Annotated in this window: 52 protein-coding genes, 1 pseudogene and 1 riboswitch (1 of these 54 running past the window's edge); of the genes and pseudogenes, 28 read left to right on the top strand and 25 right to left on the bottom strand. The window is 53.4% G+C overall.

Translation table 11 applies throughout. From position 1 onward, the window contains the following. From Q354_RS0119475 to Q354_RS0119460, 4 genes are all read left to right on the top strand, one after another. On the top strand, positions 1–54 hold the final stretch of the coding sequence (locus Q354_RS0119475) for a curli assembly protein CsgF (protein ID WP_027859067.1). 327 nt of this gene lie to the left of the window's left edge; the window shows 54 of its 381 coding nt (coding positions 328–381); its start codon lies off the left edge, out of view; the stop codon is at positions 52–54. A gap of 67 nt (positions 55–121) precedes the next feature. Further along, a complete protein-coding gene (locus Q354_RS0119470) occupies positions 122–1000 on the top strand; it encodes a CsgG/HfaB family protein (RefSeq protein WP_051560386.1) in 879 nt (292 codons plus the stop codon). A gap of 328 nt (positions 1001–1328) precedes the next feature. After that, complete coding sequence (locus Q354_RS26565; protein ID WP_051560385.1) at positions 1329–1733, top strand: hypothetical protein; 405 nt, start codon at positions 1329–1331, stop codon at positions 1731–1733. A gap of 95 nt (positions 1734–1828) precedes the next feature. Further along, positions 1829–3034, top strand: a complete 1206-nt coding sequence (locus Q354_RS0119460) for a hypothetical protein (protein WP_027859065.1) — start codon at positions 1829–1831, stop codon at positions 3032–3034. A gap of 59 nt (positions 3035–3093) precedes the next feature. On the opposite strand, the gene Q354_RS0119455 is transcribed toward Q354_RS0119460, so the two are convergent. Further along, positions 3094–4743: an electron transfer flavoprotein-ubiquinone oxidoreductase gene (locus Q354_RS0119455; RefSeq protein WP_027859064.1), complete on the bottom strand. Its 1650-nt coding sequence runs from the start codon at positions 4741–4743 to the stop codon at positions 3094–3096. A 295-nt stretch (positions 4744–5038) separates the two neighbouring features. Here Q354_RS0119455 and Q354_RS0119450 point away from each other — a divergent pair, with 295 nt between their 5' ends. Both Q354_RS0119450 and Q354_RS0119445 read left to right on the top strand, forming a co-directional pair. After that, on the top strand, positions 5039–5788 hold the full coding sequence (locus tag Q354_RS0119450) for an electron transfer flavoprotein subunit beta/FixA family protein (protein ID WP_027859063.1): 750 nt from the start codon (positions 5039–5041) through the stop codon (positions 5786–5788). After that, complete coding sequence (locus tag Q354_RS0119445) at positions 5788–6717, top strand: electron transfer flavoprotein subunit alpha/FixB family protein (protein WP_027859062.1); 930 nt, start codon at positions 5788–5790, stop codon at positions 6715–6717. The genes Q354_RS0119450 and Q354_RS0119445 overlap by 1 nt, the downstream gene beginning before the upstream one ends. 231 nt (positions 6718–6948) lie before the next feature. Here the strand turns inward: Q354_RS0119445 and Q354_RS0119440 are convergent, their stop codons facing one another. Beyond that, a complete protein-coding gene (locus Q354_RS0119440; protein ID WP_027859061.1) occupies positions 6949–7227 on the bottom strand; it encodes a hypothetical protein in 279 nt (92 codons plus the stop codon). A gap of 353 nt (positions 7228–7580) precedes the next feature. Here Q354_RS0119440 and Q354_RS0119435 point away from each other — a divergent pair, with 353 nt between their 5' ends. Then, complete coding sequence (locus tag Q354_RS0119435; protein WP_027859060.1) at positions 7581–8033, top strand: VOC family protein; 453 nt, start codon at positions 7581–7583, stop codon at positions 8031–8033. Positions 8034–8062: 29 nt separating this feature from the next. Here Q354_RS0119435 and ppsR read toward each other — a convergent pair whose 3' ends face one another. Continuing rightward, on the bottom strand, positions 8063–8881 hold the full coding sequence (ppsR, locus tag Q354_RS0119430) for a posphoenolpyruvate synthetase regulatory kinase/phosphorylase PpsR (protein ID WP_027859059.1): 819 nt from the start codon (positions 8879–8881) through the stop codon (positions 8063–8065). Positions 8882–9147: 266 nt separating this feature from the next. On the opposite strand from ppsR, the gene ppsA reads away from it, so the two are divergent. Together ppsA and Q354_RS0119420 are read left to right on the top strand one after the other, a co-directional pair. Next, entirely contained in the window at positions 9148–11517 is a 2370-nt protein-coding gene (gene ppsA / locus Q354_RS0119425; RefSeq protein ID WP_027859058.1) for a phosphoenolpyruvate synthase, read from the top strand. A 168-nt stretch (positions 11518–11685) separates the two neighbouring features. After that, complete coding sequence (locus tag Q354_RS0119420) at positions 11686–12519, top strand: CvfB family protein (RefSeq protein WP_027859057.1); 834 nt, start codon at positions 11686–11688, stop codon at positions 12517–12519. Positions 12520–12524: 5 nt separating this feature from the next. On the opposite strand, the gene Q354_RS26560 is transcribed toward Q354_RS0119420, so the two are convergent. Next, positions 12525–13487: a LysR family transcriptional regulator gene (locus Q354_RS26560; protein ID WP_036230795.1), complete on the bottom strand. Its 963-nt coding sequence runs from the start codon at positions 13485–13487 to the stop codon at positions 12525–12527. A 225-nt stretch (positions 13488–13712) separates the two neighbouring features. On the opposite strand from Q354_RS26560, the gene ydiJ reads away from it, so the two are divergent. Further along, positions 13713–16781 (top strand): D-2-hydroxyglutarate dehydrogenase YdiJ, encoded by a 3069-nt coding sequence (ydiJ, locus tag Q354_RS0119410; protein WP_027859056.1) that lies wholly within the window; start codon positions 13713–13715, stop codon positions 16779–16781. A gap of 12 nt (positions 16782–16793) precedes the next feature. Here ydiJ and Q354_RS0119405 read toward each other — a convergent pair whose 3' ends face one another. Next, on the bottom strand, positions 16794–17267 hold the full coding sequence (locus Q354_RS0119405) for a GNAT family N-acetyltransferase (RefSeq protein ID WP_027859055.1): 474 nt from the start codon (positions 17265–17267) through the stop codon (positions 16794–16796). A gap of 146 nt (positions 17268–17413) precedes the next feature. Here Q354_RS0119405 and rraA point away from each other — a divergent pair, with 146 nt between their 5' ends. Next, positions 17414–17902, top strand: a complete 489-nt coding sequence (gene rraA, locus Q354_RS0119400; protein ID WP_027859054.1) for a ribonuclease E activity regulator RraA — start codon at positions 17414–17416, stop codon at positions 17900–17902. Between the two features lie 109 nt (positions 17903–18011). Here the strand turns inward: rraA and Q354_RS0119395 are convergent, their stop codons facing one another. Next, complete coding sequence (locus Q354_RS0119395) at positions 18012–18215, bottom strand: hypothetical protein (RefSeq protein ID WP_027859053.1); 204 nt, start codon at positions 18213–18215, stop codon at positions 18012–18014. Between the two features lie 120 nt (positions 18216–18335). Between Q354_RS0119395 and Q354_RS0119390 the strand changes: the two genes are divergently transcribed. The 3 genes from Q354_RS0119390 to Q354_RS0119380 all read left to right on the top strand — a co-directional run bounded on the left by Q354_RS0119390 (position 18336) and on the right by Q354_RS0119380 (position 20113). Further along, a complete protein-coding gene (locus Q354_RS0119390) occupies positions 18336–18761 on the top strand; it encodes a VOC family protein (protein WP_027859052.1) in 426 nt (141 codons plus the stop codon). A gap of 28 nt (positions 18762–18789) precedes the next feature. Continuing rightward, entirely contained in the window at positions 18790–19311 is a 522-nt protein-coding gene (locus tag Q354_RS0119385; protein WP_027859051.1) for a M48 metallopeptidase family protein, read from the top strand. Positions 19312–19402: 91 nt separating this feature from the next. After that, the gene (locus tag Q354_RS0119380; RefSeq protein ID WP_027859050.1) at positions 19403–20113 is read left to right on the top strand and encodes a hypothetical protein; all 711 of its coding nucleotides are present in this window, start codon (positions 19403–19405) and stop codon (positions 20111–20113) included. An 87-nt stretch (positions 20114–20200) separates the two neighbouring features. Here the strand turns inward: Q354_RS0119380 and purU are convergent, their stop codons facing one another. Next, positions 20201–21073, bottom strand: coding sequence for a formyltetrahydrofolate deformylase (purU, locus tag Q354_RS0119375; protein WP_027859049.1), 873 nt, complete (start codon positions 21071–21073; stop codon positions 20201–20203). Between the two features lie 405 nt (positions 21074–21478). On the opposite strand from purU, the gene sstT reads away from it, so the two are divergent. Further along, the gene (gene sstT / locus Q354_RS0119365) at positions 21479–22684 is read left to right on the top strand and encodes a serine/threonine transporter SstT (protein WP_027859047.1); all 1206 of its coding nucleotides are present in this window, start codon (positions 21479–21481) and stop codon (positions 22682–22684) included. Positions 22685–22765: 81 nt separating this feature from the next. On the opposite strand, the gene Q354_RS0119360 is transcribed toward sstT, so the two are convergent. The 3 genes from Q354_RS0119360 to folX form a co-directional block, all read right to left on the bottom strand. Further along, entirely contained in the window at positions 22766–23842 is a 1077-nt protein-coding gene (locus Q354_RS0119360; protein WP_156948434.1) for an extracellular catalytic domain type 2 short-chain-length polyhydroxyalkanoate depolymerase, read from the bottom strand. 159 nt (positions 23843–24001) lie between these two features. Further along, entirely contained in the window at positions 24002–24589 is a 588-nt protein-coding gene (locus Q354_RS27625; protein WP_051560379.1) for a hypothetical protein, read from the bottom strand. 97 nt (positions 24590–24686) lie between these two features. Next, positions 24687–25052, bottom strand: coding sequence for a dihydroneopterin triphosphate 2'-epimerase (folX, locus tag Q354_RS0119350; protein ID WP_027859045.1), 366 nt, complete (start codon positions 25050–25052; stop codon positions 24687–24689). A 215-nt stretch (positions 25053–25267) separates the two neighbouring features. Between folX and Q354_RS0119345 the strand changes: the two genes are divergently transcribed. Beyond that, on the top strand, positions 25268–26158 hold the full coding sequence (locus Q354_RS0119345; protein ID WP_027859044.1) for a LysR family transcriptional regulator: 891 nt from the start codon (positions 25268–25270) through the stop codon (positions 26156–26158). A 30-nt stretch (positions 26159–26188) separates the two neighbouring features. Here Q354_RS0119345 and Q354_RS26550 read toward each other — a convergent pair whose 3' ends face one another. The 6 genes from Q354_RS26550 to Q354_RS0119315 all read right to left on the bottom strand — a co-directional run bounded on the left by Q354_RS26550 (position 26189) and on the right by Q354_RS0119315 (position 32243). After that, complete coding sequence (locus Q354_RS26550) at positions 26189–26686, bottom strand: aminoacyl-tRNA deacylase (protein WP_036230793.1); 498 nt, start codon at positions 26684–26686, stop codon at positions 26189–26191. An 82-nt stretch (positions 26687–26768) separates the two neighbouring features. After that, on the bottom strand, positions 26769–27314 hold the full coding sequence (locus tag Q354_RS27620) for a class I SAM-dependent methyltransferase (RefSeq protein WP_051560377.1): 546 nt from the start codon (positions 27312–27314) through the stop codon (positions 26769–26771). Further along, positions 27311–27622 (bottom strand): hypothetical protein, encoded by a 312-nt coding sequence (locus tag Q354_RS0119330; RefSeq protein ID WP_027859043.1) that lies wholly within the window; start codon positions 27620–27622, stop codon positions 27311–27313. The genes Q354_RS27620 and Q354_RS0119330 overlap by 4 nt, the downstream gene beginning before the upstream one ends. A 10-nt stretch (positions 27623–27632) precedes the next feature. After that, the gene (locus tag Q354_RS26540) at positions 27633–29993 is read right to left on the bottom strand and encodes a glycoside hydrolase family 9 protein (protein ID WP_051560375.1); all 2361 of its coding nucleotides are present in this window, start codon (positions 29991–29993) and stop codon (positions 27633–27635) included. 159 nt (positions 29994–30152) lie between these two features. After that, the gene (locus tag Q354_RS0119320) at positions 30153–30611 is read right to left on the bottom strand and encodes a hypothetical protein (protein WP_156948433.1); all 459 of its coding nucleotides are present in this window, start codon (positions 30609–30611) and stop codon (positions 30153–30155) included. Between the two features lie 147 nt (positions 30612–30758). Beyond that, positions 30759–32243, bottom strand: a complete 1485-nt coding sequence (locus Q354_RS0119315; protein WP_027859041.1) for an SLC13 family permease — start codon at positions 32241–32243, stop codon at positions 30759–30761. A 503-nt stretch (positions 32244–32746) separates the two neighbouring features. Here Q354_RS0119315 and Q354_RS0119310 point away from each other — a divergent pair. Continuing rightward, positions 32747–34444 carry an L-lactate permease gene (locus Q354_RS0119310; RefSeq protein WP_027859040.1) on the top strand — a complete coding sequence of 566 codons (1698 nt, stop codon included), beginning with the start codon at positions 32747–32749 and terminating at the stop codon, positions 34442–34444. A gap of 95 nt (positions 34445–34539) precedes the next feature. Here the strand turns inward: Q354_RS0119310 and Q354_RS0119305 are convergent, their stop codons facing one another. Next, the gene (locus tag Q354_RS0119305) at positions 34540–35016 is read right to left on the bottom strand and encodes an Lrp/AsnC family transcriptional regulator (RefSeq protein ID WP_027859039.1); all 477 of its coding nucleotides are present in this window, start codon (positions 35014–35016) and stop codon (positions 34540–34542) included. 264 nt (positions 35017–35280) lie between these two features. On the opposite strand from Q354_RS0119305, the gene Q354_RS0119300 reads away from it, so the two are divergent. Next, positions 35281–36339 carry an arginine N-succinyltransferase gene (locus Q354_RS0119300; RefSeq protein ID WP_027859038.1) on the top strand — a complete coding sequence of 353 codons (1059 nt, stop codon included), beginning with the start codon at positions 35281–35283 and terminating at the stop codon, positions 36337–36339. Positions 36340–36442: 103 nt separating this feature from the next. Here Q354_RS0119300 and Q354_RS0119295 read toward each other — a convergent pair whose 3' ends face one another. Both Q354_RS0119295 and Q354_RS0119290 read right to left on the bottom strand, forming a co-directional pair. Continuing rightward, positions 36443–37183: a substrate-binding periplasmic protein gene (locus tag Q354_RS0119295; protein ID WP_027859037.1), complete on the bottom strand. Its 741-nt coding sequence runs from the start codon at positions 37181–37183 to the stop codon at positions 36443–36445. 142 nt (positions 37184–37325) lie between these two features. After that, positions 37326–38069: a TIGR04219 family outer membrane beta-barrel protein gene (locus Q354_RS0119290; RefSeq protein WP_027859036.1), complete on the bottom strand. Its 744-nt coding sequence runs from the start codon at positions 38067–38069 to the stop codon at positions 37326–37328. A 198-nt stretch (positions 38070–38267) separates the two neighbouring features. Here Q354_RS0119290 and Q354_RS26535 point away from each other — a divergent pair, with 198 nt between their 5' ends. After that, a complete protein-coding gene (locus tag Q354_RS26535) occupies positions 38268–40616 on the top strand; it encodes a DUF6351 family protein (RefSeq protein WP_156948432.1) in 2349 nt (782 codons plus the stop codon). A gap of 1203 nt (positions 40617–41819) precedes the next feature. On the opposite strand, the gene Q354_RS0119280 is transcribed toward Q354_RS26535, so the two are convergent. Together Q354_RS0119280 and Q354_RS0119270 are read right to left on the bottom strand one after the other, a co-directional pair. Next, entirely contained in the window at positions 41820–42290 is a 471-nt protein-coding gene (locus Q354_RS0119280) for a hypothetical protein (protein ID WP_027859035.1), read from the bottom strand. Between the two features lie 861 nt (positions 42291–43151). After that, positions 43152–43226: riboswitch (cyclic di-GMP riboswitch) on the bottom strand. Between the two features lie 532 nt (positions 43227–43758). Next, positions 43759–43986 carry a hypothetical protein gene (locus Q354_RS0119270; protein ID WP_027859034.1) on the bottom strand — a complete coding sequence of 76 codons (228 nt, stop codon included), beginning with the start codon at positions 43984–43986 and terminating at the stop codon, positions 43759–43761. A gap of 340 nt (positions 43987–44326) precedes the next feature. Between Q354_RS0119270 and hypF the strand changes: the two genes are divergently transcribed. Beyond that, positions 44327–46663 (top strand): carbamoyltransferase HypF, encoded by a 2337-nt coding sequence (gene hypF, locus Q354_RS0119265; RefSeq protein WP_027859033.1) that lies wholly within the window; start codon positions 44327–44329, stop codon positions 46661–46663. On the opposite strand, the gene Q354_RS0119260 is transcribed toward hypF, so the two are convergent. Next, positions 46642–48087 carry an aminotransferase-like domain-containing protein gene (locus Q354_RS0119260; RefSeq protein WP_027859032.1) on the bottom strand — a complete coding sequence of 482 codons (1446 nt, stop codon included), beginning with the start codon at positions 48085–48087 and terminating at the stop codon, positions 46642–46644. The two genes, hypF and Q354_RS0119260, sit on opposite strands and share 22 nt — an antisense overlap. A gap of 171 nt (positions 48088–48258) precedes the next feature. Here Q354_RS0119260 and Q354_RS26530 point away from each other — a divergent pair, with 171 nt between their 5' ends. The 6 genes from Q354_RS26530 to Q354_RS0119230 all read left to right on the top strand — a co-directional run bounded on the left by Q354_RS26530 (position 48259) and on the right by Q354_RS0119230 (position 53105). Continuing rightward, a complete protein-coding gene (locus Q354_RS26530) occupies positions 48259–48429 on the top strand; it encodes a DUF1127 domain-containing protein (protein ID WP_084332694.1) in 171 nt (56 codons plus the stop codon). A gap of 57 nt (positions 48430–48486) precedes the next feature. Next, entirely contained in the window at positions 48487–49371 is an 885-nt protein-coding gene (locus tag Q354_RS0119250; protein WP_027859031.1) for a PhzF family phenazine biosynthesis protein, read from the top strand. Between the two features lie 194 nt (positions 49372–49565). Beyond that, a complete protein-coding gene (locus Q354_RS0119245; protein ID WP_036230788.1) occupies positions 49566–50489 on the top strand; it encodes an SPFH domain-containing protein in 924 nt (307 codons plus the stop codon). Positions 50490–50501: 12 nt separating this feature from the next. Beyond that, entirely contained in the window at positions 50502–50948 is a 447-nt protein-coding gene (locus Q354_RS0119240) for an NfeD family protein (protein ID WP_027859029.1), read from the top strand. A 137-nt stretch (positions 50949–51085) separates the two neighbouring features. After that, on the top strand, positions 51086–51688 hold the full coding sequence (locus tag Q354_RS0119235; RefSeq protein WP_027859028.1) for a CBS domain-containing protein: 603 nt from the start codon (positions 51086–51088) through the stop codon (positions 51686–51688). A gap of 235 nt (positions 51689–51923) precedes the next feature. Continuing rightward, entirely contained in the window at positions 51924–53105 is a 1182-nt protein-coding gene (locus Q354_RS0119230) for a type III PLP-dependent enzyme (protein WP_027859027.1), read from the top strand. Between the two features lie 98 nt (positions 53106–53203). Here the strand turns inward: Q354_RS0119230 and Q354_RS0119225 are convergent, their stop codons facing one another. Further along, positions 53204–53677, bottom strand: a complete 474-nt coding sequence (locus Q354_RS0119225; protein ID WP_027859026.1) for an Lrp/AsnC family transcriptional regulator — start codon at positions 53675–53677, stop codon at positions 53204–53206. Positions 53678–54420: 743 nt separating this feature from the next. Between Q354_RS0119225 and Q354_RS0119215 the strand changes: the two genes are divergently transcribed. Next, positions 54421–55323, top strand: a complete 903-nt coding sequence (locus Q354_RS0119215) for a GGDEF domain-containing protein (RefSeq protein WP_036230777.1) — start codon at positions 54421–54423, stop codon at positions 55321–55323. Positions 55324–55410: 87 nt separating this feature from the next. Here the strand turns inward: Q354_RS0119215 and rarD are convergent, their stop codons facing one another. Next, positions 55411–56286, bottom strand: coding sequence for an EamA family transporter RarD (gene rarD / locus Q354_RS0119210; RefSeq protein WP_027859024.1), 876 nt, complete (start codon positions 56284–56286; stop codon positions 55411–55413). 64 nt (positions 56287–56350) lie between these two features. Between rarD and Q354_RS26525 the strand changes: the two genes are divergently transcribed. Then, complete coding sequence (locus tag Q354_RS26525) at positions 56351–57376, top strand: MBL fold metallo-hydrolase (protein ID WP_051560369.1); 1026 nt, start codon at positions 56351–56353, stop codon at positions 57374–57376. A gap of 9 nt (positions 57377–57385) precedes the next feature. Here the strand turns inward: Q354_RS26525 and Q354_RS0119200 are convergent. Next, positions 57386–57671: pseudogene (locus Q354_RS0119200) on the bottom strand (IS4 family transposase); the annotation flags it as partial.

Genomic DNA, 57671 nt, shown 5'->3' with positions numbered 1-57671 from the left:
AGGCAGACCGGAGAAACCTCGGAGATCGTCGTATCACCGATCGAGATTCAATAATAGCGGTTACTGTGCCGGTGTTAATGGGATGTTCTTTTTCAACGAGATTAGGCCGAATTTGAAGTCGATGTCTGTGACCAAAGCTATTTTTTCCTGTGCCGGGCTAATTGTTGTATGCCTGCTCTCCGGCTGTTCCAGCCCGAGTGATGTGAGCGATGCATTCCTGGGGACGCTGGAGAGCGATGCCCGCCTGACCCGGCGGATGAGCACCTATCAGGATCTGATCGATATGCCTGCTCCGCGCGGCAAAATTGTCACCGCCGTCTATAGTTTTCGCGATCAGAGCGGACAGTACAAACCGGCGCCGTCCAGTTCATTTTCCACGGCGGTGACCCAGGGCGCAGCTGCGATGCTGGTCAACGTTCTGAATGATTCAGGATGGTTTATTCCGCTGGAGCGTGAAGGTCTGCAGAATATTCTTACTGAGCGAAAAATCATTCGCGCCGCCTTGAAAAAGGATAATGTGCCGGTCAATAACAGTGCCGGACTGCCATCACTGCTTGCGGCTAATATTATGCTGGAAGGCGGTATTGTTGGTTATGACTCCAATATACATACGGGTGGTGCGGGAGCACGATATTTCGGTATTGGTGCTTCTGAAAAATATCGTGTCGATGAGGTCACTGTTAACCTGAGGGCGATCGATATACGTACCGGGAGGATATTACATAGTGTGCTGACCAGTAAGAAGATCCTCTCCCGTGAAATTCGCTCTGATGTTTATCGCTTTATCGAGTTCAAGCATCTGCTTGAGATGGAAGCGGGGATTACCACCAATGACCCTGCGCAGCTTTGTGTCCTATCCGCTATTGAATCTGCGGTCGCCCACTTGATTGTCGATGGTGTGATTAAGAAAAGCTGGTCCCTTGCCGATCCGAATGAGTTGAATTCGCCTGTGATTCAGGCATATCAACAGCAGCGAATCAGTTCTGCAGTTAAGCCCTGACTCGCTATTACGTTTATTTCGAGCTCTGGCTGCGCATTTGAATAAATACCCAATGCACAGAGATGTCCCTCCGTTTTGATTATTGAACGAAAATATAAAATCGTTGCAGCGTCTGACTAAGCTATGTAAGAATGATAATAGAATGAACGATCGTTCATTATGGTTGCGATAAGTATTACGCTGGTAGTTTCGTATCGCTCTGTTGCCTTTATGGGGGTAAAGGGGATGGAGTTACGAAGGGGAATTCTCACAGATGAAGCGTTGTAACCTTGTTTTAATCTTTAGTTTGATTCTGCTTTCAGGGGTTGCGAATCCGTTCAGGATAGCAGTGGCAGAAGACCTCGACACCCTGAATGAGCTGGAAGAGATATTTTCCGCAGATCTGCTTCACGCCTCCCATAATGGGAATGTGGCAGCAGTCAGACAAAGTGGTAAAAACTCAGTCGTCGCTCTTATTCAGGCAGGAAGCGGGCAACGCGCTTTAATCATTCAGTCAGGCTCAGATCTGTCTGCCACTGTCAGTCAGTATGGCAGTGATAATGATGCCTCCCTTTCCCAGCAGGGCGCCAGTCATCAGGCCGCAATAGCTCAGCGTGGCAGTAATAATCGCGCAGAGATCCGCCAGTTTGGCGCTTCAAATAATGCCTCCATTACCCAGACAGGTTCCGGCCTCAACAGCCGGATCATTCAGCGTGGCATCGGTATCAGTACCCACGTGAATCAAGTGAATTAACTGTTATGGCGCGAGAGGCGGTTCGAATAAGGCTGTTTCTACTCGATAACACCTATAAAAACCAAAAATACCTGCAATGATGTAAGGAAGCTGCAATGAAAAAGCTCACTCCAATCGCTGCGGCGGTTATGCTGGCTGGTTCCGGTATGGCTGCTCATGCACAGAATTCCAGTTCTCAGACTCAGTCCGGTAGTGGCAACACTATTGCTATCGATCAGGCTGCGACGGCGACAGCAAACTCTGCCTACCAATATCAGTCTGGTAACAACAACTATTCCAGCGTATCTCAGGTAGGTACGTCTGAAACCAACGCCATAAACCTGACTCAGGTCGGCGATAGTAACAACGCTTATGGTTATCAGTCCGGTGAGACGTCCAGCACAGCCAGTGCCCGTTCTGAAGGTGACTACAACACGGTGCGTATCAACCAGTACAATGGCACCGACAACCTGACTGCCATCAATCAGCTGGGCGATGGTAACGGCGTATACACGACTCAGGGCAGCAGTACTGAGGCGGAAGTCGAAGTTAGTCAGATTGGTAACAGCAACAATGTCTCTACTTCCCAGTATTCCCAGACTGAGAGTACGATCTCTGTTGAGCAGGAAGGCAACGGCAATAGTGGCTATGTAAACCAGTCTAACGGTTCATATAACCAGGTAACTATCACTCAGAGCGGTGACAGCAACGGTGCTAATGTTTACCAGTACAACGGCTCCGGCAACGCGGCAACGATTGAGCAGGATGGTAATTACCAGAACGCCTCTATTTACCAGCGTGGTTCGGCCAACAGTGCGTCTGTAGAGCAGAACGGTACGGGTAACAGCGTTTACCAGAGTGAGTACCGTTATATGTACAGCTCTAACAATGCGAACAACCAGTCTTATACCCAGAACGGCTCTTACAACCGTGCAACTACCTACATAAGCGGTAGCTACAACCAGCTGGCGGTCAATCAGGCTGGTTATCGGAATACCTCTGAGGTCTATATGCAGGGGTATAGCAACGATATCGCGCTGACTCAGAACGGTAGCTATAACTACGCTAGTGCCTACACTTACGGTACAAGCCGCGCCGATATTGATATCGCTCAGAATGGCAGTAGTCACCGTGCCTATGTAACGAGCTACGGTTACAACAACAAGGCGACAATCTCTCAAACTGGCTATAACCACTATGCCAGCATCTATCAGAATGGTTCCAATAACGTTGCCAGCATTACCCAGACCTCGGGCAGCAGCAACAACAGCTACAGCATCTCTCAGTACGGTTCCGGTAACAGCACGTCTATTACCCAGTAATCACAGATATCAGCTGTAAAAAAGGGGTGCCAGCGGCACCCCTTTTGGTTTTCTGCATCTTACATATTCGGGTAGTTTGGACCACCACCGCCTTCAGGTGTAATCCAGGTGATATTCTGTGCCGGGTCTTTGATGTCGCAGGTTTTGCAGTGGACACAGTTCTGACTGTTGATCTGGAAGCGTTTACCGTCCTCGTCTTCCACCACCTCATACACACCGGCCGGACAGAAGCGCTGAGAGGGCTCAGCAAAGGTAGGCAGGTTGTCCCGCAGCGGAATCTGGTTATCGCTTAACTGCAGATGGCAGGGTTGATCCTCTTCGTGGTTGGTATTCGACAGGAACACCGAGGAAAGCTTATCGAAACTCAGTGTGCCGTCCGGTTTAGGATATTCAATGGGCTGGAACTGGCTGGCCGGCTTAAGCTGGGCGTAGTCTGCATGGTTGTCATGCAGAGTAAATGGCAGTTTGCCTGCAAACCAGTTCTGGTCGATGTAGTTGAAGGCACCGCCGAGAATCGCGCCGAACTTATGCATTGCCGGACCGAAGTTGCGGCTGCTATATAGTTCCTCATAAAGCCATGAGCTTTTATAGGCTTCGGTAAATGCGGTCAGCTCCTTGCCACCTTCGTCTCCTGCCGCGATGGCTTCGAATACGGCTTCGGCCGCCAGCATGCCTGACTTCATCGCTGTATGCGTGCCTTTGATCTTGGAGAAGTTCAGGGTGCCGGCATCACAGCCCAGCAACAGGCCACCTGGCAGGGTCATCTTAGGCAGGGCATTGAAGCCGCCCTTGGTAATCGCGCGTGCACCATAGGAGACACGCTTGCCGCCCTCCAGGTACTGTTTCATTATCGGATGGTGCTTAAGGCGCTGGAATTCGTCGAATGGGCTGACGTAGGGATTATCGTAGTTCAGGTCGATGATCAGTCCGGCGACCACCTGATTGTCATCAGTGTGGTAAAGGAAGAAGCCCCCGCTGGTGTTGCCACTCAGCGGCCAGCCTGAACCGTGCAGCACCAGGCCAGGCTGGTGCTTGTCAGGATCTATATCCCAGAGCTCTTTAATACCGATGCCATAGTGTTGCGCATCAGCGTCCTTATCCAGTTCAAACTGATTCATCAGTTGCTTGCCGAGGTGGCCCCGACAGCCTTCTGTAAACAGGGTGTACTTAGCGTGCAGTTCCATGCCAGGCATGTAGCTGTCTTTCGGCTCGCCTTTTTCCGAGACGCCCATGTCACCGGTCGCAATGCCCTTAACGCTGCCATCATCGTTATACAATACTTCAGAAGCGGCAAAGCCCGGGAAAATTTCTACACCCAGTTCTTCGGCCTGTTCTGCCAGCCAGCGGCAAAGATTGCCCAGGCTGATTATGTAGTTGCCATGATTGTGCATGGTTTTTGGAACCAGTGCATTCGGCAGCTTTGTCGCCTTAGTGTCGTCTTTCAGCAGATAGATTTCATCTTCGGTGACCGCCGTATTCAATGGCGCTCCCATCTCTTTCCAGTCAGGGAACAGCTCATCCAGTGCACGTGGTTCGATCACAGCACCGGAGAGTATATGTGCTCCGACTTCGGAGCCTTTCTCCACGACGCAGACGGTTAGTTCCTGCTCTGCGGCCTGCGCCTGTTGCATCAGGCGGCAGGCGGCGGACAGCCCGGCAGGGCCAGCACCTACGATAACTACATCAAATTCCATGGACTCACGATTCATGCCCGTTCCCCCAGCTTCTGCGCTCTTGTCTATATGTCGCTGTTATTGTTGAGCCGTCTGACAGTGCAGCCCTGGTGAAAGGACTGCGTTGCTATGACTACTTCTGGTGCGGCTCTGTATCAGAGATGATCGATTATAGGTGAAAACCCTTATCTGGCAATACTGCGAATCGCTAATCTGTTCGTTAGTTAGGGTTATTGCTTATTTTTTCTGACTCGTTATTATTAGGGAAAACGCTTACTTGGTTGGTGCTAAGCCAGTAACAAAAATTCATAAAAACGTAGGGTCTTTGCCAATGAAGGTTCTTGTAACAGTTAAACGAGTGATCGACTACAACGTAAAAGTACGTGTTAAGTCTGATAACTCTGATGTCGATCTTGCCAACGTCAAGATGGCAATCAATCCGTTCTGTGAAATTGCGGTGGAAGAAGCTGTACGCCTGAAAGAAGCGGGGACTGCCTCTGAGGTAGTGGTTGTATCCGTTGGTCCTAAAGCCGTGCAGGAACAGATTCGTACTGCGCTGGCGCTGGGTGCTGATCGCGGCATTCATATCGAGACAGAAGAGTCGCCGGAGTCCTTAAACGTCGCCAAGTTGCTGGCCAAGGTCATCGACGAAGAAAAACCTGAGCTGGTTATTCTGGGTAAGCAGGCGATTGACACTGACAATAACCAGACAGGTCAGATGCTCGCCGCACTGACCGATATGCCTCAGGGGACTTTCGCTTCAGAAGTGAAGCTGGAAGATGGAAAAGCGATGGTTACCCGTGAGGTTGATGGTGGCCTGCAGACCGTTGCACTGAATCTGCCGGCAATTGTCACTACGGATCTGCGTCTGAATGAGCCTCGCTACGCTTCATTGCCGAATATCATGAAAGCCAAGCGCAAACCACTGGCAGTAAAAACAGCGGAAGAGCTGGGTGTCGAGCTGAAAGCACATACACAGTTGCTGAAAGTGGCGCCACCTGCTGAACGTCAGGCAGGTATTAAAGTGGCAAGCATCGACGAGCTGGTAGAAAAACTGAAGAACGAAGCGAAGGTGATCTGATGGCTATTCTGGTAATTGCGGAACACGATAACAGTGAGCTGAAGGGCGCTACGCTGAATGCGGTTGCTGCAGCAGCTCAGATGGGAGACGAACTGCATCTGCTGGTGGCGGGTAGCAACTGTCAGGCTGTTGCTGATCAGGCGGCAAAAGTTGCAGGTGTTGCAAAAGTCCTGCTTGCCGATGCTTCAGCTTACGAACATCAGCTGGCGGAGAATCTGTCCCGTCTGGTCACCGAACTGGGTAAAGACTATAGCCACGTGGTGTCTGCTGCGACGACAACCGGTAAGAACTTTATGCCGCGTGTTGCTGCCCTGCTGGATGTGGCTCAGATCTCCGATATCACTGCTGTAGAGTCGGCGGATACGTTTGTGCGCCCGATCTATGCGGGTAACGCTATGGCAACCGTGAAATCTCTGGATGCGGTCAAGGTGATCACCGTGCGTACGACCGGATTTGATCCGGTTGCTGCTGAAGGCGGTGCCGCTGCGGTAGAAACTATAGGCTCTCAGCACGATGCAGAGACTTCTGCGTTTGTTGGCGAAGAGCTGGCCAAGTCCGACCGTCCTGAGCTGACCTCCGCATCCGTGATTATTTCGGGTGGACGGGGCATGGGTAACGGCGAAAACTTCGGTATGTTGGAAAAAGTTGCCGACAAACTGGGGGCTGCAGTAGGGGCTTCCCGAGCCGCAGTCGATGCCGGTTTTGTACCGAACGATATGCAGGTAGGCCAGACCGGTAAGATTGTCGCGCCGGATCTTTATATCGCTGTGGGTATCTCCGGTGCAATTCAGCACCTTGCAGGTATGAAAGACTCAAAGATTATCGTTGCTATCAACAAGGATGAAGAAGCACCGATTTTCCAGGTGGCGGACTACGGTCTGGTTGCCGATCTGTTTGAAGCTGTTCCTGAACTGGAACAAAAGCTTTAAACCGGTTTAGTCACCGGCCTTCTGTCGCCGGTGACCTCCATTGCTGATTTACAGGCGGGTGCACTGCCTGGGCTTCGTGATGCGCTGAAATTGCACCGCTATGTCTTTGCCCGGTTTCTGACCGGGCTTTTTTGTGGGCGATCCAATTATGCTGCTATGCCGACAGTAAAGTGCCGGGATATTCCCGGCACTTTGAATGTCGATTTAATCGATATCATATAATCAGAGTCCTTAAGCGGCCCTGGTATGGTTTTCGTGATCGGGGTGGGTGGCAATGAAATGTTCCAGCACTCGTTTCAGCATCTCTTCGTGCGCTGCATTGCCATCCCGGCGTGCTTTATTGATATCATCAATGATGATTTTCTTGACCTTTTGTTCACCATCGTGGCTTATCAGATACTGCCCTAACGCCAGCGCGATCATTGAATCCATATGTTCGTGTTCGGCAATGGCATCCACTTCATCGGAAGTCAGATCACACATATCCAGACACTCTTGATAAGTTAGCATCTTGCACCAGTCCTCTCAGTTCTCGAGTTTGTAGCTCGTTTTTATTCTTTTGTCCTTTCGATAACGCCCGTTACCGACTATAGATTCTAGACAAGACCCGATTGCTTCTCTAATTGAACGCGGCGATTAATTTTCATTCAAAATCACCGATTTAGCACCCCTGTTCATGCTGCAAACGCACAGAGAACAGCGTTTTTGAGGCGGGAGGCCTGCTGCTGTAAAGCTTTGCAGGCATTTTTTGCAAATGCTTGGAGGATAGAAAGTATGTCAGGGTTGTCACATTTTCAGCGTAAAAATAATGTCTGCCGCGGGTGGATGCTACCGCCTTTCAGAAGGCCAGGAGAAATACTGTTATGTCAGACGTAAACTGGAAGCCTGCCGATGCGAATTGGCTGACGCCCTATCTGATGGTGAGAGATGGTGACGCGGCCCTGGAATTTTACCAGCGTGCCTTCGGGTTTGAGGAGGGGCTGGTGCTTCGTTCTGAAGCGAATACGGTGGTCCATGGTGAAGTGCGTTATATGGGAACGCTGATTGCGATGTTTGCCCCGGAGGGCACTTTTGGCTCTCAGCAGCGGGCACCGGTCAGTAGTGATGAGCAGTCGCCGATCGGACTCTATGTCTATTGCGAGAATGTCGACATGATGCTGGCGCGGGCAGTCCAGGCCGGGGCCGTGTCGGTTGCACAGACTGAAACAATGTTCTGGGGAGATCGCGTGGGCAGTGTTAAAGATCCGGATGGTTATGTCTGGAGCTTTGCGACCAAGGTAGCCGAGTTTGACCCGAACAACGTACCCCGGTTCTGATCCGGGGTGCGTTCACATCCGCTCCGGACCTAATCCAGCCTGCGTTTCAGGCCCTTATCCGCCAGAATACGGGTCGAGATCTCCTCGATAGAGAAGGTCGTGGTGTTGATAAACGGCAGCTTTTCCTGACGGAAAATACGTTCGACGTGACGTACTTCCTGATCGCACTGATCCAGTGAGGCATAGCGGCTGTTCGGGCGGCGTTCGTGGCGGATTGCCGCTAGCTGGAAGGCATCGATCGTCAGACCGTAGATCTTGTCCCGGTGCTTATTCAGGCACTCAGGCAGACCGTGATTGTCGAGGTCTTCCTCCGTCAGTGGGTAGTTGGCGGCGCGAATACCAAACTGCATTGCCATGTAGAGGCAGGTCGGCGTTTTGCCGCAGCGTGAAACGCCGACCAGAATGATATCGGCCTGATCGTAGAGCCGGGTGCGGGCACCATCGTCATTATCGAGTGCAAAGTTAACCGAATCGATACGTTCCTTGTAACGTTCCATCTCGACAATCGAGTGTGATTTGCCGACAGAAAACGAGGATTGGATACCCAATTCATTTTCAATGGGTTTGAGGAAGGTCGAAAACACATCGATCTTCAGTCCTTCGCATCCCGCCAGTATCGTCCGTATCTCTTCATTCACGATGGTGTCGAATACCAGGGGCTTGGCCCCTTCGCTCAGAGCCCGCTGATTGATCTGATCGACGGTTTCGCGGGCTTTTTGCACGCTGTCGATATAGGGCAGGGTGACTTTGTCGAAATTAATATCGGAGAACTGGGCGAGTAGACTGTTACCGAGGGCTTCTGCTGTGATGCCTGTGCCGTCGGAGATAAAATAAGCGGTACGTTTCATGAAATATAAGAGATCTGATGGAGACTGTGGCGGCAAAAACAGCATATTACACCAGCGGAGGGCGTAACGCCTGCCGGAATGAGTTTAGCCAGATGCAGTGGGTGAGGTGATGCTTGTCAGGATTTTTTTCTGAAACTCAAGTATTATCGCCAATCTGAACACTATAAGGATTGCCTGAGGTGTTTGACGCGTGCCGGTGCCGCGTTAAATCCGACGAGCCTCAGTCTTTCTGACAATGACCGGATGCCGGAGTAGGAGATAACGCTTTGCAGGAATACGTACTACGCCTCGATCAGGCAGGCATGGGCGATGTTGAAAAGGTAGGTGGTAAGAATGCCTCACTGGGTGAGATGATCAGCCAGCTCAGCGGCGTGGGAGTTAAGGTTCCCAACGGTTTTGCTACCACTGCCGAAGCATTTCGAGACTTCCTTAGCTACAACGATCTGGCTGAGAAGATCAATGCCGAGCTGGCGCAACTTGACCCGGATAACGTGGTTGCACTGGCTGAATCAGGGAAGAAGATCCGTGGCTGGATGATCGATGCACCCTTCCAGCCCGAACTGGAAAGCGCGATTGACCAGGCCTGGGATGAGATGGCTCCGAATGGTCAGGATATCTCTGTAGCTGTACGTTCCTCTGCCACCGCTGAGGATCTCCCGGACGCATCTTTTGCCGGCCAGCAGGAAACCTTCCTCAATATCCGCGGCCTGGACAATATCAAGCATGCGATCAAAGAGGTGTTTGCCTCTCTCTATAACGATCGTGCGATCTCCTACCGTGTTCACCATGGCTTCGAGCACAGTGAAGTGGCTCTGTCTGCCGGTATTCAGCGCATGGTGCGCAGTGAGACCGGTGCGGCCGGTGTGATGTTCACCATGGATACCGAGTCAGGCTTCCAGCACGTTGTTTTCATCACTTCCGCCTATGGCCTGGGAGAGACGGTGGTTCAGGGTGCTGTTAACCCTGATGAATTCTATGTCTACAAGCCAACGCTGCGTCAGGGGGCTCCGGCTATTCTGCGCCGTAATCTCGGCAGTAAAGCGCTGAAAATGGTTTACACCGACGACGGTAGTGCGGGTAAAGCCGTTGAGACCATTAATGTGCCGATGGACGCACGCAACCGCTTCTCTATTAATGATGAGGATGTGGAAGAGCTGGCACGTCTGGCGTTGATCATCGAAGAACATTATGGCCGTCCGATGGATATCGAATGGGCCAAAGACGGTGATGATGGCGGCCTTTACATTGTTCAGGCGCGTCCTGAGACAGTGAAAAGCCGCAGCAAGAACACCGTTGTCGAACGCTATATCCTGAAAGAAACCGGTAATGTGGTGGTTGAGGGACGCTCAATTGGTCACCGTATCGGCTCCGGCCCGGTCAGAATGGTGTCCGGCCTGGACGAGATGCATCTGGTCGAAGCCGGTGATGTTCTGGTGACGGATATGACAGACCCGGACTGGGAGCCGGTGATGAAAAAAGCCTCGGCAATCATCACCAACCGTGGCGGTCGTACCTGTCATGCGGCGATTATCGCCCGTGAACTGGGTATACCTGCGATCGTTGGCTGCGGAGATGCAACCGATCTTCTGCGTCACGGCCAGGAAGTAACCGTCTCCTGTGCAGAAGGTGATACCGGATACGTATATGAAGGTCTGCTGGATTTCGAACACCAGACCAATAACGTCGATACCATGCCGACACTGCCGTTCGATATTATGATGAACGTCGGCAACCCTGACCGTGCCTTCGATTTTCAGGCATTGCCGAACTCCGGTGTCGGACTGGCGCGGCTGGAATTTATCATCAACCGTATGATCGGTATCCATCCCAAGGCGCTGATCCACTTTGATGACCAGGATCGTGAGCTGCAGAAGACGATTGAACGCCGTATCGCCGGCTATGACAGCCCGGTCGACTTCTATGTCGAGCGCCTGGTGGAAGGTATTTCGACTCTGGCGGCCGCTTTCTATCCGAAGAAAGTCATCGTGCGGATGTCGGACTTTAAGTCCAACGAATATGGCCATCTGATTGGCGGTGAGACCTTTGAGCCCCATGAAGAAAACCCGATGCTGGGTTTCCGTGGTGCGGCCCGCTATATCTCTGATCACTTCCGTGACTGTTTCGAGCTGGAGTGCCGCGCGCTGAAGAAAGTGCGTGACGAGATGCGCCTGACCAACGTCGAGATTATGGTGCCGTTTGTCCGTACGGTCGGCGAGGCGAAACAGGTGGTCGATATGCTGGCGGACAACGGCCTGCAGCGTGGTAAGAATGGTCTGAAAGTGATCATGATGTGCGAGATCCCATCAAACGCACTTCTGGCCGACCAGTTCCTCGAATACTTCGACGGCTTCTCAATCGGTTCCAATGACCTGACCCAGCTGACACTGGGGCTGGACCGTGACTCCGGTATTATCGCCCACCTGTTCGACGAGCGTAACGAGGCAGTAAAACGCCTGCTGGAGATGGCAATCGATGCCTGTAAGGCCCAGAACAAATACATCGGTATCTGTGGTCAGGGACCTTCTGATCATCCTGACCTGGCACAGTGGCTGATGGAAAAGGGGATCAGCAGTGTCTCCCTGAACCCGGATTCCGTGCTGGATACCTGGTTCTTCCTTGCAAACCACGAGGAATAAGCGGGAGTAGGGCGCTTCGGTACTGATCCGGGGTCCCTCCTGTATGATAGAAAAGCTCTGGCCTGTGCCGGAGCTTTTTTGTTTTTGCTGACCGGCTTTCACTACGCTTTGGGGGGCTAATCTGCTATGGTTGCGCCACTTAATTGTTGTAAACAGGAATAGAAAAACGTGGCAGAAATCGGCAAGTTAAATCGTCTGAAAGTTATCCGTGAAGTGGGATTCGGTGTCTACCTTGATGGCGGTGAGCTGGGTGGTATTCTGCTGCCGAAGCGTTTTGTCCCTGCGGGCTGTAAGCTGGGTGATGAAGTCGAGGTGTTTGTCTATAACGACACTGAAGACTACCTGGTGGCGACAACAGAGAAACCCTATGTAATGGTGGGCGAGTTCGCGTCCCTCAAGGTGAAGGAGAAAACCGATATCGGCGCTTTCCTCGACTGGGGGTTACCAAAGGACCTGTTCCTGCCGTTTAGTGAGCAGCGCTACCAGAATATCGAGGCCGGTCGTCACTGCGTCGTGTATGTCTATCTGGATAACAGCGACCGCCTGGCAGCGACCGCGCGTATTGACCGCTTTGTCGACAAGACAGTGCCGGACTACGAAAGTGGTCAGGAAGTCAGTATCCTGCTGACCAAGCGCACAGATCTGGGCTTCAAGGCGGTGATCAATAACGCCCATTACGGCGTGATCCATAATGCCGATGTTTTTGGCCAGCTGCGTGTCGGTATGCGTAAGAACGCCTTTATCAAAAAGGTCCGTGAGGATGGCAAGGTCGATCTGGTACTTAGTCCACTGGGGTACAAGAAGAAGGTCGCAGAGCTGCCGGATCAGATTCTGGCCGACCTGCGAATGAATGACGGTTTCTCCCCGTTAAATGATAAAGCCAGCCCGGACGAAATTTACCGTCTGTTCAACTGCAGTAAGAAGGCCTACAAGCTGGCGCTGAGCAAATTGTACAAAGAACGTAAGATACTGATCGAAGCCGACGGTATCCGCCTGGTCTGACCCCATCAGACCGTAGCTGCGTCGTCATCCGCCGGTTCGCAAACTGTCACCCAGGGTGGCAGTTCCGCGGCGGCCAGTGACTGGCGCGTCAGTTGTAGCATACTGCCCGCGGCCGGACTCAGCGAACGTCCCTTGCGGCTGATGATATAGATCTGACGCTGAATCACCGGTTGCTGCAGCGGTATAAATGTCAGCGGCTGGAACGGGTCGGTGCTGGCCGCCAGCGCCGGCAGTATCGAAATTCCCAGCCCCGCCTTAATCAGGGCCGCGACGCCTGCCGGGCTGGATGCCTCAAGTTTGGCGGACGTAATGCTGAAGGCGATCTCTTCTTCCAGCCGTGTCAGCTGACTGCGGATACCGGTATCCGACGACAGGTAGACCAGTACCTGCCCCCTCAGATCACTCCAGTTGAGCCCGTTGCCCGGGTTATGCTGCAGCGCATGTTTCTCCGGTAATACTACGCCAAAGCGATCATTCAGCAACGGCTGATAGCTCAGGTCGGCACGGTCTGAATGGTTGCCCGCAATACCAAAATCAACTTCGTTATTCAGTACCAGCTGTTCGATCATGCTGGCACTGTCGTCACGCAGATAGAGCGACACACCGGGATGACGCTGGTGGTACTGACTGACGATCTGCGGTAGCAGGCGGCTGACCATCGATGGCGAGGCGGCGATGGCCACCTTGCCCTGTTGTTCTGAGGCAATCGCCTGCAGGTCGTGAATAGCCGTATCGAAATCGGACAACAGCCGTTCAGCGACCGGACGAAAGCGCCGTCCGGCATCACTCAGGTAGACCCGTCGCGTGGTGCGATCGAACAGCACCAGGCCTACCTGCTGCTCCAGTTGCTTGATGGTCGCGGTCAGGCCTGACTGGGTTACATGCAGCTGCGCTGCTGCCCGGGTAAAACTGCCACAGTGGGCCACCTCAATAAAGGCTCTCAGGTGGCGGATGGAAAGATTATGCATATATATTGATTAATTAATCATATTTTATAATTTGATTGATTAATCGGGATTCTGCATTATTGCCTGCACTATAACAAGGTACCGCTGGCGGCACATTCAGCCGGCTGCAGGTACCCGCTGTTTCGAGGATGGGAGCTGTCACAAGTGACCGGTGCCTGCATCGTTACAGCAATAACCCCACCCCGGGGCCACATTTTTATACCAATGACAAACTGATCGAGAACCATGATCCCACGTATTGCCGAGGCAAATGCCACCCAGGCGCTCTATCTGGAATTTATAGAGCAGCTGAAAGGTGCCGGTTTTAAGGGCGACCTGAATCCGGATTACGCTAACCGTGTGGTGCTAGCCACGGATAACAGTATCTACCAGATGCTGCCACAGGGTGTGCTCTATCCCCGTGATCTGGATGATCTGGTTCTGATTGCAAGGTACTCCGACAAGGCGAAGTTTAAGGATCTGGTCGTCAGCCCACGCGGTGGCGGCACTGGTACTAACGGACAGTCCCTGACCGACGGTCTGGTGGTGGATGTATCCCGTCATATGAACCGGATACTCGAAATCAATGCAGAAGAGCGCTGGGTGCGGGTGCAGGGTGGGGTGGTTAAGGACCAGCTCAATGCTGCACTCAAGCCCTATGGGCTGTTCTTTGCCCCGGAGCTGTCGACCAGTAACCGCGCCACAATTGGCGGTATGATCAATACCGATGCCAGCGGCCAGGGCTCGGTGCTGTATGGCAAGACCCGGGACCATGTGCTGGCACTGAAAAGCGTCCTGCTTGATGGTGCGGTATGGGAATCCCAGCCACTGGATGACAGCGCGCTGGAAGCGATTAAGCAGCGTGATGACCGGGTCGGTGAAGTTCATCGTCTGGTCGATGAGATTTTCCATGAGAAGCGGGCACTGATCGAAGCGCGCTTCCCTAAGCTGAACCGCTGCCTGACCGGTTACGATCTGGCACATATCCGTGATGAGCAGGGCCGCTTTAACCTCAATTCAATCCTCTGTGGCGCTGAAGGCTCGCTGGCCTTTATCGCCGAAGCGAAGCTGAATGTCCTGCCTATCCCTAAGTTTGCCGCCCTGGTGAATATCAAGTACGACAGCTTTGAGACTTCGCTGCGTGATGCCAAATCGCTGATGGACTGGAAACCTACCTCCATCGAGACGATTGACTCTAAGGTGCTTAACCTGGCTATGGGCGATATCGTCTGGGACACGGTGCGCGACTATTTCCCCCGGGAAGCCGGCGAGCCGGATATCCAGGGGATTAACCTGGTTGAGTACACCGACGATAGCGAAGAAGCGCTGCGCCAGCGGGTAGAGAAACTGACTCGCCATCTGGAGGCAGTCAATGGTGAGGCCGGTAAGAGCTTTGGTTATACCGTCGTCTACGGTGCAGCCGAGATCGGTAAGGTCTGGGCGATGCGTAAGAAGGCGGTAGGCTTGCTGGGCAACGCCAAAGGGCAGGAACGTCCGATCCCCTTTGTGGAAGATACGGCGGTGCCGCCAGAGAATCTGGCTGACTTCATTATGGAGTTCCGCCAGGTGCTGGACGGTGCCGGCCTGAAATATGGCATGTTTGGTCATGTTGATGCCGGTGTGCTGCATGTGCGCCCGGCGATCGATATGAAGGATGAGGCGCAGGAGGGGCTGATCCGGGAGATCACCGATCAGGTGGTGGTTCTGACGCAGAAATACAAAGGTCTGCTCTGGGGCGAACACGGCAAGGGCCTGCGTTCTGAATATGCACCTGAGTTCTTTGGTGAACTGTATGCCGAGCTGCAGCGGATCAAAGGTGCCTTTGACCCGCGTAACCAGCTGAATCCCGGCAAGATCGCCACACCGATGATCGACGGCGCAGAACTGCTTAAGATAGATGGGGTGCCAACCCGCGGTCAGTATGATCGTCAGATCAGTGCTGAAACCCGTGACAGCTATGACTCAGCGATGTTCTGTAATGGCAATGGTGCTTGCTACAACTACGACCCGAAAGATGCCATGTGTCCCTCCTGGAAGGCGACCCGCCAGCGCATTCATTCACCGAAGGGCCGCTCCTCACTGATTCGCGAGTGGCTGCGCCTGATGGAGAAGCAGGGGGTGGATCTGCAGCGGGAGAGTATCGGCGTTAAGACCGGCTCTTTCCTGAAAAGCCTGCCGCAGAAAATCCGTAACACCCGGGCTAAGCAGCGTGGTGAATACGATTTTTCCAATGAAGTGCATGAAGCGATGATGGGTTGCCTGGCCTGTAAGTCCTGTGTTGGTCAGTGCCCGATCAAGGTTAACGTACCGGATTTTCGCGCCCGCTTCCTTGAAGTTTACTACGGCCGCTATCTGCGTCCGGCGAAGGACTATATGGTAGCGGGGCTGGAATATATGATTCCCTGGCTCTCCCGCTTCCCGGCACCGTACAACTGGGCGATGAACAATGGCGCGCTGAAAAAGGTATTCCGCAATGTTGCCGGTATGGTCGATAGCCCGGCGATCTGCACCAACAGCCTGAAACAGGGGCTGGATCAGCGTGCTATCCCGATCGCTTCCCAGGCCGCTATCGATGCCCTGTCCGAATCCCAGCGCAACAATGCTGTGATTATTGTCCAGGACGCCTTTACCAGCTACTTCGAGACCCAGCTGGTGCTGGATCTGATCGACTTCCTCGGAGAGATGGGAATCACCGTGCTGGTGGCGCCATTCCTGCCGAATGGCAAACCACTGCATGTTCATGGCTTTATGTCAGCCTTCGAAAAGGCTGCCGAGCGTAATTCTGATATGCTGCGCCTGTTGCAACAGAGCGAGCTGCCGCTGGTGGGGATCGATCCATCCATGACCCTGACCTACCGTCAGGAGTATGCCAGCGCGATCGGTGGCCGCGCACCGGCCGTCCAGCTGCTGCAGGAGTGGCTGGTGACCCAGTGTGAGCGAATCAGGCAGCATGCCGGTGATATCGCGCCGGGAGAATTCAAGTTGCTGGCGCATTGCAGCGAGAAGACCTCGGCGGCGCCGAGTATCCGCAGCTGGCAGCAGATTTTTGCGGCCCTCGGGCAGGAGCTGAAAGTCGAAGCGACCGGATGCTGCGGTATGTCCGGCACCTACGGTCATGAAACCGAGAACCTGGAAACATCGCGCAAGATCTACCGGATGAGCTGGGCCGATGTGGTTAACGCCGATGAAAACAAGGGCAAGCTGGTGGCAACAGGTTATTCCTGTCGCAGTCAAGTTAAGCGCCTGGATCAAAAGCAGTTGCCGCACCCGGTACAGGCACTGCTGCAGGTTGTAAGGCAAGCCCGCAACTGCTGATTGCTATCAGGCCTAAAGGGGTCGGGCGGCTATCGTCTCGTAGGGGCGGTAGCCGTGCTTACGCCAGAAGTTGTCAGCCAGCGTATTGGCAGGGTGCCAGGCAACCTGGGCTGATGCCGCGCCCCGTTGTTTAAGCCAGCGCTGGGCTTCCGAGAGCAGGTGAGTGGCCGTTTGCTGGCGTCGCTCTTCCGGCTCGACCCAGAGGTTGTAGAGGATGCCGCTGTCCGACCGGGTGTAGCCCGGTTTCTGGCTGAGAAAGCAGGCCAGCGTCGCCACAACCTGGCTCTCTGATTCGGCGATCAGAATGGCGGCATTATCGCTGTCGAGCGTCTGGCTGATCATTCTCTGGTACTGCTGTAATGTTGCCGCCTCATCAACCTCACCGAAGGCGCTCTTTTCCAGCAGGCTGACATAGCGGTGAAGCTTGAGCCAGAGCCTGAGTAAGGTGTGTTCATCTTCCGGTTGGGCTGTTCTGATAGTGATCATAGCGGGCCTTAAGTGCTGAAAATTTCGCCATCGCCCCTTCCATCGTTGTAGTGCAATGGAAATAGCGATGCGCCATTATAGTCACCCTATTTATGAATCCTACTCCTGCGATGTACAGCCGGAGCAGGCAAAGACAGGAGATACGCGTGGAAGATCTGCTCCCAGAACTTTGTGATCAGTTTCGTGACCTGGTCACTGTAGTAGAACCGATGTTTGGTAACTTTGGCGGCCGTGAAGCCTTTGGTGGCGAAATCGTCACGATTAAGGCCTTCGAGGACAACTCGCTGGTGCGTGAGCAGGTTGCTCAGCCGGGTGCGGGGAAAGTCCTGGTGGTAGACGGTGGTGGCTCGCTGCGCTGTGCCATGTTGGGCGATATGCTGGCAGAGAAGGCAGCGCTCAATGGTTGGGAGGGTATTATCATTTATGGCTGTATTCGTGATGTGAACGCCATTGGCGAACTGAACATCGGTGTGCAGGCATTGGCGACCCATCCTATGCCGACGATCAAGCGTGGCCTGGGTGACCTTAATGTTGCGCTGACCTTTGGTGGTGTTACATTCCGTCCGGGCGAGTATATCTACGCCGATAACAATGGCGTGCTGGTCGCACCGCAGAAGCTCGAACTGGCAGAGTAACCGCTGTGTGATCGCGCTGAGGGCAATCTCCGGATTGCCCGTTCTTCTGACATTTCTGCGCTGGCTGCACAATCCGCCTGCCTCATTCTCTTCCCCTGAAGGCTTTTCGTTAAAGCCCCATCATATGGCCAATGTAAACCTTGGCTCCGAAGGCGAACAGGCTCAGACCTGAAATGACACCGAGAAAGATCAGCTTGCCCTCCCGATTGGCTTTCGACTTTCTTGCCACATGCCATACGGTCCACAGCTTATAAGCCAGCATCGCGACCAGAACATAGAACACCATTACCTCGGTCTGGCTCCACATCATCATTGCCTGTTCCTCATAAGATGGATGGTTAATGCATGTTATGATTTTTTAAAATGGATATCAAATACATTATAAGTTTCGGCGCTGATTTGGCCTAACCTTAAGAGGAAAAGGAGTGGTCCGATGAAAGCACCCAGTATGACCCATCTGGCGTTACATGTTGCCGATATCGACGCTTGCCTCGATTTTTACCGGCGTTATTGCGGTATGAAGGTGATTCACCAGCGTCAGGCTGGAAATCAGCAGATTGTCTGGATTGCCGAACCAGGCAGGGAAGCTGAATTTATCTTTGTCATTATGAATGGCGGTAGCGACCTGCAACTGAAAGCAGACGACTATCGTCACTTTGGCTTTGCCCTGGATTCCAAACAGGCCGTCGATCGGCTGGCAGAGCAGGCACGCATCGAAGGTTGCCTGGTATGGCCACCTCGCCAGGAGCCCTGGCCGGTAGGCTATTACTGTGGCCTTAGAGACCCTAATGGCAATTATGTGGAATTCTCCTACGGCCAGCCTTTAGGGCCCGGGGCCGCGCCGATCGGAGAATGCTGATACAATCGCGGTTTTGCGGACAGCGACTATGAAGCCGAATACTACTCTGGCGTCACTCAGGTATCTCAGTGGCTATCCGCCCCAGATTCAGCATCAGGCACTGGCCCTGATTGAGCAGGGCAGGCTGGCGGCTTATCTGCTGGACAAGTACCCCGAAGCGCATCAGGTTCGCAGCGAGCGGGCTCTCTATGACTATGTCGTCGAGATGAAAAACCGTACGATGCGTAAGGCACCTCCGGTCAATAAAGTGCTGTGGGATAGCAAGCTGCACGTAATTCGCAATGCCCTCGGTACGCACACCTTTCAGTCAAAAGTGCATGGCAGCAAGCTCAGGTCCAGCCACGAAATTCGAATCGGTACGGTCTTCAGGACAGCGCCTGACGGCTTTCTGCGTATGATCGTGGTGCACGAGCTGGCTCACTTCAAAGAGAAAGAGCACAACAAAGCCTTTTACAACCTCTGCTGTCATATGGAGCCGGACTATCATCAGCTTGAGCTGGATATGCGCCTCTATCTCACCTGCCTGGAGCTGGGGCAGAAACTCTACTGATTTGTCCTTCTCAGGCGATCTATCGGCCTTTACTTGTCGTTATTTCCGGGCACAATAGCGCCCTGGAAAAGTACTGGTGGAGATCCGGCTGATGAATAAGAGTTTCCTGACCAACCTGTTGGCAGCGGCGCTGGTTGCTGCAGGTTATTTCAGCGGTAGCAATCTGTTGTTTGTTATCGGATTATTTGCGCTGTCTGGTGCGCTGACCAACTGGTTGGCCGTACATATGCTGTTTGAAAAGGTTCCCGGTCTGTATGGCTCCGGCGTCGTACCCGCCCGCTTTGAAGACTTCAAGCGGGGCATCCGGTTGCTGATGATGGAGCAGTTTTTTACCGAGGAGAATATCGATCGTTTCCTGTCCGGTGACAACGGTACTCAGGCAGATCTGCATCTTGCCCCCGTGATTGAGCAGCTGGATTTTGAACCGACCTTCGATTCGCTGCTTGAGGTGATTCAGAATTCGTCGTTTGGCAGTATGCTGGCGATGGTGGGGGGAACCCAGGCGCTGGAACCTTTACGCGAGCCGTTTGTCGCTAAGATGAAGCACTCTATCGAGGAGATGACCCGGGACGAGAAGTTTATTGAGTTGCTTCGCGATGAGCTGGAAAGTCCCCATGTTATGGCTGAGATGCGCGCTAAGGTCGAGGTGATAGTCCAGCAGCGTCTGGATGAGCTGACACCGCAGCTGGTGAAAGAGATCGTGCAGAAGATGATCCGAGAGCACCTGGGCTGGTTGGTGGTCTGGGGTGGGGTGTTTGGTGGTGCCATCGGCGCGCTGGGTGCAATCAGCGGTCTGGTTTAAACCCCACAACAGTCAGCACGATACGAAAACGCCGATCAGATGATCGGCGTTTTTGGTTGCGGGCCAGGGGCCCAAAGGCGCGAGGGCTTAGCGGAAGATCACGGTCTTGTTGCCGTCCAGGAAGACACGCTTCTCGATATGCAGCTTGAGTGCGCGCGCGAGGGCAACGGTCTCGGTATCACGGCCAACGGCAACCAGCGCATCCGGTCGGAAGGTATGGTCAACCGGCTGTACGGACTGTTCGATAATCGGACCTTCATCCAGGTCTGCCGTCACGTAGTGCGCAGTTGCGCCGATCAGTTTCACGCCGCGTTCATGGGCCTGGTGGTAAGGCTTGGCGCCTTTAAAGCCTGGCAGGAATGAGTGGTGAATGTTGATCGCCCGGCCGTTCAGCTCTGCACAGAGGTTGTCTGACAGAATCTGCATGTAGCGCGCCAGAACCACCAGTTCAGTACCGGTTTCTTCGACGATCTCCATCAACGCCAGCTCCTGCTCGCGCTTGTTCTCTTTGGTTACCGGCAGGTAAACAAAGCGGATGCCCTGACGTTCAGCCATCGGGCGCAGGTCGAGATGGTTGGAGACAATGGCGGTGATCTCCATGTTCAGCTCGCCTTTATGGTGACGATACAGCAGGTCGTCCAGGCAGTGGTCGAACTTACTTACCATGATCAGCACTTTCATCGGGCGTGCCGAGTCGGCCAGCTCCCAGGTCATACCGAAACGTTCTGCGACTTCTTCAAACTGCTCGCGCAGCTCGTCCTGGGTGCAGTCACCGGCTTCGATATGGCATACCGCGCGCATAAAGAAACGGCCGGTATCATGGTCGTCAAACTGGGACAGTTCGCTGATATAGCAGCCACGCTCGGCGAGAAAGGAGGTAACGGCGGCAACGATGCCACTGCTGGCTTCACAGGTGGTTTTGAGGACAAATTCTTGTGGTTTGGAATTCGTGACGGTCATGATCACTAACCTTATGGGTCAATTAGTTACATATTCAATGCTGTTCAGGCCGGAGTTCTGCCCTCCTGAAGTCTGCCGGGGTCTGGTGCAGTCTCGCCTGCCGGAAACCTCAGGTAGCGCGGGTAGATCAGCCGTGAACTCTGATCAGCATTTGAAGCGCAAGGATAACAGAAAGATCTGCCAGCCGAACGGGGTAAACCCCTTATTCGCAGATATCGATTGATTTTACATGGGTTTTTTCTACCAGGTTGCTTCTTAGCGTCTGCTTTTGATGTCTCAGCGCGACCTTTGCATTGCTTGTCTGGCACCGCGGTTTGCGACTTTAGTATGGATTATTGAATGGCTTTCTGTATGATGCCGTCCCTTTGTTCACTAAGGGTCGTTTTAAGGCCGTATGGAGTCGTTATGAGTCAAGCTCAGTTGCTCTTTGCTACCGTCGCCCGGGGCAGTCTTATCAAGCAAATCCTGCTCGCGCTGGTAGCCGCCGTGATGCTGGCTGTGTCGCTACCGGAACTGGCCCGGAATTTCGGGCTGCTGGGTGATCTGTTTGTAAGAGGTCTGAAGGCTGTCGCACCACTGTTGGTGTTTGTGCTGGTCACTGCAGCGATCTGTCGGCAGAAAACAGATGCGGGCACGTCGATAAGGCCAGTGCTTATGCTCTATCTGGCGGGCACGCTGCTGGCTGCGTTGGTGGCTGTTGTGATGAGCATGCTGTTTCCGGTAACGCTGACACTGGTCTCTGCCAATGTTGCCGTTGCGCCACCGGAAGGGATTGATCAGGTTTTGCGTAACCTGATATTTAAGCTGGTGGACAATCCGGTAACCGCACTCTCGACGGGGAATTTCATCGGTATCCTCGCCTGGGCAGTGGGCCTGGGGCTGGCTCTGCGTCAGGCTTCGCCAAGCAGCCGTCAGCTGGTTGGCGATCTGTCGGATGCAGTATCGGCCATTGTGAAGGTCATTATCCGCCTGGCGCCATTGGGGATATTCGGGCTGGTGGCGAATACAGTGGCGCAGACCGGGGGCGAGGCGCTGCTGGGGTACGCTGAACTGCTGTCGGTGTTGCTGGCTTCAATGTTGCTGGTGGCGCTGGTGATCAATCCTGTACTGGTGTTTGCCAGAACCGGCCGTAATCCCTATCCGCTGGTCTTTACCTGCCTGCGCGAGAGCGGGGTGACCGCCTTCTTTACCCGCAGCTCGGCTGCCAATATTCCTGTGAATATGGCGTTGTGCCATAAGCTGGGACTGAACAGGGAGCTGTACGCTGTGTCGATTCCTCTCGGTGCAACGATCAATATGGCCGGTGCGGCAATCACCATCACGGTGTTGTCGCTGGCAGCAGTCAATACGCTGGGTATCGAAGTAGATCTGGCGACAGCTCTGTTATTGAGTGCCGTTTCAGCGGTTTCTGCCTGTGGTGCATCCGGAGTCGCCGGTGGTTCGCTGTTACTGATCCCATTGGCCTGCAGCCTGTTTGGTGTCAGTAACGAGGTGGCGATGGAGGTTGTTGCTGTCGGTTTTATTATCGGTGTGGTGCAGGACTCAGCAGAAACCGGACTGAACAGCTCGACCGATGTGCTGTTTACCGCGGCTGCGCAGTCATCGCGCTGAAGCAACAGTGTTGCTGAGGGGCGATATGTACGGGGGCTGAGGGCCCCCGTTTATGTTTTAGCTGTCAGCCTGATACTGTACTCAGCGGCTGGCCGTGAGTCGTTCGATCATGGCGGCAACGGCTTTCATTTGTGGCGCATCTTTGCGGTAAAAATGATAAGGCCCCATTGGCAGGTCGTTATAGCCCCAGAAATCCCAGCAACCCATTGGGTTTACAGGAATCAGGGATGATTTAATCTGCGGATAGAGCACGATTATCCGGTTGTTGTCGGCAATCTCGTTATAGCCGGCTCCCTCGATAAAGTCGTGGCCGACGGCGGACACGCTCTGTTCACAGCCGTGAAAGGCGACATGGATCCGACAACTTGCCTCCTCACACTGTGCAGGGACATAGAGGTAACCGGTGTCGGCAAAGCCCGCGCTGTCGTCGCCGTAAAACTCCTTCTGGTTAAACTGCAGCATGCGGCCCGTGGCTTCATTGGCTGCGTCTTCCAGTGCACCATAGATATGCTGTAACAGGCGTTCGGTCTGTTCAAAGCCACAGTTATTGATAAAGGGCGACTCGGTCAGTGAACAGGGCGTGTCATCGGGCTGGTCGGTTACCATCGCATGACCGGCATCGACACTGCGGTTGTAGCGGATATTCGAGGCTGGTACGCCGACCTTGGCATAGAAGTCCTGAGTGGTGTTCATCACGCCGGTGACGACGACCTGATCGCTCTGGCCGGAGAACAGATAGACTTTATCGTTGGTCAGGTTTGCCAGTGTGTCGATATCGCCTTGCTTTTCACTGCGCTCAGCCATCTCCCTGAGGCGATCGGTATCTGGAAAGGAGTGATCGTTGCAGGGCATCCAGGGATTTGAGCAGGGGTTCATGCAAACGGACATTGCATTGATTGAGGGGAGTCCTGTATGCGACCTGGCGCAGTTCCAGGGGCCGCCGGCAATCACTCCGGCGCCGACCAGTTCTTCAGAGTAGGCTATGTGGAACTGAGCGGCCATAAATGCCCCCGAAGAGAGGCCGGATACGGAGGTCTGGCCTTGAAGTGCAGCAAGTTTTGGCAGTGTGCCACTATCCTGTGCTTTGACCGCTGTGGTCGCACTAAGCAAAAGGGTGCAGATGAGAGGAGCGGCGAGACTAAATAGCTTATTTGGCATGATGTCGTCCTGACTGGGATTGGCTTACTGCGTCTTATTAAAGCGAATTAAGGCACAGCATCAGGAGCTCAAAAGCGCTCCGGAAAGCCCGCTAACATACGGATTGTAGGCCTGTGATTAAGACAATCCAATGACGCCGGCAAAGGTTGCCGGACGGGGTCAGTCAAAACGATATTTCAGGCCGATGCCCAGCGCATTGGAAGCGCCTTCCACATCACTGAACAAACCGTAGGCCCCGGAGCGGTGATGCACCCGAAACACCAGGCTCCAGTCCTGTTGTTGCGGTACGGTGAACTCGAGTTCGACCAGCAGGTACGCCAGTAACTGGTTGGCGTTCGGATGATTGACCTGTTCAAATTCCGGCAGCTCGCTGGCGTAGGAGAGGCCGGCTCCGACGGCAAACGAGGTGTCCAGAGTGTTGTCCCAGGGAAAGGGCAGCCAGCGACCGATTATCAGTCCATTGGCTTCCCAGTGGCTCTGGCCTTCGGTGTGTTTGGCCAGCTGAGCCTCCCACTCCAGGTCAATTGATTCATAAGGATCATCGATGCGCTTACTGAGGGCGATTGCTGCAAGCTGATAGTCGTCCTCGTAGTCTGCGCTGAATCCCAGCACATCTTCGATGCCATCAGCGCTCAGGCGGGCGGTGTATCCGGTCACTGCCCAGTTGGGTGGAGCCGCCGCTGCCGGGCCGTTAATCAGCAATGGAAGGGTGAGGATTGAGGTCGAGATCATATTGCTAAAGGACATATTTCCTATCCCCGGGAGGGGCTGACGGATAATGCCCTTTAGTTTAGACCTTAGTCCATATGTCGCTAGTCTCGCCGGTCAAAATCACCCTGGAGGCTTAGCCCTTTTGCCACTCCAGCGTCAGTGAAACCGAGTCGGCAAAGCGCAGGGCATGGGGTTTATCAACCGTTACCCGGGCCATCTCGGTCCAGTCGTGTTCGTGGGCAATTTCCAGCAGGTCACCGACCAGTTTTTCCAGCAGCAGAAAGCGCCCTTCCTCGACATGCTGGATCATCCGCTTGGTGATTACCTTGTAGTTGAGCGCTTTGCTCACGTCGTCACTTTCGGTGGCTTTATAGGCCGGATACTGGATCTCAACATTGATCACCACATCTTGTTGTTTGGCCATTTCTTCCGGATTAAAGCCGATATAGGTGCGCAGTCTCAGATTGGAGATGCGGATCACTGCATTACTGACGGGCATAAGGGTCACTCCTTGGACAGAACGGTAACGCGTTTGGGAAGGTTGCGTTGTTATGCTCTAAGAATAACAGAGCCAGCCTGCGGCGGTGAATCTGATCTGCCCGCGATAGTGTCGGAGGATCAAGGCATTGTGGCCGGAGACTGTTCTTATCCTGGTCGGTCCTCAGGGTATACAATGGTGTATAAACCTAATTATTGTTATGGAAAAGTATACAAATGGATAAGCTCGGATTGATGGCCAGTTTTGTTGCTGTAGTGGAAAGCGGTTCTTTTACATCCGCTGCCGAGCGGCTTTGTAAGACCAAGGCCGTCATCAGTCGGCAGGTGCAGCAATTGGAAGACCTGTTGCAGATCCGTTTGCTTAACCGAACCACCCGTACGCTCTCTGTTACGGAGGAGGGGCGGCTCTATTATCAGCGCTGCAAACAGATTCTGGATGATGTCAGTGCACTGGAGTCCGATGCGGCGGGGGAAACCGGGTCGCTCAGGGGGACCATCCGTGTGGCGGTGCCGCAGACATTTGGTGAGATGCACCTGATGCGTGTATTGCCGGAGTTTCTGCAGCGGCATCCTGATCTGGATATCGATCTCCATCTGAGTGATCGCTTTGTGGATCTGGTTGGTGAGGGCTTCGACCTGGCGATCCGGATCAGTCAGTTGCAGGATTCCAGCATGGTGGCACGAAAGCTGTCAGAGTCCCGTGTCGTGCTGGTGGCTTCCAGAGAGTTTGCCCGGACACGGGGCCTGCCCGAATTCCCTGAGGCACTGGCAGACTATCCCTGTATTTTTGACTCAAACTGGCGCGAGGGGACGCGCTGGCGTTTTCGCAGGGATGCAGAAGAGCAAGTGGTAAGGATCAGTAGCCGTCTGGCGGTGAACAGTGCTTTCGCAGCCCGAGAAGCGGCACTGGCCGGTATTGGCATTGCCAATGTGCCGGACTTTGCAGTGAGTGATCTGCTGGCCAGTGGCGAGCTGGTTCAGGTGCTGGCGGACTATAGCTTTCAGTCGAGTGGTGTTTATGCCATCTTTCCGCATCGGCGCCACCTGTCCCTGCGGGTCAGAACACTGGTGGATTATCTGGCGCAGTGCTGGTCGGAGGAGAACTGACGACCTGGTCAGATCGTCAGCTGACGGATATCAGTAGTGAGTCAGATCATAGAGATCTTCAGGTCGGCAACTGATCTCTCCGTGAGGTTTATTGCGCATCAGCTCCATAAACTGTTTTTTCTTCAGATGGATCAGGTGACGGTGATCACCTGCTTCAACGTATATATCTTCAGATTCAGCCAGCTGATCGTCCCACACCGGGGGTAATCCAAAAGCCTGTCCGATCGCCGGAACAGCGCCTTTTTCACAATCGGAAAACAACGGAGCCAGTTCCTCTTCGGAAGCCAGTTGCAGGCGTCTGCCAAGCATTTGCTGCAGCTGAGGCAGCATCAGCTTATTCATTGATGGTATGACCGCCATCATATAATGATCCTGATCATGCAGAACGACTGCCTTGGCGACCTGTTTTAGCGGCAGGTCTGCCAGTGAAGCCGATTCAACTGCGCTTTCCGAGCAGCTGTGTGCGATCACGTCGTAGTTGCCTGCTTTCTGATGGATATATCCAGAGAGTGTACTTGAAATAGTCATGGTGACCCTCCCGGCAAAGCCGTCAATCACACCGCTCAGTATAATTCAGTCCCTCACAGGCACTGCCCACTATGCGCCGAATTCAAGTGCGGCGACGGAACAGGTACTCGTCCAGAGCCGAGCCATTGCTCTTGCGATTGCGGTAGTAAACCAGCTCCAGTTTCGGGTGGGTGTTTTTCAGCTCACCGGGGCGTAGACAGAACCGGGGATTGATACCGGCCGTGAAGGCGCTGATAGCCAGAGTCGCTTCGGGCTTTAGCCAGGAAATGATCTGTGTGATCAGTGCCTGGGAGGGGCGATAGCGCGTCAGGGTTATGCAGTCATAGGGCGTATCTGTCGCCAGTGGCTCTGCTGTGTTGAGGTCGCAACATAAGGTTTCTATTTCGACACCCAGCGCTGAAGCAAACTGAGTCTGGCGTTGCAGCGCCGTGGCAGAGATATCCGCCGCTGTGACTTTAAAACCCTGCTGTGCCAGAAAAAGGCTGGTGGAGCCGTCGCCACTGGCGATATCGAGCAGCGTGCCATGTTTTAACTGCGGCAGTATTTCGCGGATGAACTCGCTGGGGGCGGGAGCCTGCATGGGTTTATCGCGATAGCGCTGATCCCATTTTTCCTGATCATGACTCAAGGTGTGGCGGACTCGCTGATTTGGCACTGACCGCTAAACAGCTGGAGCCGTTCGCCGGGTTGGTGCAGGTTGAGATTGGTCAGGCGATTGTAACGCAGGCTGGGCCGGTGTACAGCGGCGATGGTCAGGCCATCCATCAGGGTATAGAAGATATAGTGCTCGCCTGACCAGATAATCTGGTGAGAGTAGAGGATAAAGTGGTCGTCGCTGCCTCTGACGTCACAATACAGTGGGGCCTGAACGGCCGCTGCCTTCTGCAATAGTAACAGTGGCAGAATCAGCACGATGAGTAATAGCTGGCATTTCATAGCTGTTAGATCAGTTCGCGCCTGATCGGGTTCCCTGGCTCGGGCGTGCGGCGAAATACCCCCACAGGTAGGTGTTGTTTGCCATGGTGGTATAGACGGTAAACTCGGTCAAAGGGGCGAAGGTGTACAGATCAAAGTAGGCCTCAGTGACAGGCCATTCGCTGTGGGCAGGAAATATCACTGACCTGAACAGCTTGGCGGTCCAGTAATTGACCTGATGCCGCAGCTCCAGCGGTCCGTTGACAGTGATGCCGGGCGGTGCTGGTTGTGCGGAGACCCGGCTGTCATGATGCAGCGGATTACGGGGTGAGTTGATACCCGTGCCCGTGGTAAACGTCATGTTCAGTGGGTTGGCGCCTGCGCCGAAACTGGCGGATGCCAGAGCGGCCTTCAGATAACGTTGCTTACCGGTCAGGTAGTGGCTGCGTACCAGTGTCAGTGTGCCGGGAGTTGAGAGCATACCCCAGCCAACCCATTCGCCGGACTCGCGCTTGGTCCAGCGGAAACCGGTCTGTCCGGACTGACTGATACTGAACTCCGCCTCGGCGATCATCGCCTGCAGCATCCTTTTCTTAAGTGCTTTGTCGGCATTGGCGCTGCGCAGATAGAGAAACGCAGCATCGCTCTGATCATGCTTCTGCCACTGCTTCAGTGGAGTGCCGGGGGCGGTGAAAGCCGTTGTATCAACAAATATACGGTGCCAGCGTTGCTCTCCGGTCAGGCGGAACAGCTCCGCCGCCGCCAGGTTTCGCTCATCATTGACCTGATGTAACGGCTTGGGATAACGCACCGTCCGACGTTTACGTTCGGCCCAGTTCATGGCGGCCAGTGCGCTGGTGCGATACTGGCGGGCTTTTTCTGGTGACAGGTCCTGCAATACGAAAGCGGCGCGGGCGGCGACACCGGCGTAGATATAGCTTGACCAGTGATCCGGCGCATAAGCAAACACTTCCAGGGATTCCTGCCAGCTGGCTTCACCGTGGCGTGGGTGCTCTGCTGACTCAATACCGCCGCGGACTCCGCCTTCAACCGTTTGCAAACGACGAAACAGGTCCAGTCCCCAGAGTGCTTCATCCAGGTTATCCGCCAGCTGATTTCCCGATTCCGGGATATTGAGGTTAACCCGGCTGAAATACCCGGGAAACATCTCATACAGCTCAAGCAGCAGGCGGGCAATACGCAGGTGTTGTATGCGACGGTCCCAGTCACCGGCATCGGCATATCCACCCCAGGCATTGGACAGGGTCTGAGCGGTGCGGCCCCGAATCAGATTGGTGAAATTGTCCGGGTCATTGCCGTGGGCATTCAGGCCGTTAGCCGTCTCAATCAGTGGGGTGCGTGACTGTATTACCCGGACGCCGTCATCCGGATGGAAATTACGTGGCCGGCGGTACTGGGTGTAGGGTGGTCCCAGTTCTATGCCGCTGCGTTGATGGTAGAAGCCGCGGGCTGCAATCCTATAGGCCCTGAGCCAGCTCTGGTCACTGATCTGAAAGGGATAGGAGCAGCCGATCTTCGCTACGCAAAGACGGTAATCGCCCGGGCGCCTGAATTCGCTGAAATCCAGTTGCAGCACATCTGTCTTGTTGTAGTTATTACCGTAGCTGTCCTCCGCCTCCCGGGCCCCGCGGCTCAGGTTGGCGCTGCCGCGGAACAGGCTGCGATTGGTTTGGTTGTCGATAATGTGAAATGGCAGGTTACTGGCGTAGTTCTGGCCACCGCCGTTGCCGCGCCAGAGGGAAAGAAAACCCTGTTTTGTCGGATCGTCAGGCCTGAAGCCGAGTTGTGAAAGGTGCACTGCTTCGGAGCGCACTGTCAGGGTGTTATGGGTATAGCGGTAAGGTGGAAACTGGCTGCCAGGCATCTGAAGCAGGTAACGTCCACCCTCCTGCAGCGGTTTGGCAAACTGCAGATAGATAAAGTGGCGGCTGGGCCAGGCAAACTGCCAGAAACCAGTGCGGGCAATATTATTGGGCCGGCTTTTGCGATACACATTAACCGGGGTCTCCAGAACTGGCTTACCCGAAGAAGTATTGATCAGGCGGTAGCTGGATGGAGTGTCGGCCCAGGTCGTGTTCAGTGGCTGGCCTTCGACTCTGTCATAAGGGTAGAACGTCTTGCGATCACGCCCCGCCAGTGCTCCGATCACCTCTCCGTAGCGACGCACCCAGATATGACGTTCCTTCTGTTCGATCGAGTCCAGCAGCTGGCTGTCGTAAGGTACCTGTCGCGCCGGTATTGTTGACTGGGCCTGGAATTCCAGTGCCAGCACGTCCGGAGCCACACTGCCGATATGAACCAGCGTCGCAGCCTGGGTGGAAAGCGTTATAACAGAGAAGAGGAAAGTGCTGAGGTAAAGGAAGATCTGCATGACAGGCCCGGTTCCGTTGGGATCTGGCTGATACCTTACCTAATTGAATATCAGAGTGCTATTTACGTGGCGTAATTGCACTCTGATATTGCTTCTGTATTTCAATCGGGGCTATCTCAGGGCGGTGTCTAATAGCCGCATTAAGTAGGCCCGCTGTGGTTATGCAGAATCTGTGCGTTGAGCAGTTAAGCGTCCTTTGCAGCCCATGTCTGTTTCATGGATGGCGTGGATATAAATTCCTTCGCCCTTGTTTTCACTCAGGGTGCCTTGCAGTACTAAGTCGGCACGGTCATTGGGGGTGTCCGAGGACCGAAATTCCCCGATTTCCTGGCGTAGATGGAGGTCGCCATTGGGTTCGACAATGCCCTCAAAGTTGCCGAGTGGCCCGGCACTAAACGTAAGGAATCCATCCTTGATTTTGGAAGGTAGCAGAAACTGGCGTTTGGGGCAGGTAAATTCGTAGCGTGCTGATTGCTGGGTTTCGTGGTCGATAGTCACGGTTAGCATCCAGTCACCATCGAACTTGCCCGACATGTCCCGTGCTTCCGGCCCTGGGATTGTATTTAGACAGCCGCTGATCATCGCACCCAATAACGAGATTGTTAAAACTCTTTTCACAGTGTTCCCTCAGTTAAAAGTTTCCTTACGTTTATTTTGCACTACAAAACAAAGCGTTAGAAGATTAACTGATAGTTTTGATCAGTACGGCGATATTTTTCTCAAGATTGGGTTTTGATGAACACGTCCCTGTGTTCTGCTGTTTATTTACCGAACCCAGGCAGGAGTGCTGGCCAGGTCGATGCCCCAGAGTACTGGCAGTATCCAGGCGATAAACAGGGTGATGGCCGCGGCGCCGACCAGGTTGACCCAGAAGCCGGCTTTTGCCATCTGGTTGATGCTGACAAAGCCCGAACCATAGACCACGGCATTAGGCGGAGTTGCGACAGGCAACATAAAGGCAAAGGATGCGGCGACGGCGGCACCAAACATAGGACCGAACGGGTGCACACCCATGCTGCCGGACACGGCTGCCATCACCGGGATCAACAGGGTAGCGGTTGCTGTATTGGAAGTGATTTCGGTCAGGAACAGTGTAAGCAACACCACCACGCCGATGAACAACACCAGATCCAGGTCGCTGAGCGCGCTTAGCTGGGAGCCGATCCATTCGGTCAGCCCGGTGTCGGCGAAGCCTTTTGCCAGTGCCAGGCCGCCACCGAACAACAGGATGACGCCCCAGGGGAGTTTAAGTGCAGATTCCCAGTCCAGCAGGAAGCGGCCCTTTTTCAGATCAACCGGCACCATAAACAGCAGCAGGGCACCAATGATGGCGATAGTCGCATCGTGGATCATTGGAGGCTTTACGAAGCCACGCAGTATCCAGCCAGACGCAGTCAGCAGGAATATCAGCAGGACCAGTTTCTCTTCCCGGCTGATCTTGCCGATATCATGCAACTGCTGGTCGATCAGTGCCTGGCCGCCGGGCAGGGATTTCAGTCCCGAAGGGTAAACCAGCTTAACCAGAATCAGCCAGGCCACCGCCAGCATAACGACCGCCAGAGGGACGCCGAAGCTCATCCACTCGGCAAAGCCGATGCTCTGGCCATAGATGTTCTCCATCATACCCGCCAGTACCGTGTTGGGAGGGGTGCCGATCAGAGTGCCCACGCCACCGATAGAGGCTGAAAAACAGATGCCCAGCATCAGTGAAATACCGAAGTTGAACTGTTCTGGCTGTGAGGAGACGCCGTTAACCGGGTTTTCTTCCAGTGCTGAAAGTGTTTGTTTAATGATCGCCAGGCCGATCGGCACCATCATCATCGTCGTTGCGGTGTTGCTGACCCACATGGAGAGAAATGCCGTTGCAACCATAAAGCCGAGGATGATGCGGTCAGGCCCGACACCCACGATGCGGATTGTATGCAGGGCGATGCGGCGATGCAGGTTCCAGCGCTCCATGGCAATCGCCAGCAGGAAGCCACCCATAAACAGGAAGATCAGGTGATTGGCGTAGGAAGGTGTTGCCTGAGCCGATTTCATCACCCCCAGCGAAGGATACAGCGCGATTGGCAGCAGAGAGGTTGCAGGGATCGGAATGGCCTCGGTGATCCACCAGGTTGCCATCAGGGTGGCGATGGCGGCGACCTTTAATGCTTCCGGACTAAGCCCGTCGGGAAGGGGCAGCATAAGGATGGAGATAAAGGCGAGGGGGCCAAGCACTAAGCCGACCCGTTGACGCAGGCTATACATAGGCAATTAACCAAATTGAAACTTGAATTCGGGAATTATGAACAAGCACTATCTGTGCCATTTGTTTGCGAGCCCCGTCTGGCGCGGGCTTGGTGCGCCAGAAATTGTGTGGTCATCTGCAGATGGGTGGCTCGTCACTCCTGTCAGCATAGTGTATGGGGGGATTTCTACTCATTTATCTATCCCGGCTGAATTTTCTTCTGAAGCCATATTTGCAGCACGAATCAGTAGTTTATATTGGTAATACCAATTATATGTTTTGTTCTTGGTGTGACGTATACGGTGAAAATATGCTGATATTTTGGCGTTAATAGATAAAATGAATGTAATTTATTGGTAATACCAATTTACAAAAATAGAATTTTTCACTTCACAATTCCCTTCACTCTGGTAGGATTCTGGCCGTTTTTGTCTGATTGTTCAGGTTTCGGCCCGCGCAGACAAAATACTCAAGGATACGAGGCCAAACGAATCCCATAAAAAAATCCAAAACGGGAACATTGATGAGTATCGAAGTCCAAGCCTTACTGGCTGTCCTGCCAATCGCTCTGGCGGCGCTATTGCTGATCGGTCTGCAGTTGTCTGCACGTATTGCGATGCCTGTTGTCTATCTGGCGACGGCGGCTATTGCCCTGATTGCCTGGGAAGTCTCCTTTAACCGTGTATTAGCCTCCACGGTGCAGGGGCTTCTGATCACCGTATCGGTCCTCTGGATCATTTTCGGCGCTATCCTGCTGCTAAACACGCTTAAGCATTCCGGCGCGATCACCAGTATCCGTGCTGGCTTTACTAATATCAGTCCCGATCGCCGGGTACAGGTGATTATCATCGCCTGGTTGTTTGGTTCGTTTATTGAAGGTGCGTCTGGCTTTGGTACGCCTGCTGCGATCGCTGCGCCGCTGCTGGTGGCTATTGGCTTTCCGGCGATGGCGGCTGTGGTGATGGGGATGATGATACAGAGTACACCGGTGTCCTTCGGTGCCGTGGGCACGCCAATTATCATCGGTGTGCAGAATGGCCTGGATAAAGCGACGCTCAGCGAACAGCTGGCAGCAGGAGGCAGTAGCTGGGAGATATACCTGCAGCTGATCACCTCCGAAGTGGCAATCATTCACGGCCTGGTCGGTACATTGATCCCGCTGTTTATGATTATGATGCTGACCCGTTTCTTTGGTCGTAATAAGTCCTGGACTGAAGGCCTGAGTGTAGCGCCGTTTGCTCTCTTTGCCGGTCTGGCGTTCACCCTGCCGTATATGGCGACCGGTATCTTCCTGGGGCCCGAATTCCCGTCTCTGATTGGCGGTCTGGTTGGCCTGGCAATTGTTACAGTTGCTGCCCGCCATAATTTCCTGTTGCCGAAGGATGGCTGGGATTTCGCACCGGCTAAAGAATGGCCATCTGACTGGATGGGGCAGCTTGAGGTGAAAATCGACAGCCTGACTGAAAAGATGCCGATCAGTGCGACGCTGGCATGGTTTCCGTATGTGCTGGTTGCGCTGATTCTGGTTGCCAGCCGCGTCAGTCCGGAATTTAAGGGGATGCTGAAATCTGTATCTCTGGGCTTTAAGAATATTCTGGGAGAGCAGGGCATCAGTGCAGGCTTTGCGCCGCTCTACCTGCCCGGCGGCGTACTGGTATTTGTCGTACTGGTGACGTTCTTCCTGCACCGAATGCGCTTCGGTGAGTTGAAGGCAGCTATTGGAGAATCCTCGAAGACGCTGATTGGCGCTGGCTTTGTACTGGTGTTTACCATTCCGATGGTGCGTATCCTGATTAACTCCGGGGTGAATGCTCAGGACCTTGCCAGCATGCCGGTAGCGATGGCGGAGTATGTGGCTTATGTCTTTGGCAATGTCTACCCGCTGTTTGCCGCTTCAATCGGTGCGCTCGGCGCATTTATCGCCGGTAGTAACACTGTCAGTAATATGATGCTGAGCCAGTTCCAGTTTGGTGTGGCTGAGAACCTAGCGGTCTCGGGTGCCATCATGGTGGCGCTGCAGGCGGTGGGTGCTGCGGCCGGTAATATGGTTGCGATCCATAATGTGGTGGCGGCCTCTGCGACTGTAGGGTTGTTTGGTCAGGAAGGTAAGGTGCTACGTAAGACCATTATTCCTACAGCTTATTATGTACTGATGAGTGGCCTGATCGGACTGTTTGCCCTTTATGTAATGGGAGTGACGGATCCACTGTCGGTGGGCTGATCCGAGCTGAACCACATATAGATTGCGTCGATTCAGATTACAGAACGCCGCTCCGGGTAATCGGGGCGGCGTTGTTGTATATGGCAGCAGCCGGATCAGTCTTCCAGCAATTGCTCCAGCGGGTAGCCGCGAAATGGTTTGTCGGTGTTCAGAACCACATGACTGCTTAGGTTAACCATGCCCGGGTTGATATCCAGCAGCTGATCATTGATCTGGTTGTAGCGCAACATATCCGGTGCCACGATGCGCATAAAGAAGTCGAATGTGCCGCTGACGGTATAGCATTCAACAACCTCCGGTATATCCCGGGCTGCTTTCTCAAACGCCCGGAAAGAGTCGGTGCTCTGGTCTTTCAGGCTGACCGTCACGATCACCGTCACACTGCGGCAGAGCTTTTCCATCCTCAATACGCCGAGGTAGGGGCCAATCAGCTCTTGCTCCTCCAGTTTCTTAACCCGGTTAAGGCACGAGCTGGGTGACAGGCCAACCCGTTCTGCCAGCTGCTGGTTGGTAATTCGTGCTTCCTGCTGAAGGATCGAAAGAATCTTTCGATTAATCTTGTCGAGATGCATCTGAATCCGTCTTATTTGAGTGATAATTGCAGCGAATCCTGACGGCTGCTGTTGTAATGCCGATTCTACAAGCGATTAGCGCTGGTGTCCTCCCCGTGATCGGTTATTGATCAGATTTTCAGGTTGTCGAATTTTATGCGGCCTTATCTGTTTTGTAGCCAATTATATGAATCAATCAGGCTGAAATAGAGAGCTAATTCTGACGATTCGCAGCTAAAATTTTCGACATAAGAATGAAAATTCCAGTCGGAAACGGGGTTCAATATGCTGATAATTCGTCCATGCCAGTCAAGCGATCTTGAGGATCTGATGGCCATGTCACAGGCTGTCGGAAAGGGTATGACATCGATGCCGGCAGATGAGGCTGCATGGAGGGAGAAAATAGCTGCATCCCGCCGTAGCTTCTCGGAGAAAGGCGCGCATGATGCAGTGGGTACCTATTTCATGGTGCTGGAAGATACTGAAGCCGGAAAGGTTGTGGGCACAACGGCGCTCTATACCGGCATCGGCCTGAACCGTCCCTTTTATTCTTATAAGCTCTCCACTCTGGTTAGCAGCTCCAGCTGTCTTGAAACCACGCGCAAGACAGAAGTGCTGAGTATGGTCAACGACTATACCGGTGCGACCGAAGTCGGCTCGCTGTTCCTGCTGCCAGAAGCACGTCGCCCGGGGATCGGGCAGTTGCTGTCCCGTTGTCGTTACCTGACGCTGGCTGATTTCCCGGAGCATTTCGGAGATACGGTAATGGCTGAGTTGCGGGGCTGGCAGGATGAAAAAGGGCGTTCTCCGTTATGGGATTATCTGGGCAGTAAGTTCTTTGGTATCGAATTCCAGGATGCCGTGACGACCGCTGCCCTGAAAGGGACTCAGTTTATTTCTGACCTGATGCCGAAGTATCCAATCTATGTGGATCTGCTGCCGGATGAAGCGCGGGCCGTGATAGGTAAGCCACATGAATCCTCAGCGCCGGCGCTGCATATGCTGAAAAAAGAGGGGTTCCGCTTTACCGGCTATGTTGATCTGTTTGACGGAGGTCCGTCGGTTCAGGTAGGCCGTGAGGAGATTCGGACCGTGCGTGAAAGTGTATCCGGTCAGATTCGGATCGATTCATCTGTGTCTGAAGGTGATGACCAGTTTATGCTCAGCAACGGTTGTATTGATAACTACCGTATGACGCTCGCGCCTGCGCGAATTGCTGAAGACGGCACGCTACTGATCAGCGCTGAGACTGCCAAGGCTCTGCAGCTTCAGGTTGGCGCTACAGTACGGTATGTGTTTTTCAAAGCTGCTGCGTCAGCATCCGGCTGCAGTCGGGCAGCCTGAACTCCTGACTCGGTATTCAGCTACGCCAACGAGCGAAAATAGTTTCCATCAGACGGCTCCTCGGGACTGGTTCCCGCAGGGGCCGTTTTTTTAGGTCAGTAGCTTAGTTTCCTGCCACGTTTAGCTTGCCTTCATTGCTGAGGCGGGCAAAGGTGCTGTCCAGGGTTGCTGATAACTGAACAGGGTTACGGGTGCGCCGGGAGACGTAGATATAGACCGGCAGGCGTGCGATGGTGTTAGCCCGGATGTTTTCCAGCGGCACTTTCTTCAGCGCCGCATTCAGTGGATATTGGTAATCCAGCAGATAATCAAATCGCCCGGTCTTTAGCAGGCGTAAGGCCTGTTGGTGGCTTTTTGCCTCGACATAGCTAACGCCGTTTGACTTGTCCCGGATGAAGGCGCCTAGGTCTGAATAGGTGTACCCCAGCATGATCACCACCCTTTTGCCTTTAAAGTCTTCTTTTTTGGCCGCCTCAGGAACCTTGTCGAGGCCGTAAACATTCAGCTGAATCGTATAGATGGGCTGATCTCCGATGATGGCTGCTGATTTTAGTCGGGGAATTCTGATGCCAAACCAGATATCAGCCATGCCGACTTCAAGGGCCTTAAATAAGCGTCGTGTGGGGTAGGAGGTTTCTCTGTAACTGTATCCCAGCTCATTAAATATTGTGCGTCCGATATCGAGCAGGATGCCACGGGGAGAGCCATTCTCTGTCGAGTACATTGGCGGAAATTCGATGTATCCGACTTTCAGGTGGCGTTCTTCTGCGTTGGCAGAGGTAGTGATCACAAGCCCGGCAATACATAACAGTACAAAGTGTCGAACGCTGAAATATATCTTCATTTTCTAAGCTTCCCTGCCGCTGGAATAATTGGGTAGCTTAAGCTTAGATGATTTTTGTCTTTTTGAGTGAATTGACCTGTATTTCCGCAGCTGAAACAAAAATGGAGCCCTCAGGCTCCATTTTCAACGGACGATCACAGTATCAGAAGTGAGCTTCCAGGCCGACGTAAGGGCCGGAAAAAGTCAGGTCGGAGTCGATATCGTCAATGTCGTCCAGCTTGATAGACAGGCGGCGGTAGCCAACGGTGACACCGAGGTCCAGAGCGATATTGTCGATAACGTCATATTTAATTTCAGCCTGGAAATCGCTGATTTCGCTGTCATCGATGCTGAGCAGGTTGGCTTCTGCTTTCGCACTGAATCCGGTAAATGGCAGCATACCCTCAACGGAAGCATAAGCCATCGGGATTGGCGCGGTCAGGTCAACGCGTGTTGTTTCACTGGAAGAGGAAACTTCAGCGAAGCCGTCCAGGTATTTAACATTCAGACCCAGATCCAGGCTGACGACGTTATCCAGCAGCTCGTAGTAAAGCACGAAATCGGTATGGGTCAGATCCAGCTTAGTGTCAACGTCGCCATTAAAGGTCACGTTATTAAATTCAAAGCCTGTAACGTTTGCGCTACCGTCGCTGACCATATTGGTGTGGCGGATTTTGAAGTTTGGTACCAGCGGTACCGGATGCTCAATCGCTACGTAGAACATATTCTGACCTTCGGTATCAAAGTCGAATTCCGCAGCGGTTTTGTCGGCAGATGCAATAGAACCATCAGCGGCTGCATTCCAGTAATTAGCGCCTGCGTATACTCCGATTAAGTCTGCGTGGGCACTGAGTGGCGCAGCCATAATTGAAAGGCCGGATAGGGCCGCACAGATCAGCTTCTTCATGAATAGGTCCTTGTCAATGGAATGTGGTGAAGGAGACGCGCGGAGTTTATCACGGCAAAGAGTCCATTGCTGAATAAGAAGCCCGGTTTATCGGTCAATTTACTGAGTTATGCGGTATATGCTTCGACCAATTGGCGAGTTGAATCAGCCTGAGACTAGAATATTGAGTAAATATATAAGAATCTTCGGGTGATCGTTGTGGGCAACTTAAAGGTTCGTTGGGGTAATCCTGGCTTCTGTTCCTGGCGGATGGTGCTGACGGTGTTGCTGCTGTTAGTCGTTTCTGGTGCTGGTTTTTTGCTGTTTTACCCGCAAAGTACAGATACAAAGTCAGTGGATAATATTGTCGAGGCTTTGCCGGCGGACAGTGTCTATCCGCTGAATATTCCTCCTTACACCGGGCCGCATCCCGGTTCCGTCGGACGTGTAGCAGATCCTTTCAGCTATCCGATTCCCGTTGGTGAAACCGGGCCCTCAGAGCACCTTTATGCCGGTCCGGCACAGTATCCGTTTTACTGCCGGACCGAGGACTCTGGCCTGGGACAGCCGCTGGTGGATAACCAGGACGGAGAGGGCACCGCTGTTTACCGCGAGATTGACGGTAAGAAGACCGATGAAGTTGTCGGTTACTCCAGGGATTGTCTGCTGAAAACCCGGGTTGCCTATTATTACAATCGCATCGGGACTGATCTGTTTTTTCCGCTGGAGGACGCCGCGGATGACATTGCGGTTGCGAATGTTGATGGTCGTGAGGTGCCCTACGTGGTCCGGGTGGAGACCGGTAGTATCAACCGTTTTATCTACGTAATTGCTGCCCTGAAGGGGGAGGGAGAAGCAGCCCCTACGGCCGATGGCTCTAACTGGAACCAGCGGCTTATTTACCAGTTCCGCGGCGGTGTGGGGATTGGCAAAGTACAGGGCAGGGCAACCCCTACTGATGTATTACACCGGCGTCACCGGGAACTGGGCAGGGGCTTTGCCGTCGCGTACTCCAGCGCCAATCAGACCAGCAATCATTACAACACCTGGCTGGCTGAGGAAACGGCTCTCCGGGTGAAGCGTCAGTTTAATGCCCTGTATGGGGAGGATCTTTATACTGTAGGTATAGGGGGATCGGGCGGTGCGATACAGCAGTACCTGATCGGCCAGAATACCCCGGATCTTATAGATGCAGCGATTCCGCTGTATTCCTATCCCGATATGATTACCCAGACCACCTATGTATTTGACTGTGAGTTACTGGCGTATTATTTCGATGTGACGGCGGCAGATAACGAACGTTGGCGCAGCTGGGAACAGCGCAGCCTGATCGAAGGGATGAAGGCCAGCGAAGGGCAACGCAGTCCACGCTTCTTCCTCTATGATCTGGCGCTGATCTTTAAAGGTCTGCGACCCAATTATTTCAGGGGTAGCTCCGAGTGCACTCAGTCCTGGCGCGGCCTCACCCAACTGGTTAACAACCCACGCTACCACCCCCACTTTTACCGCTACTCTCCGGCGGTGCGTCACAGTACGCACTGGACTTACTGGGATGACCTGAAATACCTGTTCGGGACTGATGCCTTTGGTTATGCCAACTCTACCTGGGATAACGTGGGAGTGCAGTACGGCTTAAACGGATTGCGTGGTGGGGAGATCAGTATTGATGAATTTATCCATCTCAACCGGAATATAGGTAGCTGGAAGCCACCTCAGGAGATGGAGGGTACCAGGTACTGGCACCTGAGTTCCGGGCCGGGAACGGCGCTTTATCAGTTCTCCCCCTGGAGTGAGCACAATATGCGCCTGGTTCCTGAGGGTTCCGCGGCAGCGGCACCACGCCAGAGCGGTAGCCTTAAGGCGATGCAGGCCGCATATCGTTCCGGGCAGGTGTTTATCGGTAAGCTGGATATTCCGGTTATCGATATTCGTCACTATCTGGATGACCAGCTCGATATGCACCATAGCTTTGCCTCATTTGCCACTCGGCAACGGCTGATCGAATTCCAGGGGCATGCGGATAATCAGCTGATCTGGGTAACCCGCCGGCCCCACTCTCCGATCACCGAAGCCCTCGAGTTGCTGGATCGTCGCCTGCTCGGCACGGATAGCCAGGTGGCCGCTGATTGGGCGGACGCCTGTTTTGACCATCAGGGCAAGCTGATTGCTACAGGGAATACAGTCTGGGACGGGCGTTGGAATAATCGTCCTGAGGGGCTTTGTAGCAGCACATATCCGATTTATGAGCAGAGTCGCCAGGTTGCGGGTGACAGCATCAAGGGTGATGTATTCAAGTGCCATCTGCAGCCGATAGAGCAGGCGATAGAGGGTGGTGTTTACGGAGACCAGGATCTGCAGCCCTATCTGGCAACGTTAAAAACCGTATTTCCTCAGGGTGTGTGTGACTACAGTCTCGGAGATATGGGCCGACCCGATGATCTGATTCCTGAGCGAAGAGATATTTCCCAGGTGTTGGAACTCGTGCTTCCGGAGCCAGAGGTAGGGGAAGTGGTTGAATCCGGAATAAAAGCAGCAGAAATGCCCGGCGCGGATCAGCCCCAGGGGTGATCCACCTGAGTTCGGAGCGGCTTTGTCTTTGAGACGCAGCCTTGTCGCTCGTGAGTGCTCCGTCATGCGGCCTGCTGACAGGTTTCCTGGCTGGTGGAGGTTGAGAGATCCCCCGCTGGCAGATGCTGAGCTATGCTTGAGGTAACTGGGCAGGACTGATTCTGGTTTGGCGCTTGTAACCTCAGGGGGGGCTTTCAATGCCTCAGTTCAGTCGAAGTAGTCGTATCAACTTACTGGGTTGCCATCATGATCTGCAAAGAATATTCGTAGCGGTAGGCCGCCGTTACCGGATTGAAGTCCTGCGGGGTTTCGATTCCATCGGGCAAACTACAGAGGATCGCTTGACAGGAGAAGAGGGGCGTTCTGTCACATCTCTGACGGTCAGGGTGTTAAATATGCTGTCCGAAGATGATCACTGTCATCAGTTTGTATCCGAACTTACAGATTTATCAGAGGCGCTTTATGCACGGGGGATTACCACGCACCGGTTAAGTATCCTGTCCTGCTCTGATGAGGCGTCGGGAATTCGACTTCAGTGCAGGCTGGATTAGCTGAGTCCGGCTGGGGCAGAGTGGGCGCTTCATGCGGGCGCGCTAGGATATCGCTAAAAACAGCGTCAGACGTATAACTATGTGAGGGAGTATGTGCTACCTGTCGATATATCTATAACAGAAGTAAAAGGATATACTCTGGCTTGCTAACCCATAACATGGACGTTAAATCAATGAGTTCTTTCAAATTGCCTCAGGACGAGGCTGTTAAGGATCTTCACCATCCTGCGCCGGATTGTAATTGTAAGCTGCGTACCATCAGTAATATACCGGGTGTCAGTACCATTTATTTTTGCCCCAGGTGTAACGCCTATTGGGAATTTAATGCGGATCGCGGATGGGACCTGCTGAGCAGGGAAGAGAGTGCTCCGGTGCTGCTTTCATCCTGATTGGCATTAATGAAATGTTATGGAGTCCATACCAGAAATCTTCTGATCGCCGGATTCTTCGCTTTATTCTCTTGTTCATGGAATGCTGCTGTATACGTATGTATGCGCCTCCTTGCAGCGCCAGCTACTCCTGTTTATCTCCGGCGTTTTGACAACTTAAGGTTATCAAAGGCCTGTCAGCTTATTCAGCCCTATTTGCCTTTGATTCGGAGCACCGGATTCAGATCTTGGTGATGGCTTTGTATCCGGTACTCCTGGTTTGTTTACGCCAGCGGTACGATCAGGTTGAGCAGGAAAATTGTAATAACAACCATGAGAGCGCTATAAGTGCGGGACTTAGTGCTAACCTGATCAGACTGAAGAGCTGCGGCAAAGTGGCTGATATAGGCTGTAACATAGGCGTAAGCCAGGCCAATGATGGTCAGGCCGACCAGAATGCGAACCTTCGCCTGCACAAGATCATTAAGCGCCAGCTCCAGCACGATACTGGAAGCCGCGAGCGTAGCGGCCATTGCAACAATGCCTCCGCGCAGCCACTGACCCAGCAGTTGCTGCAGCGCTTCAGGAATACGGTAAGACTTATAGGACAGCTGCAACAAGCTGAAAAGGACCAGATAGCAGACGGTAAACGGGTAGATCGCTGTCGACAGGGCGCCACTGATTGTCTCTGCATAGGGTACAAAGAAGTAGCCAAGCAGGGCGAGTGCAGCAATCAGCAGAAGTTGTGCTGTCATTTCGGTCCTGAAATGGTTCAGCGATTGCGTTTGCGCAGTTTGAAGGGCGAGGCTCAGATCCTCTGGAAGTGAAAATCCGCGGGTATTGGAAGTCATTTCGCTCATATCCAGGTTGTAAAGCTGCAGTTATATTATGAGACAGCTATCCGAAACGTAGGAAGATATCCCGGCTGGTTGCAGAAATCTGCAGGGTTAGCTGCTTAGGGCTTATCGTTTCAAAGAACGTGACACATGAAAAGACCCGGGGCACTAGAAATTTCATCTGATAAGAGAAGCATCTATCTACCCGGCCTGAAGCTGAAAGCGTCCATGGACAGTCAGAACGGCGGTATATCTGATAAGAGGTCCAGAATCACAGCACGCTCAGGCGCTGTGTTCTGGAGGTGCAGGCACAGATAATTGAAGGGGTGTGCCTGCAAGGGGAGGCTACATCCGGTTTTCCGGATTCAATTACAGTGCTATTGGTGGCGTGCGATCGCTGCAAACAGCTTAAGCAGTGCCGCTCGTTGGGCTTTTGTCAGCCCCTGCTGTTTGCGTGCCGGTTCGTCGGCAGCGTAGTGATTCTCCGGCATTCCATCGCCCTGGCAGAAGTGTATACCGTGGCTCGCGCCGGAATCGGGTGGTGTTGTGGATGTAAACCGATTGCAATCGGTACACTCGGACAAGCAGCCTTCATGAGCGAGGCTGTGGCTACTATAGAGCATGCTGCTGAAGCCCAGCGCGACGAGAAATACAGTCACTGCTGCAGATCTGCCACGAGGTAGTCCACAGATAACCGGGGCTGATTGGGTAAGCATCTTTATCTCCGCAAATACTTAATGCGGAAAGATCCCTCGACTTACTTGTCCGGAACTTTCTCCCTTCGGTAACCCGGCCATCCGCTTGGGACCCGTGGCTTTGCGTCCCTCAATTGCTTGAGGTTTGCCCTTGTCGTGAGAGGATCTTTCGATTTCAGAAAGTCTTTCAAACGTATGTTTGGCTATCGGCCAGACAGTTAGCCACTTTAGCGGCTATCAAAAAAAAATCAAACGCTTATTTTAATCGGGCGGAAGGATGGGGTGATGCTTGATTTGGATCACTTTGAGCCACAGGCTGCGTCCATGACTTCATGGCAGAAGGCCTGCAGGTCTGTTGGACATTGTCAGTACAGAATAACTGCTGAATGATTCAGCGGTGGTCTTAATGTAAGTCGTTCTGACGGGCTTGGCAGAAATTGGCGAAAATGATTATCGATGTGTGCAGTTTTGAGAGAGCAGTTTATTACTTCACTCAGTACCGGAGGTGTACGGAGATATCCGGGTACTATCACTATGTACAGGCACTGCGTACAGGCGAGTCAGCGCCGTAGCTAAACCTTGTGGCGGTCGCGATTGCTGTCTTAGAAAAGAGTGAGCGGGTATGCAGTGAAACAGCGCTGTCAAAATGCGGAAAATGGCTGCGCGTGCAACCCGCCAAAATCAGGAATAACTCAGCGTCTTGCTATTTCTCGCATCAATCCGCTTAAATCCAGCCCCTGAAGTTCCGCAAGGTCCTCTACTTTGCTGGTGTAGTTGGGAACCGAGCGCATTTTCTTTTCTTTTTGAGCCGCTTCAAATTCCTTTTTTTCTACAATTTTCTTTTGTAGTACTTCCTGTACACGATCAAGTTGTTCATTGTCGAGTGACATCAGCCACTCAGTAATGTCATTACTACTCATCTGTGTCTGCTAAATAATCTCATAACTGAATATCGCTTCCAGAACAGGCCTTATATTGCCAAAATGACTAGGTCGATCGTGAAAGGGTATTGACAGTTAATTATTATGAATTTTAAGGAATGTTCGGGGTGTCTTGGCTGTTTTTTGCCAGTCACCGGTATAATAACCGATCAATCCGCTAATATAAAATTTTTAACCGATCTGGTTGTTTGTTATACAGCTGTTCGGCCAGTAAGTACTGAATAAGTAAAGATCATAATCTGCATAATTTAAAGCCAGCTTAAAAAATCGCGCTCAATGCAGGTATCAAATCTATTCTGAACCGGACGGTATCGAACCCATGGCAGTTTTTAGACAAGCTTATCAAATAAGAGTTCGCGGACTCGTACAGGGGGTGGGATTCCGGCCGTTTGTCTGGCAAATAGCCCGTCGCCTGAATGTGTCTGGAAGCGTCCGTAATGATGCCAGTGGTGTACTTATAGAGTTACGGGCATTCCCGGCTGAGGTTGATCAGTTTGTTGAGTTGCTAAAGGCAGAGCTGCCGCCTCTGGCCCGGCTAACGAGCCTTGATATCAGTACGACCGATGCGACCATTAGTGAAAGCGGATTTAGTATCATAGCCAGCCAGCAGGGGGGTGTCGAAACGGGTAGCGTTCCAGATGCCGCGACCTGCAGTGCTTGTCTTGCCGAATTATCCACCCCTGCAGATCGTCGCTTTGGCTACCCGTTTATCAATTGTACTCACTGCGGTCCCAGATTCAGTATCACGCGGGGCATCCCCTATGATCGGTCAAATACCACGATGTCTGAGTTTGCTATGTGTCCGGCCTGTCAGCAGGAGTATGAAGATCCTGCAGACCGGCGCTTTCATGCTCAGCCTAATGCCTGCGCAAAATGCGGGCCCAAGGTCTGTTTACTGGATAAGAACGGTAAATGGCTCGATGTGGATGATCCGTTTATTGTCCTGCAGCAGCGTATCGCAGCGGGTACGATCGTCGCAATTAAAGGCCTGGGGGGATTTCATCTCGTTTGCGATGCAACCAATGAAGAGGCGGTCAGAACGTTGCGGCTGCGAAAATGCCGTCCGGCTAAACCCTTTGCACTGATGGCGGCGGATACTGATGTAGTTTCGCGTTATGTAAAGCTCAGTGACCATGCCCGAGAGCTGCTCAGCTCGCGGGTTGCGCCGGTTGTGTTGTTAGACCGTGCCGATATTGGTGGGGCAGGCGTTGCGGACGCTGTAGCACCGGGGATTCCGCGCCTGGGGTTTATGTTGCCCTATACACCGCTGCATCACCTGTTACTGACCGGAGTCTCCTATCCTCTGGTGATGACGTCGGGTAATCCGGCAGGGGCTCCTCAGTGTATTGATAATGACGAGGCGCTACAGCAACTGTCATCCATTGCCGATCTGTTTCTTATGCATGACAGGGTAATTTACAGCCGCGTGGATGATTCAGTGGTGCAGCTTGAAGAGGGGCGCGCACGCTACCTGCGTCGCGCCCGCGGGGCTGCGCCGGAGCCGTTGCTGCTACCGCCCGGTTTTAAAGTTGATACACCGTTGCTCGCACTGGGGGGAGAGTTAAAAAGCACAATCTGTCTGGTGCAGCAGGATCAGGCAATACTGTCCCAGCATCTCGGGGATCTGGAAGATGCCAGGACCTACAGCGCCTTTGAGGAGACAATTGACCTCTACTGTGAACTCTATCAGCATCGGCCGGGTCTGGTGGCAATGGATAAGCATCCGGAATACCTGTCGACAAAATATGGCTTGGCGATGGCCGCTGAGCAACATATTCCGCTGGTCCAAGTGCAGCATCATCATGCCCATATTGCCAGTTGTCTGGGGGAGAATGCCTACCCGCAGGATGGAGAAGCTGTCCTGGGTATCTGTCTCGATGGCCTTGGGTTCGGTGATGATGGCGCTATCTGGGGAGGTGAGCTTCTGCTGGCAGATTATCGTCAATCCAGGCGCCTTGGCTCACTAAGGCCTTTCGAGCTTGCCGGCGGTACTAATGCGATCAGGGAGCCCTGGCGTTGTCTCTACTCCCAGTTGCGGCAAAGTCTGACGCCTGAGCAGCTGCAGTCAGCCCCTGATACCTGGCCTGATCTGGCGTCGAAACCCTGTGCAACGCTGGCACGGATGATTGATAAGCAGCTGAATGCTCCGGCTGCCAGTTCATGTGGACGCCTATTCGATGCTGTTGCCGCTGCACTGGATTGTAGTTTCTCCTCGATCAGCTATGAGGGGCAGGCTGCGATCGAACTGGAAGCATTGGCCGCAGGCTGCCTGCAGGCGGTCGATCCCTATCAGCTTGATCTTGATGATACTGATGATGTTCTGCTACTGGACTGGCGGCCTCTGTGGCCGCAGATCATTCAGGATCTGAGAGTCCGGCGGCCCCGGCAGGAGGTCGCAATGGCCTTTCACTTGGGATTGGTCAAGGCGTTAACGGCGATGGTGCTGGTGCTGCGCAATCGTCACCACTTCGAGCATGTAGCGCTAAGTGGCGGTGTCATGCAAAACCGCCTGCTACATGGGGCTTTGCGGCAGGCGCTGGATTCAGAAGGCCTGACTGTTTTCAGTCAGAATCGTCTGCCAGCCAATGATGGTGGCCTGGCCTTTGGTCAGGCGTTGGTGGCGCTGGCCCGGCGTCAGCCCCCGGGCGCTGATTGATCGTTTGCTGAATGATTTGCCAGCTCCGTGGCAATGTCGCCAACCCGTTTGATTGCGGCATGATAGTTGTCGTCAGGAGGGAAGGCATAGTTTAGCCGGATGCAGTTACGGTACTTACCGGATGCGGAAAAGATGACGCCGGGAGCGATCTGGATCTGGTACTGCATCACACGGCTGTTAAGAGTGACGGAGTCCACGGTTTCCGGCAGTTCGATCCAGAGCAGGAACCCTCCCTGGGGGCAGGTCATTCGGGTTCCTGACGGAAAATAGTTCTCTATCCATGGGATAACGCTGTCCCGCGCACGTTGGTACTGCTGGCGAACTTTGCGAAGATGGCGTTCGTAGTACCCCTGGGCAATAAACTCAGCGACAGCCAGCTGAGGGATCGATGAGCTGCCAGCGGTAGATACATATTTCTGGTGCAGTACCTGCTCCCGGAAGCGGCCGGGGGCGACCCAGCCGACCCGCAGGCCTGGTGCCAGCGTCTTCGAAAACGAACTGCACATCAGAACCCGGCCCTCGGTATCGAAGGATTTCAGCGTCCTGGGGCGGGGGTAGCTGTAACCGAGGTCACCATAGATATCATCTTCGATAATCGCCAGATCATAACGCTCGGCAAGCTTCAGCAAGGCCTGCTTCCTTTCGTCCGGCATACAGTAGCCAAGCGGGTTATTATAGGTGGGTACCACCAGAATGGTACTGATCGGCCATTGTTCCAGGGCCAGCTCCAGTGCCTCGATGCTGATACCTGTTTCGGGGTGGGTGGGAATTTCTATGACCTTGAGACCGTTGGCGCGTATGGTCTGCATCGAACCGTAGAATCCGGGAGAGTCCACGGCGATCACATCACCGGGTTTTGTCACGGCTCGCATGCTGATGGAAAGGCCTTCCTGACAGCCGGAAGTCACGATCAGGTCATCAGGATGTAGTCGGCATCCTGAATCGACCATGATGCGGGCAATCTGTATCCGTAGCTCTTCAACACCGCGAAGATCGTCATAGATCAGTCCGCGTGCGCCTATATTGCGGCTGATATCGCTCATCAGCTTCTGCAACGGCTTCAGCGAAGCTGTCTCGACATCAGGCAGTCCGCGTCCCAGAATCTGCCGGCTGTTGCTGTGAGGTGCGAAAAGCAGCCGGGTCACTTCATCCCACTGTGATACTTCAAGCGGACGTTGCGCCGGGCGACTGATGCCGGGAAGCTGAGGGGATGGTGCGGGTGCGGTGACATAGTAGCCGGACTTGGGCCGGGCCCGGGCCAGGCCGCGGTCTTCCAGCAGACGATAGGCTTCCTGCACCGTGGCGATACTGACATGGTGTTCCTGACTCATTGCCCGTATAGAGGGCAGCTTATCGCCTGAGGCATAGTAGCCATCTTGTATCCGGCTGGCTATTTCATCAGCAACGCGTTCGTATAGATTCATGACAGTTCGATAATGAATTGATTTATAGCATGACAGAATGTTCGAAATGTAGCAGTACAGATTGGTGGCGGCAACAACTGTCATGGTTGAATTTGTTTCGGCTGAATCTGTAATGGTTTTTAGTCTTTCTCTAATATGATTCTTCAAGATCAACAGACCGAGGAGATCATCATGTTAGCGATCGAGTTTCTTCGCCAGCTACTGGCGCTTTTTAAACGCCTGCGTCAGCGTAGCCGGTCACGTCGACAACTGGCACAGCTGGATGACTGTGCGCTAAAAGATATAGGCTTGAGCCGCCGCAGTGCCGTGACTGAGGCATCGAAGCCGTTCTGGCAACCCTGAGTCGTAGTGGTGCCGGACAGGGTCAGGATAACGGGATTGAACAAGGAGTGACGAAAGATGCAGAAATTTAAGTACTACACACTGGATGTCTTTACCGACAGGCCATTTGGAGGTAACCCGTTAGCAGTATTTACCGATGCCGCGACACTGGATACCACAATGATGCAGCAGATAGCCACCGAGCTGAATCTTTCAGAAACCGTGTTTATCACCGGTGAAATGGACGCAGGCAGAGTGCCTGTCCGGATCTTTACGCCAACGACGGAGATTCCGTTTGCAGGTCACCCTACGGTTGGAACCGCCTTGCTGCTGGATAAACTCGGCTGGTTGAGCGCGGAGAGTGAGCGCGTTGTATTGCAGGAAGGTATCGGGGATGTGTCGGTGGTGTTGGATAGGGAGCGTGCTGTGGCGTGCTTTCAGACTGCTCAGCTGCCTCGGGTAAACACGTCAGGTCTGAGCAGGATGCAGGCGGCCGAATTGCTGGGGCTAAGACCGGAGCAGGTGGTTGCTGAACCGGTAATAGGTGACTGCGGGCTGCCGTTTCAGCTTATTGAGCTGAAAGATCTGGCGGCTGTGAGTGAAGCTGAACTGGATCTTACACTGTGGCGAAGATATCTGCGGGATGCTGAAGCCTGTTCGGTGTATCTGTTCTGTCGTCAGGGCCTGCAGGCTGATATTCGCGCCCGGATGTTCGATCCCGGTTTTAATATTCCCGAAGATCCGGCAACTGGCAGTGCAGCAGCGGCACTGGCCGGGACGCTGGCTATAACCGACAGCGTTTCTGGTGAGCAACACTACCTGATTGAGCAGGGAGTCGAGATGGGACGGCCGTCCTACATTACAACCCGGGTAGTGTCCGATAGAGCGGGTGTGGAGGCGGTGTATGTGAGTGGTCAGGCGGTACTGATGAGCGAGGGGAGTTTTTTACTCCCCGGCCTTTAATGTCTCAGTAAAAAGTCCTATCAAAAGGTGATTTCCCGGCTAAGCTGTGAGAAGCTTTGAACTCAGGGTCCCTGCAAATAAGTCCGAAACACCTCTGGCCTTCAGAGCCATCTTATCTCCGTGTTAGTGATTTAGCCCGGCAGGTGTCCCTGAGACAAGCTGCATGAGTTAAGAACATAAAAAAGGAGTTTGATGTGTTCGGCTTCGCCTTTGAAATCACCGTTGCCGCGATTCTGTTGCTGGCAATGGTCGTTATCTTTTCCGGTATCAAAATGGTACCTCAGGGTCACCACTGGACAGTGGAGCGGTTTGGCCGCTTTACCCGTACTTTGATGCCTGGCCTCAATATTATTATCCCCTTCGTCGATGGTGTTGGTTTCAAGCAGAACATGATGGAGCAGGTGCTCGATGTGCCTCCCCAGGAAGTGATCAGCGCTGATAACGCCATGGTGACTACCGATGCCGTATGCTTTTTTCAGGTGCAGGACGCTGCACGGGCCAGCTATGAGGTCAACGATCTGACCCGCGCGATGCAGAATCTGGTAATGACCAATATACGTGCTGTACTTGGTTCGATGGAGCTGGATGAGATGCTGAGCAATCGTGATGCGATCAACAACCAGTTGCTAAGTAAAGTCGATGAAGCTACCGACCCCTGGGGAGTGAAAGTTACCCGCGTGGAAATCCGGGATATTGCCCCTCCGCAGGATCTTGTGGATGCCATGGCGAATCAGATGAAGGCCGAAAGGGAGAAGCGTGCTGCGATTCTTTCGGCCGAAGGTGAGCGTGAGGCTGCTATTGCGGTGGCGGAAGGTGAAAAGCGCGCGCAGATTTTGCGGGCTGAAGGTGAGAAGGAAGCGGCCTTCAGGGAAGCGGAAGCGCGCGAGCGCGCTGCTGAAGCTGAAGCCCGGGCTACCCAGGTGGTTTCTGCTGCCATCGCCCAGGGCAACGGCCAGGCACTGAACTACTTCATTGCCCAGAAGTACACCGACGCCATCCGGGATATCGCGTCGGCTGACAACAGCAAGATAGTCATGATGCCGTTGGAGGCATCTGATCTGATCGGGTCTCTGGCTGGTATGAAAGAGTTGTTTAACAACTCCACGCGCAATCAGTAAGGGAGAGCAGAGATGGAACTGAATGATCTTACCCATTGGCACTGGCTGATCATTGCGACGGTGTTGCTGATTGCCGAGGTCTCAGGTGCTGCCGGCTTTCTGCTGGGGCTGGCGGCTGCCGCCCTGATACTCGCGATTATGCTGGTGATGGAGTGGGTTGTGGACTGGCAGCATCAACTGCTGTGGTACGCGCTTTTCAGTGTGGTTTTCACCCTGCTGTATTGGGTGATGTTCCGGAAATTTAATCGCACGACTACAGCGCCATTGCTGAATAACCGGGCCGCCCAGCTGGTGGGTCGCAGAATCGTACTGTCGGATGCTATAGAGGCGGGCGAGGGTAAGGTTATGATTGGTGATACCTACTGGAAAGTCCGTTGTGAAACTGATCTGGCGCCGGGGGCCCGGGTAGAAGTTGTCGGGTCTGATGGCATGGTATTGCTGCTCGCACCGCTTAGCTGAATGTACTGTCTGCGCCTGCTTCTGTTGCTCATACTACTCTTCTGACGGCGGCTTCGACCGCATCGGCTTATCTAACTGCCGCCAATCGCTGAAACAGCAGCTATCCTGAATAGACAATAAATACACAGGGAGCTGTTATGTTTCAGGAATTCTATCCCATCAGATTGCAAGGGGCCTCTGAAGTCAATTTCCTGCTGAAACCGGAACGGGAGCAGGATAAGGTCGATCTGCGCAGCCCGGCACTCGGAGTGATGACCGACTTTTCGAAGATTAGCCCCGTCACAATCGAAGAGACCAGTGGGCTCGGTGATGCCCTGGAATATATGAAAAGCCAGCATGTTCGGTTACTGCTGGCTGTGGATGGTCAGGGGAACTTTAGCGGCATAGTGACGGCTGGCGATTTAGTAGGCGATAAACCGATGGCGATCATGGAAACACACGGTATGAGCCGGGACCAGGTTCAGATCCGGCATATTATGCTGCGCAAGGAAAATATCCGTGCATTAACCTACGAGCAGATTCAGCAATCCCGTATCGGCGACGTCATGCTTACCCTCAAGGGCTCCGGAGACCAGCATGCACTGGTGGTCGATGAAAGCTACGCCGGTGTCAAACGTCTCAGGGGGTTGATCTCCGCCAGTGATATTTCCCGACTGTTGAAAATACGCTTTGACGTAATGTACGAAGTCAAAAGTTTTGCGGAGATTGAACGGGTTATTACGCAGGGGCAGGGGCTGTAGAGTTTCTCTGAAATACCAGGCTGAAGGAGCGGCAGCGCTGCCGGATCGGCCGGATTCGGAAACTTGATGTCGCAATAGATAAAGATCAGAACGGCCAGCGTCTGCGCCTCGTTCAAAGCACTCAAATAAAGCTTGCGCGGGTACAGTGTTGCTCTATACTTCGCGAAATTGAGCCCGTGCCACTGGTGGGCTTATTGTTATCTGAATTAATAATCGCTGCAGGAATCCGACCGCATTGGAACCTAATACCTTTTCTCTTCCGGAGCACGTCAGTCCGGAGATGTGGAAGCGCATTAAGACGTTTGCTGAGAACAAAGAAACGCCATTTCTGGTATTGGACATCGACGATATTCGCCGCAAGTATGATCAGTTGGTGAATGGTTTTGATTACGCCAATGTCTACTATGCCGTAAAAGCCAACCCGGCCGATGAGATTATCTCGATGCTGGCAGAGCAGGGCTCAAACTTCGATATCGCTTCCACCTACGAGCTGGACAAAGTCCTGAAGTACGATGTGGCGCCGGAGCGGATGAGCTTTGGTAATACCATTAAGAAGCGTGCCGATATCGCCTACTTCCATGAAAAGGGTGTATCCCTTTATGCCACCGATTCGGAAGCCGATCTGCGTAATATCGCCGAATATGCCCCGGGTTCCCGGATCTATATTCGTGTTCTGACAGAGGGCTCTGAAGGTGCTGACTGGCCGCTGTCACGCAAATTCGGCTGTAACCCTGAAATGGCGGTCGAATTGGCGGTGCTGGCACGGGATCTTGGGCTGGAGCCATACGGCGTATCCTTCCATGTCGGTTCGCAGCAGCGCGATATTGATGTCTGGGATGGTGCTATTGCCAAGGTTAAGGTGATTTTCGAACGCCTTAAGAATGAATTCGATATCGCCCTGAAGATGATCAACATGGGCGGTGGGTTTCCTGCGACCTATCTCTACAAAACGAATGAATTTGATGTTTATGTAGAGGAGATTACCCGCTTCCTGAAGGAAGATTTCGGGGACGAGATTCCTGAGATTATTCTTGAGCCGGGACGTTCGCTGGTAGCTGATGCCGGTGTGCTGGTGTCTGACGTTGTACTGATTTCACGTAAGTCGGCAACTGCGCTGGAGCGTTGGGTCTACACCGACGTTGGTCTGTTTAACGGACTGATCGAAACCATGGGAGAATCGATCAAGTATCAGATTATTACCGAGCGCAGTGGAGAGGCTGAGGGGGTCATCCTGGCGGGACCAACCTGTGACAGCCTGGATATAATGTACGAATCACACAAGTATGAGCTGCCCCTGTCCCTTGAGATCGGTGACCGCCTTTACTGGACATCGACAGGTGCTTATACCACCAGTTACAGCTCGGTGGAGTTCAACGGCTTCCCGCCGCTGAAATACTACGTATTACCGGCTGAGTGATTCGCTTCCTCCGGCACTGTGCCAGAACAAAAAACGCCCGCATTCATGCGGGCGTTTTACTTTATACAGCTGCTTTAAGCCATAGCTATGACTAAGGGTCAGATATGGCTCAGTGGCAGCTCGGTGGTGTTCTTCACTTCAGTCATTGTGATATAGGACTGGGCTTCCAGTATATGGGGTAGCTGCAGTAACTTGCGGCGCATGAAGTGCTCGTAGCTTTCGATATCCCGCGTAACTACCCGCAAGGCATAGTCCATACCGCCGGTGATGGTGTAACACTCGACGACTTCGGGGTATCCGACAATCGCATCTTCAAACTCGGTCAGCATCTTCCAGCCGTGGCTGGACAGCTTGATATTGACCATCACCACTATGCCCAGTCCGAGCTTTTGCCGGTCCAGCAGAGCAACCCGCTCACGAATAATGCCGCTCTCCTGCAGACGGTTGATACGCCTCCAGCAGGGGGATTGAGACAGGCCGACTTTATCCGCGATCTCTGTCGCCGAGAGTGAGCCGTCTTTCTGTAGCAGCTGCAGGATCTTGCGATCGATATGATCCAGTTCTTCTGACATGATTACCAAGCGTTTACCTGAGGCAGAAAGGGAAGGTGAAGCAGGTTTTATTATGCATCAGCGGTCACTGAAAAGTGCAAACGGCAGGCAAAAAAAGACCGGCTACTCCGAAGGCCTCAGAGTGCCGGTGCGTAAAAAGAGATTGACTTAACAAAGCCGCCTGAGGGAGTGGGCGGCTCTGGGTGCATCCGGCCCCGTTGCCAGATGCCGACGACATGAGATAAGTACCCCGAGTACATACCACACGCAACCGTATCGAACGGATCAAATAAGTGATCCGGCCAAGCTGATTTAAAGATTCAGGGACACACGGGATTAAGCTCCCGCGATACCTTCATCAAAGGCAGTTGCACGCAATATCAGAGATGCTGTCATTGCAGGCTGGTGCCCAATCGATGGAGCATATTCTAGAGATAGAGTAGTGCATAGTTGATGCCAAATAATGGATATTTTGCGGTATTGGCGCATAATTAATTCCTGAAAGCTGATGAATATGAATTGTGCATGCAGGCGTAATGCTTTGGTCGAATCGGGCGCCGATTATCCCGCGGACAGGCTGGCAGAGAGCCGGATACTCTGCTGTTTTGATAGCAAGGCAGATGTGATACTGAGTGTGGTGCGATGCCTTCGTTGACTAAAAATTTGCTTACCATCAGGGAGTTATTCCCGCGTTAGGGCTGAACATCATCCTTAGGCTGTGCTATAAACCTTGATGTAGATGCACCAACAAGAGGAGTTATCGGATGTCTGAGGGTCAGGGACTCACCAGGGATCGCCTGCAAACACTGCTGGGTACAATGGAGCAGTCAGTTTTTTACATTGGATCTGAAGGTGAAATAGAGAGTTGCTCCCCGGGTGCTGCCGGCTGGATGAACGCTGATTATATTCAGGGTAAACGTCTTGATGAGCTGTTTAATGCCGATCTGGTGAAACAACTCTATGCGATGCTGGATAGGGTGCGTACCTCCGGGCAGTCTGAAACTATCGAAACACAGCTGAGGCCGATCCAGTTGCCTGAATTAAAGGCGGCGGGTCTGGCAGAAGCTATCTGGGTGAAAATGACACTGGGTGGCAATCTCAGTGAATCTGTATTGCTGATGCAGGATATTACGGTACAGAAACGCCTCAGTCGTAAGGTTACCAGTCAGGCGCAGCGTGATCCGTTAACCGGTGCCTTTAACCGGCGCTCTCTGGTACCGGTGCTGGGCCAGGCGATGGCACAGGCGCAGCGCTACGACTGGGTATGCTCCCTGATGCTGATCGATATTGATCACTTTAAGGCGATCAACGACGAGCACGGCTGGGATGCGGGAGATCAGATCCTGCAGCAACTGGTTACCTCTCTGCATGCCCTGAAACGTACAGCCGATTTCCTGGCGCGCTTCGGAGATGATGAACTGGCGATATTCCTGCCTGAGACTAATCAGGAGCAGGCTCTGCTGGCTGCAAATCGCGTATTGCAGGCGGTGCATGCCCTGGAGATTCCGTACCAGACAGGAGATCTGAAGTTCACTGTCAGTGTGGGTATCTCTACCCTGGAAGGGCCGGAAGATTCTGTAACCAGCATGATTAAGCGTGCTGAAGAGAACTTGTTTATCGCTCGCCAGAGCGGTGGTGACAGGGCCGAGGGCGACAGCTCTGCCTGAGCGGTGCAACTGCCAACAGGCTTAAGTTGTTAAATAAAAAAAGAGGCGCAAGCGCCTCTTTTTTTGTCTGTAACAGAGGCTGCTTGTTCAGGTCTGCTTCCGGACTCGCCTGATGGTATCCACACTGAAAATAATCAATGCCAACCAGATAAAACAAAAGCTGATCAGTCGCTGGGTTGATAGCTCATCGCCCAGAATGAAGACGCCGGACAGGAACTGCAGTGACGGTGCAATATAGATCATAAAGCCCAGCACGGTAAGACTTAGATGCTTGGCCGCTGCAGCGAAGGCTAGCAGCGGTACCGCAGTCATGATACCGGCAGCGATCAGTAACAGGCCGTTGGCAGCGGCATCAAAATGATTGGTGTCAGTACCAAGCAGCCAAAGCCAGTAACCCAGCGCCAGCGGCAGTAATACCAGCGTCTCCACCATCAGCCCGGTTACCGTATCGACGGCAGTCTGTTTGCGGATCAGTCCATAAGTACCAAAAGAAAATGCCAGTACCAGGGCGATCCAGGGCAGGCTGCCGCTAACCAGGACCTGATAGATAACCCCCACCAGGGCCAGGACTACGGCGATAAGCTGGGCGCGGCTGAGGGACTCTTTCAGGAACATAGTCGCGAGCAAAACACTGACCAGTGGATTAATAAAGTATCCCAGGCTGCTATCGATAATGCGCCCCTGAGATACCGCCCAGATATAGACCAGCCAGTTGATTGCAATCAGCAGGGATGATGCAATAAGACGCAGTAGCAGGGACCGATCACGCAAAGCACGCAGTACGGCATGCCAGTTCGATTTCAGGCTCAGGATGACTGCCACCAGCACAAATGACCAGATAATGCGATGAGCCAGCACTTCCGCAGAGGGGATGTGGCGCAGCAGATGGAAAAACAGTGCGAAGCTGCCCCAGATAAGGTAAGCCGTCAGGGCATAGGTCAGTCCCTTATTATCCTGGTTCAATAGCGTGACTCCGCAGAAAAGCAGCGATTCTAGTGCTTTTACTGGCGGCTAGATAGGGGAGTTTATGTATATCACTTTTCTGGGCACCTCCTCCGGGTCGCCCAGCCGTCAGCGCAATGTTAGTGCTACGGCGCTGCAGCAGGCAGGAAGTAAGCACTGGATTCTGGTGGATTGCGGCGAAGCAACCCAGCATCAGCTGCTGCGCACTGCGCTATCACCGCTGAAGCTGAAGGCCGTGCTGATCACCCATATCCATGGTGATCACTGTTATGGCCTGCCGGGATTGCTGGCCTCTGCCCAGTTGTCCGGGCGAACAGAGCCATTGCTGATTATTGCGCCCGCTGCGATTGAGCAATACCTGAATGCTGTTATCAGCATTACACAGATGCAGCTGAATTATGAGATTCGCTTTATCGCGGTAGAGTCCTATTGTAATGACCAGAGTATTGCCGGCTTTGATATCAGGGTGGTCGCCTTAAATCACCGTGTCGCCAGTTATGCTTACCGCTTTACCGAGAACAACGTGCCACGCCGATTGCGCAAGGAGCTGCTTCAGCAGCAGGGCGTTCCATCCGGGCCTGAGTGGGGCTTGTTGCAGAAAGGGCGGGACGTCTATCTGGCAGATGGCCGTTTATTGCGCGGGAATGATTACTCTGAGGCTGCCCGTAGCGCACGCAGCCTGATTATTGCCGGTGATAACGATGATCCGTCGTTGCTGAAAAACGCCATCACAGAATGTGAATTACTGGTACATGAGGCAACCTATACCGAAGCGGTGCTGCAACAGGTTGGTGAAGCGCCGCAGCATAGCTCGGCAGCCCGGGTAGCGGCATTCGCACAGTCGGTCGGATTACCTCACCTGATTCTGACCCATTTCAGCCCGCGTTATCAGGCAGGCGAACCTAAACGGGGTAACAGTATCGATGAAATCCGGGCTGAAGCGGCAGCCATCTACACCGCGGACCTGCAGCTGGCAAATGACTTTGACTGTTTCTGGCTAAAGACAGATGGCGAGCTGCTATGCCTGGATGCCAGGGCGATAAAACGAAACGGCGGCCGGGCAGACAAAGAAAAAGCCACTGCTAAGTAGCAATGCCGTTCACTTAAGCGGGGCAGCACTGCGATCAACCGGATAGCGGGTCTTGCTCATTTTCACCGTCCTGGGTCTTGAAGGCCTGGGACGGTAGTGGATGCACAACTCACCTATGCCGGATCTTAAGTTCGCTAATCGCTGCCCTGTTTTGGATACAGGCTGAGCCTGAGCCATCACGATTAGTTGGCTGGCAATGTAACAATAGGCCGCTTTAAAACTTATCTCGCTTGGCGTTCTCTGATAAGCGATGGCTGCCAGCGCGGCCTCCCGGCGGATCACATTGTAAGCGAGC

The organism is Marinobacterium jannaschii DSM 6295, assembly GCF_000620085.1.
Lineage (GTDB): Bacteria > Pseudomonadota > Gammaproteobacteria > Pseudomonadales > Balneatricaceae > Pontibacterium > Pontibacterium jannaschii.
Note: the sequence above shows the minus strand (reverse complement) of the source record. Positions and strands in the feature narration are given on the sequence as shown.

Coding starts and splice junctions, on each gene's coding strand:
- Q354_RS0119470 (WP_051560386.1), top strand. CDS start 122: ATGTCTGTGACCAAAGCTATTTTTTCCTGTGCCGGGCTAATTGTTGTA.
- Q354_RS0119460 (WP_027859065.1), top strand. CDS start 1,829: ATGAAAAAGCTCACTCCAATCGCTGCGGCGGTTATGCTGGCTGGTTCC.
- Q354_RS0119455 (WP_027859064.1), bottom strand. CDS start 4,743: ATGAATCGTGAGTCCATGGAATTTGATGTAGTTATCGTAGGTGCTGGC.
- Q354_RS0119450 (WP_027859063.1), top strand. CDS start 5,039: ATGAAGGTTCTTGTAACAGTTAAACGAGTGATCGACTACAACGTAAAA.
- Q354_RS0119445 (WP_027859062.1), top strand. CDS start 5,788: ATGGCTATTCTGGTAATTGCGGAACACGATAACAGTGAGCTGAAGGGC.
- Q354_RS0119440 (WP_027859061.1), bottom strand. CDS start 7,227: ATGCTAACTTATCAAGAGTGTCTGGATATGTGTGATCTGACTTCCGAT.
- Q354_RS0119435 (WP_027859060.1), top strand. CDS start 7,581: ATGTCAGACGTAAACTGGAAGCCTGCCGATGCGAATTGGCTGACGCCC.
- ppsR (WP_027859059.1), bottom strand. CDS start 8,881: ATGAAACGTACCGCTTATTTTATCTCCGACGGCACAGGCATCACAGCA.
- Q354_RS26560 (WP_036230795.1), bottom strand. CDS start 13,487: ATGCATAATCTTTCCATCCGCCACCTGAGAGCCTTTATTGAGGTGGCC.
- ydiJ (WP_027859056.1), top strand. CDS start 13,713: ATGATCCCACGTATTGCCGAGGCAAATGCCACCCAGGCGCTCTATCTG.
- Q354_RS0119405 (WP_027859055.1), bottom strand. CDS start 17,267: ATGATCACTATCAGAACAGCCCAACCGGAAGATGAACACACCTTACTC.
- Q354_RS0119395 (WP_027859053.1), bottom strand. CDS start 18,215: ATGATGATGTGGAGCCAGACCGAGGTAATGGTGTTCTATGTTCTGGTC.
- Q354_RS0119390 (WP_027859052.1), top strand. CDS start 18,336: ATGAAAGCACCCAGTATGACCCATCTGGCGTTACATGTTGCCGATATC.
- Q354_RS0119385 (WP_027859051.1), top strand. CDS start 18,790: ATGAAGCCGAATACTACTCTGGCGTCACTCAGGTATCTCAGTGGCTAT.
- Q354_RS0119380 (WP_027859050.1), top strand. CDS start 19,403: ATGAATAAGAGTTTCCTGACCAACCTGTTGGCAGCGGCGCTGGTTGCT.
- purU (WP_027859049.1), bottom strand. CDS start 21,073: ATGACCGTCACGAATTCCAAACCACAAGAATTTGTCCTCAAAACCACC.
- sstT (WP_027859047.1), top strand. CDS start 21,479: ATGAGTCAAGCTCAGTTGCTCTTTGCTACCGTCGCCCGGGGCAGTCTT.
- Q354_RS0119360 (WP_156948434.1), bottom strand. CDS start 23,842: ATGCCAAATAAGCTATTTAGTCTCGCCGCTCCTCTCATCTGCACCCTT.
- Q354_RS27625 (WP_051560379.1), bottom strand. CDS start 24,589: ATGTCCTTTAGCAATATGATCTCGACCTCAATCCTCACCCTTCCATTG.
- folX (WP_027859045.1), bottom strand. CDS start 25,052: ATGCCCGTCAGTAATGCAGTGATCCGCATCTCCAATCTGAGACTGCGC.
- Q354_RS0119345 (WP_027859044.1), top strand. CDS start 25,268: ATGGATAAGCTCGGATTGATGGCCAGTTTTGTTGCTGTAGTGGAAAGC.
- Q354_RS26550 (WP_036230793.1), bottom strand. CDS start 26,686: ATGACTATTTCAAGTACACTCTCTGGATATATCCATCAGAAAGCAGGC.
- Q354_RS0119330 (WP_027859043.1), bottom strand. CDS start 27,622: ATGAAATGCCAGCTATTACTCATCGTGCTGATTCTGCCACTGTTACTA.
- Q354_RS26540 (WP_051560375.1), bottom strand. CDS start 29,993: ATGCAGATCTTCCTTTACCTCAGCACTTTCCTCTTCTCTGTTATAACG.
- Q354_RS0119315 (WP_027859041.1), bottom strand. CDS start 32,243: ATGTATAGCCTGCGTCAACGGGTCGGCTTAGTGCTTGGCCCCCTCGCC.
- Q354_RS0119310 (WP_027859040.1), top strand. CDS start 32,747: ATGAGTATCGAAGTCCAAGCCTTACTGGCTGTCCTGCCAATCGCTCTG.
- Q354_RS0119305 (WP_027859039.1), bottom strand. CDS start 35,016: ATGCATCTCGACAAGATTAATCGAAAGATTCTTTCGATCCTTCAGCAG.
- Q354_RS0119300 (WP_027859038.1), top strand. CDS start 35,281: ATGCTGATAATTCGTCCATGCCAGTCAAGCGATCTTGAGGATCTGATG.
- Q354_RS0119295 (WP_027859037.1), bottom strand. CDS start 37,183: ATGAAGATATATTTCAGCGTTCGACACTTTGTACTGTTATGTATTGCC.
- Q354_RS0119290 (WP_027859036.1), bottom strand. CDS start 38,069: ATGAAGAAGCTGATCTGTGCGGCCCTATCCGGCCTTTCAATTATGGCT.
- Q354_RS0119280 (WP_027859035.1), bottom strand. CDS start 42,290: ATGACAGCACAACTTCTGCTGATTGCTGCACTCGCCCTGCTTGGCTAC.
- Q354_RS0119270 (WP_027859034.1), bottom strand. CDS start 43,986: ATGAGTAGTAATGACATTACTGAGTGGCTGATGTCACTCGACAATGAA.
- hypF (WP_027859033.1), top strand. CDS start 44,327: ATGGCAGTTTTTAGACAAGCTTATCAAATAAGAGTTCGCGGACTCGTA.
- Q354_RS0119260 (WP_027859032.1), bottom strand. CDS start 48,087: ATGAATCTATACGAACGCGTTGCTGATGAAATAGCCAGCCGGATACAA.
- Q354_RS26530 (WP_084332694.1), top strand. CDS start 48,259: ATGTTAGCGATCGAGTTTCTTCGCCAGCTACTGGCGCTTTTTAAACGC.
- Q354_RS0119250 (WP_027859031.1), top strand. CDS start 48,487: ATGCAGAAATTTAAGTACTACACACTGGATGTCTTTACCGACAGGCCA.
- Q354_RS0119240 (WP_027859029.1), top strand. CDS start 50,502: ATGGAACTGAATGATCTTACCCATTGGCACTGGCTGATCATTGCGACG.
- Q354_RS0119235 (WP_027859028.1), top strand. CDS start 51,086: ATGTTTCAGGAATTCTATCCCATCAGATTGCAAGGGGCCTCTGAAGTC.
- Q354_RS0119225 (WP_027859026.1), bottom strand. CDS start 53,677: ATGTCAGAAGAACTGGATCATATCGATCGCAAGATCCTGCAGCTGCTA.
- Q354_RS0119215 (WP_036230777.1), top strand. CDS start 54,421: ATGTCTGAGGGTCAGGGACTCACCAGGGATCGCCTGCAAACACTGCTG.
- Q354_RS26525 (WP_051560369.1), top strand. CDS start 56,351: ATGTATATCACTTTTCTGGGCACCTCCTCCGGGTCGCCCAGCCGTCAG.